This window comes from Paenibacillus sp. P46E, assembly GCF_001909095.1.
Lineage (GTDB): Bacteria > Bacillota > Bacilli > Paenibacillales > Paenibacillaceae > Paenibacillus_AQ > Paenibacillus_AQ helianthi.
In genome coordinates this window covers 54692-104399 of record NZ_LVYZ01000040.1, presented here as the reverse complement: position 1 = coordinate 104399, position 49708 = coordinate 54692, and the positions used below count along the sequence as shown (strand labels likewise).

General features: G+C 52.8%; 54 protein-coding genes, 2 tRNA genes and 1 riboswitch (1 of these 57 only partly in view). Of the genes, 44 read left to right on the top strand and 12 right to left on the bottom strand.

Going from position 1 to position 49708, the window contains the following annotated elements; translation table 11 throughout:
• The 5 genes from A3849_RS14515 to A3849_RS14495 all read left to right on the top strand — a co-directional run.
• On the top strand, positions 1 to 1257 hold a 1257-nt coding region (locus A3849_RS14515; protein WP_143191824.1), incomplete at its 5' end, for a WIAG-tail domain.
• A 340-nt stretch (positions 1258 to 1597) separates the two neighbouring features.
• Positions 1598 to 2446: a glycosyltransferase family 2 protein gene (locus A3849_RS14510; protein ID WP_074112060.1), complete on the top strand. Its 849-nt coding sequence runs from the start codon at positions 1598 to 1600 to the stop codon at positions 2444 to 2446.
• Complete coding sequence (locus tag A3849_RS14505; protein WP_074112059.1) at positions 2443 to 3606, top strand: glycosyltransferase family 2 protein; 1164 nt, start codon at positions 2443 to 2445, stop codon at positions 3604 to 3606. Before A3849_RS14510 ends, A3849_RS14505 begins: the two co-directional genes overlap by 4 nt.
• Positions 3603 to 4340, top strand: a complete 738-nt coding sequence (locus A3849_RS14500) for a glycosyltransferase family 2 protein (RefSeq protein WP_074112058.1) — start codon at positions 3603 to 3605, stop codon at positions 4338 to 4340. Before A3849_RS14505 ends, A3849_RS14500 begins: the two co-directional genes overlap by 4 nt.
• 47 nt (positions 4341 to 4387) lie before the next feature.
• Positions 4388 to 5119, top strand: a complete 732-nt coding sequence (locus A3849_RS14495) for a sugar phosphate nucleotidyltransferase (RefSeq protein WP_074112057.1) — start codon at positions 4388 to 4390, stop codon at positions 5117 to 5119.
• A 23-nt stretch (positions 5120 to 5142) separates the two neighbouring features.
• Here the strand turns inward: A3849_RS14495 and A3849_RS32435 are convergent, their stop codons facing one another.
• On the bottom strand, positions 5143 to 5370 hold the full coding sequence (locus tag A3849_RS32435; RefSeq protein ID WP_143191823.1) for a hypothetical protein: 228 nt from the start codon (positions 5368 to 5370) through the stop codon (positions 5143 to 5145).
• A gap of 8 nt (positions 5371 to 5378) precedes the next feature.
• Between A3849_RS32435 and A3849_RS32430 the strand changes: the two genes are divergently transcribed.
• Positions 5379 to 5621, top strand: coding sequence for a hypothetical protein (locus A3849_RS32430; protein ID WP_143191822.1), 243 nt, complete (start codon positions 5379 to 5381; stop codon positions 5619 to 5621).
• A 56-nt stretch (positions 5622 to 5677) separates the two neighbouring features.
• Here A3849_RS32430 and A3849_RS14485 read toward each other — a convergent pair whose 3' ends face one another.
• Positions 5678 to 6214, bottom strand: a complete 537-nt coding sequence (locus A3849_RS14485; RefSeq protein ID WP_256700775.1) for a GNAT family N-acetyltransferase — start codon at positions 6212 to 6214, stop codon at positions 5678 to 5680.
• A 245-nt stretch (positions 6215 to 6459) separates the two neighbouring features.
• Here A3849_RS14485 and A3849_RS14480 point away from each other — a divergent pair, with 245 nt between their 5' ends.
• From A3849_RS14480 to A3849_RS14430, 11 genes are all read left to right on the top strand, one after another.
• The gene (locus tag A3849_RS14480) at positions 6460 to 6753 is read left to right on the top strand and encodes a nucleoside-diphosphate sugar epimerase (RefSeq protein WP_083606978.1); all 294 of its coding nucleotides are present in this window, start codon (positions 6460 to 6462) and stop codon (positions 6751 to 6753) included.
• 24 nt (positions 6754 to 6777) lie between these two features.
• Positions 6778 to 7116 carry an alpha-helical endospore appendage domain-containing protein gene (locus A3849_RS14475; protein WP_074112055.1) on the top strand — a complete coding sequence of 113 codons (339 nt, stop codon included), beginning with the start codon at positions 6778 to 6780 and terminating at the stop codon, positions 7114 to 7116.
• Positions 7113 to 7424, top strand: coding sequence for a hypothetical protein (locus A3849_RS14470; protein WP_074112054.1), 312 nt, complete (start codon positions 7113 to 7115; stop codon positions 7422 to 7424). Before A3849_RS14475 ends, A3849_RS14470 begins: the two co-directional genes overlap by 4 nt.
• On the top strand, positions 7421 to 7828 hold the full coding sequence (locus tag A3849_RS14465; protein ID WP_074112053.1) for a hypothetical protein: 408 nt from the start codon (positions 7421 to 7423) through the stop codon (positions 7826 to 7828). Before A3849_RS14470 ends, A3849_RS14465 begins: the two co-directional genes overlap by 4 nt.
• 168 nt (positions 7829 to 7996) lie before the next feature.
• Positions 7997 to 8521, top strand: a complete 525-nt coding sequence (locus A3849_RS14460) for a GNAT family N-acetyltransferase (protein WP_074112072.1) — start codon at positions 7997 to 7999, stop codon at positions 8519 to 8521.
• A gap of 205 nt (positions 8522 to 8726) precedes the next feature.
• A riboswitch (purine riboswitch) is annotated at positions 8727 to 8825 on the top strand.
• 63 nt (positions 8826 to 8888) lie between these two features.
• A complete protein-coding gene (locus A3849_RS14455) occupies positions 8889 to 10226 on the top strand; it encodes a 5'-deoxyadenosine deaminase (RefSeq protein WP_074112052.1) in 1338 nt (445 codons plus the stop codon).
• A gap of 119 nt (positions 10227 to 10345) precedes the next feature.
• Positions 10346 to 10939: an RNA polymerase sigma factor gene (locus tag A3849_RS14450; RefSeq protein ID WP_306010706.1), complete on the top strand. Its 594-nt coding sequence runs from the start codon at positions 10346 to 10348 to the stop codon at positions 10937 to 10939.
• Entirely contained in the window at positions 10936 to 12108 is a 1173-nt protein-coding gene (locus A3849_RS14445) for a hypothetical protein (protein WP_074112051.1), read from the top strand. The genes A3849_RS14450 and A3849_RS14445 overlap by 4 nt, the downstream gene beginning before the upstream one ends.
• A gap of 167 nt (positions 12109 to 12275) precedes the next feature.
• Positions 12276 to 14174, top strand: coding sequence for an LTA synthase family protein (locus A3849_RS14440; RefSeq protein WP_074112050.1), 1899 nt, complete (start codon positions 12276 to 12278; stop codon positions 14172 to 14174).
• Between the two features lie 10 nt (positions 14175 to 14184).
• Entirely contained in the window at positions 14185 to 15630 is a 1446-nt protein-coding gene (gene wsfD / locus A3849_RS14435; protein WP_074112049.1) for a glycan biosynthesis hexose transferase WsfD, read from the top strand.
• On the top strand, positions 15620 to 15805 hold the full coding sequence (locus A3849_RS14430) for an aspartyl-phosphate phosphatase Spo0E family protein (RefSeq protein WP_074112048.1): 186 nt from the start codon (positions 15620 to 15622) through the stop codon (positions 15803 to 15805). Before wsfD ends, A3849_RS14430 begins: the two co-directional genes overlap by 11 nt.
• 78 nt (positions 15806 to 15883) lie before the next feature.
• On the opposite strand, the gene A3849_RS14425 is transcribed toward A3849_RS14430, so the two are convergent.
• Positions 15884 to 16660 carry an AAA family ATPase gene (locus A3849_RS14425; protein WP_083613505.1) on the bottom strand — a complete coding sequence of 259 codons (777 nt, stop codon included), beginning with the start codon at positions 16658 to 16660 and terminating at the stop codon, positions 15884 to 15886.
• Between the two features lie 203 nt (positions 16661 to 16863).
• Between A3849_RS14425 and A3849_RS14420 the strand changes: the two genes are divergently transcribed.
• From A3849_RS14420 to A3849_RS14405, 4 genes are all read left to right on the top strand, one after another.
• Positions 16864 to 17955 (top strand): CgeB family protein, encoded by a 1092-nt coding sequence (locus A3849_RS14420; protein WP_372237765.1) that lies wholly within the window; start codon positions 16864 to 16866, stop codon positions 17953 to 17955.
• Between the two features lie 30 nt (positions 17956 to 17985).
• Positions 17986 to 19119: a CgeB family protein gene (locus A3849_RS14415; protein ID WP_083613504.1), complete on the top strand. Its 1134-nt coding sequence runs from the start codon at positions 17986 to 17988 to the stop codon at positions 19117 to 19119.
• A 24-nt stretch (positions 19120 to 19143) separates the two neighbouring features.
• Positions 19144 to 19335, top strand: a complete 192-nt coding sequence (locus tag A3849_RS14410; RefSeq protein WP_074112046.1) for a hypothetical protein — start codon at positions 19144 to 19146, stop codon at positions 19333 to 19335.
• A gap of 180 nt (positions 19336 to 19515) precedes the next feature.
• On the top strand, positions 19516 to 21006 hold the full coding sequence (locus A3849_RS14405) for a glycosyltransferase family 4 protein (RefSeq protein WP_074112045.1): 1491 nt from the start codon (positions 19516 to 19518) through the stop codon (positions 21004 to 21006).
• Between the two features lie 629 nt (positions 21007 to 21635).
• Here the strand turns inward: A3849_RS14405 and A3849_RS14400 are convergent.
• Entirely contained in the window at positions 21636 to 21977 is a 342-nt protein-coding gene (locus A3849_RS14400; RefSeq protein WP_143191821.1) for a hypothetical protein, read from the bottom strand.
• Here A3849_RS14400 and wecB point away from each other — a divergent pair.
• Genes wecB through A3849_RS14360 form a run of 8 tightly spaced genes read left to right on the top strand, consistent with a single transcriptional unit; the run spans position 21952 to position 28958 of the window.
• Positions 21952 to 23046, top strand: a complete 1095-nt coding sequence (gene wecB, locus A3849_RS14395; protein WP_074112043.1) for a non-hydrolyzing UDP-N-acetylglucosamine 2-epimerase — start codon at positions 21952 to 21954, stop codon at positions 23044 to 23046. The genes A3849_RS14400 and wecB overlap by 26 nt on opposite strands.
• Entirely contained in the window at positions 23036 to 24022 is a 987-nt protein-coding gene (locus tag A3849_RS14390; protein ID WP_074112042.1) for a polysaccharide biosynthesis protein, read from the top strand. The genes wecB and A3849_RS14390 overlap by 11 nt, the downstream gene beginning before the upstream one ends.
• Complete coding sequence (locus A3849_RS14385; RefSeq protein WP_074112041.1) at positions 24019 to 24858, top strand: dTDP-4-dehydrorhamnose reductase family protein; 840 nt, start codon at positions 24019 to 24021, stop codon at positions 24856 to 24858. Before A3849_RS14390 ends, A3849_RS14385 begins: the two co-directional genes overlap by 4 nt.
• On the top strand, positions 24828 to 25853 hold the full coding sequence (locus tag A3849_RS14380) for an SDR family oxidoreductase (RefSeq protein ID WP_074112040.1): 1026 nt from the start codon (positions 24828 to 24830) through the stop codon (positions 25851 to 25853). Before A3849_RS14385 ends, A3849_RS14380 begins: the two co-directional genes overlap by 31 nt.
• A complete protein-coding gene (locus A3849_RS14375; RefSeq protein WP_074112039.1) occupies positions 25850 to 26566 on the top strand; it encodes a glycosyltransferase in 717 nt (238 codons plus the stop codon). Before A3849_RS14380 ends, A3849_RS14375 begins: the two co-directional genes overlap by 4 nt.
• A gap of 33 nt (positions 26567 to 26599) precedes the next feature.
• On the top strand, positions 26600 to 27175 hold the full coding sequence (locus A3849_RS14370; RefSeq protein ID WP_074112038.1) for a class I SAM-dependent methyltransferase: 576 nt from the start codon (positions 26600 to 26602) through the stop codon (positions 27173 to 27175).
• Between the two features lie 26 nt (positions 27176 to 27201).
• Entirely contained in the window at positions 27202 to 27924 is a 723-nt protein-coding gene (locus tag A3849_RS14365; RefSeq protein WP_074112037.1) for a glycosyltransferase, read from the top strand.
• On the top strand, positions 27921 to 28958 hold the full coding sequence (locus A3849_RS14360; RefSeq protein WP_074112036.1) for a glycosyltransferase family 4 protein: 1038 nt from the start codon (positions 27921 to 27923) through the stop codon (positions 28956 to 28958). The genes A3849_RS14365 and A3849_RS14360 overlap by 4 nt, the downstream gene beginning before the upstream one ends.
• Before the next feature lie 70 nt (positions 28959 to 29028).
• Here the strand turns inward: A3849_RS14360 and A3849_RS14355 are convergent, their stop codons facing one another.
• The gene (locus tag A3849_RS14355; protein ID WP_074112035.1) at positions 29029 to 30105 is read right to left on the bottom strand and encodes a glycosyltransferase family 4 protein; all 1077 of its coding nucleotides are present in this window, start codon (positions 30103 to 30105) and stop codon (positions 29029 to 29031) included.
• Positions 30106 to 30306: 201 nt separating this feature from the next.
• On the opposite strand from A3849_RS14355, the gene A3849_RS14350 reads away from it, so the two are divergent.
• Complete coding sequence (locus tag A3849_RS14350) at positions 30307 to 31302, top strand: YhcN/YlaJ family sporulation lipoprotein (protein WP_074112034.1); 996 nt, start codon at positions 30307 to 30309, stop codon at positions 31300 to 31302.
• A 137-nt stretch (positions 31303 to 31439) separates the two neighbouring features.
• Here A3849_RS14350 and nagA read toward each other — a convergent pair whose 3' ends face one another.
• The 7 genes from nagA to A3849_RS14315 form a co-directional block, all read right to left on the bottom strand.
• Positions 31440 to 32636, bottom strand: coding sequence for an N-acetylglucosamine-6-phosphate deacetylase (gene nagA, locus A3849_RS14345; protein ID WP_074112033.1), 1197 nt, complete (start codon positions 32634 to 32636; stop codon positions 31440 to 31442).
• Positions 32624 to 33352 (bottom strand): glucosamine-6-phosphate deaminase, encoded by a 729-nt coding sequence (nagB, locus tag A3849_RS14340; protein ID WP_074112068.1) that lies wholly within the window; start codon positions 33350 to 33352, stop codon positions 32624 to 32626. Before nagB ends, nagA begins: the two co-directional genes overlap by 13 nt.
• Positions 33352 to 34230, bottom strand: coding sequence for a MurR/RpiR family transcriptional regulator (locus A3849_RS14335; RefSeq protein WP_074112032.1), 879 nt, complete (start codon positions 34228 to 34230; stop codon positions 33352 to 33354). Before A3849_RS14335 ends, nagB begins: the two co-directional genes overlap by 1 nt.
• A gap of 809 nt (positions 34231 to 35039) precedes the next feature.
• A complete protein-coding gene (locus A3849_RS14330; protein ID WP_256700774.1) occupies positions 35040 to 36578 on the bottom strand; it encodes an FTR1 family iron permease in 1539 nt (512 codons plus the stop codon).
• A 473-nt stretch (positions 36579 to 37051) separates the two neighbouring features.
• Positions 37052 to 38389, bottom strand: coding sequence for an iron uptake transporter deferrochelatase/peroxidase subunit (gene efeB / locus A3849_RS14325; protein ID WP_083613503.1), 1338 nt, complete (start codon positions 38387 to 38389; stop codon positions 37052 to 37054).
• A 5-nt stretch (positions 38390 to 38394) separates the two neighbouring features.
• Positions 38395 to 39291 carry an iron uptake system protein EfeO gene (gene efeO, locus A3849_RS14320; protein WP_074112031.1) on the bottom strand — a complete coding sequence of 299 codons (897 nt, stop codon included), beginning with the start codon at positions 39289 to 39291 and terminating at the stop codon, positions 38395 to 38397.
• A 341-nt stretch (positions 39292 to 39632) separates the two neighbouring features.
• Positions 39633 to 40607 (bottom strand): LacI family DNA-binding transcriptional regulator, encoded by a 975-nt coding sequence (locus A3849_RS14315; RefSeq protein WP_074112030.1) that lies wholly within the window; start codon positions 40605 to 40607, stop codon positions 39633 to 39635.
• Positions 40608 to 41059: 452 nt separating this feature from the next.
• On the opposite strand from A3849_RS14315, the gene A3849_RS14310 reads away from it, so the two are divergent.
• The 14 genes from A3849_RS14310 to A3849_RS14245 form a co-directional block, all read left to right on the top strand.
• Entirely contained in the window at positions 41060 to 42193 is a 1134-nt protein-coding gene (locus A3849_RS14310; RefSeq protein ID WP_074112029.1) for a tyrosine-type recombinase/integrase, read from the top strand.
• A 70-nt stretch (positions 42194 to 42263) separates the two neighbouring features.
• Complete coding sequence (locus A3849_RS14305; RefSeq protein WP_074112028.1) at positions 42264 to 42443, top strand: hypothetical protein; 180 nt, start codon at positions 42264 to 42266, stop codon at positions 42441 to 42443.
• A 53-nt stretch (positions 42444 to 42496) separates the two neighbouring features.
• Positions 42497 to 42709 carry a hypothetical protein gene (locus A3849_RS14300; RefSeq protein ID WP_074112027.1) on the top strand — a complete coding sequence of 71 codons (213 nt, stop codon included), beginning with the start codon at positions 42497 to 42499 and terminating at the stop codon, positions 42707 to 42709.
• Between the two features lie 319 nt (positions 42710 to 43028).
• A tRNA-Trp gene (locus A3849_RS14295) sits at positions 43029 to 43099 on the top strand.
• Positions 43100 to 43106: 7 nt separating this feature from the next.
• A tRNA-Gly gene (locus tag A3849_RS14290) sits at positions 43107 to 43177 on the top strand.
• A gap of 27 nt (positions 43178 to 43204) precedes the next feature.
• Positions 43205 to 43384 carry a hypothetical protein gene (locus A3849_RS14285; protein ID WP_074112026.1) on the top strand — a complete coding sequence of 60 codons (180 nt, stop codon included), beginning with the start codon at positions 43205 to 43207 and terminating at the stop codon, positions 43382 to 43384.
• 49 nt (positions 43385 to 43433) lie between these two features.
• Entirely contained in the window at positions 43434 to 43799 is a 366-nt protein-coding gene (locus A3849_RS14280) for a hypothetical protein (protein ID WP_074112025.1), read from the top strand.
• 118 nt (positions 43800 to 43917) lie between these two features.
• Complete coding sequence (locus A3849_RS14275; protein WP_074112024.1) at positions 43918 to 44148, top strand: hypothetical protein; 231 nt, start codon at positions 43918 to 43920, stop codon at positions 44146 to 44148.
• 392 nt (positions 44149 to 44540) lie between these two features.
• Entirely contained in the window at positions 44541 to 44768 is a 228-nt protein-coding gene (locus tag A3849_RS14270) for a hypothetical protein (protein WP_074112023.1), read from the top strand.
• 16 nt (positions 44769 to 44784) lie between these two features.
• Positions 44785 to 45237: a hypothetical protein gene (locus A3849_RS14265; protein ID WP_074112022.1), complete on the top strand. Its 453-nt coding sequence runs from the start codon at positions 44785 to 44787 to the stop codon at positions 45235 to 45237.
• Between the two features lie 256 nt (positions 45238 to 45493).
• Positions 45494 to 45979: a hypothetical protein gene (locus A3849_RS14260; protein WP_074112021.1), complete on the top strand. Its 486-nt coding sequence runs from the start codon at positions 45494 to 45496 to the stop codon at positions 45977 to 45979.
• Positions 45976 to 47835 carry a phage terminase large subunit family protein gene (locus A3849_RS14255; RefSeq protein ID WP_074112020.1) on the top strand — a complete coding sequence of 620 codons (1860 nt, stop codon included), beginning with the start codon at positions 45976 to 45978 and terminating at the stop codon, positions 47833 to 47835. Before A3849_RS14260 ends, A3849_RS14255 begins: the two co-directional genes overlap by 4 nt.
• 28 nt (positions 47836 to 47863) lie before the next feature.
• Entirely contained in the window at positions 47864 to 48094 is a 231-nt protein-coding gene (locus tag A3849_RS14250; protein ID WP_074112019.1) for a DUF6148 family protein, read from the top strand.
• Positions 48091 to 49708 carry the 5' portion of a phage portal protein gene (locus A3849_RS14245; RefSeq protein WP_074112018.1) on the top strand. It continues 53 nt past the right edge of the window, so 1618 of the gene's 1671 nt are visible here — the first part of the coding sequence; it begins with the start codon at positions 48091 to 48093; its stop codon lies beyond the right edge, outside the window. The genes A3849_RS14250 and A3849_RS14245 overlap by 4 nt, the downstream gene beginning before the upstream one ends.

Genomic DNA, 49708 nt, shown 5'->3' with positions numbered 1-49708 from the left:
AAGCTAACGGCAGGCGCGGTGGGATCGCAGCATCTGCAGCCGCAGAGCATCTACGGCGGGCATCTGGCGGATGGAACGCTGGAGGAGCGCCATTTGGGCAGCGGCATCATCAAGCTTGAGCATCTGGCAGAAGAAGTCCGCAGCGCGGAGCTGTTGCCGGACGGCAGTATTGGCGGCAATAAGCTAACGGCAGGCGCGGTGGGATCGCAGCATCTGCAGCCGCAGAGCATCTACGGCGGGCATCTGGCGGATGGAACGCTGGAGGAGCGCCATTTGGGCAGCGGCATCATCAAGCTTGAGCATCTGGCAGAAGAAGTCCGCAGCGCGGAGCTGCTGCCGGACGGCAGTATTGGCGGAAGCAAGCTGACGGCAGGTGCGGTAGGACCCTACCATCTAGCTCCGGCCAGTGTATACGGAGGCCATTTATCCCCGGGTTCAGTGGACAGCCGCCATATTCGTCCTGGCAGTATCCATTTTGAACATTTGGCCGAGAGTGCGCTGAGCTCTGAACTCCTGCCGGACGGGAGCATTGACGGAAGCAAGCTGGCAGCAGGAGCGGTAGGATCGCAGCATCTGCAACACCAGAGTATTCAGGGTGGGCATCTGGCGGATGGAACGCTGGAGGTGCGGCATTTGAGCCCCGGCATCATTAAGCTGGAACATCTCGCCGAGGAAACCCTCAGCGCGGAACTGCTGCCGACTGGCAGCATCACCGGAGAGAAGCTCGCTTTTGCCAGCATCGGAACGGAGCATCTGGCCGAAGGTGCAGTGGGGAATTCTGAGCTTCAGGACGAAGCAGTAGATGCCTCCAAAATTACCTCATTCGCAATCCAGTCCCGCCATTTAGAAGAGGATAGCGTACAGGGATATCATATTGCTCCTGGTTCCATCACGAGCGAGCATCTGACTCCCGGCTTGGTCAATGCCGAACACCTGTCGTTCAGTCCGGTACAGAGTGCCGGCAACCGCGAAGTGCTGCAGCAGTTTGGCATGACAGCCTTCATGTTCAATGGTGATGCGGAGAGTGTAGAGGTGACTGTAGCTTTTGATGAAAGCTTCGGCCATACCGGTTATGTCCTTGTCGCCATGACCAATCAACCGTTCTTTCACGCTTCATTGAAGAATAGAGGAGGCGGGGAAGCTGTTATTGAAGTGGTGCGGCTGAGGGAAACCTCCCATTTCTATGGAGTGTTATCCTGGATTGCCCTCGGCACTCCCTTGGTGAAGCCGGTGGCTGATCATCGGGTATATGATTAATCGGCTGACGGGCTGAACTTTAAGGAAATGCGGGATCATCTCAGAGCATGAAGAAGTTATTGTATACGGGGGCGCAGCCAATGGCTGCGCCTTTTGCGCGGTGAAGAACCAGGACTGGCACCTACGATGTTATGTGGAAATTCGGTTCGGATTACTTCAGCCGCTGCCCGTGTCCGCTGCCCGGGATCGCTTCAAGGATACCTTAGCCGGACTCAGCAGCGAGCGGGCATTTGTCCAAATTTCTGTCTGGAGGGAGACACTTGCCGTTACCCGGGACAGCATAATACATAGACTGTGATGTAACCCTCAGCCCGGAGACCATGTCCTGCAAGGAAGGTGGATGAGCTTGAAGCATACACGTACATCTGCCCGCCGCACGGGTCGGCGGGCTTTGCGACCAACGCGGAGGATTCCCCGGCCAGTGCGCTCTGCTATGCTGCGCGCTGCGGCCAACCACCCGGAGCCTTATGTGTCGGTAATCATTCCGGCCATGAATGAAGCTGGAACGATTGCCAAGGTGATTGCCGGAGCGAGAGGAGTCCATCCCCGTTGTGAGGTTATTGTTGTTGTTAATGGCTCTGCTGATCATACGGCAGACATTGCATTGTCACTGGGTGCTCAGGTCATTCTCTTTGAGCAGCCGCTCGGACATGATGTGGGCCGAAGTATCGGAGCAGAGGCTGCGAAGGGAGAAGTGCTGCTTTTTACGGATGGTGATCTGGTCATTCCTGCCTCACAGCTGCGTCCTTTTGTGGCCGCAGTCAGTCAAGGTACAGATGTAGCTCTGAATAATTATTCCGGTCCGGTCCGCGGCAAATTCCCGCATCCGGTAGTGCTCTCCAAGCATGCGCTCAACATTATCCTGGGCCGTCCGGACCTGAAAGGCTGCTCAATGACAGCAGTGCCCCACGCGCTCAGCCGTAAAGCATTTGCAGGTCTGGGAAGCAGTCTATTATCACGGCCGCCCCTGGCACATGCACAGGCTGTGCTTGACGGCCTGGTTGTGAAGGCGGTGCATAAGATCCCTGTCGGTAAGCTGAATGCAATCCGCCCTAAGCGGGCGGGGGCTGATCCGTTGCGCGAGGTCATCCTCAGGGATCATCTTGATGCGGCAGGCTTGGTGATTGAGCGCAGAGGCGAAAGAGCAGGCTTCAGTGACGGGAACCGGCGAAGGGAGATGGTGAGATGATAGCCGAGATGCCAGACGCTGTAACCAGCTCCCGTCAAAAGGCGACTGTATCTGCGGCGCATTCCACCCGCCGCTCTAGGGCAAAAGCGCGGCAGGCTCCGGCTGTACGGAAGACACGGGCTGGTGCACCTGGTTCATCTGCCCATGGCAGTTCTGCAGCAGCCCTTGTCCTGGCAGCGCGAGCTTCACCTTCCCGCCGAAAGGGGGCGGGCCGTTCCGCCGCCCGGCCCAAGAAGGCCAAATCGCCTGCTGCCGGTGGAGCCGCAGTCCGCCGGAGCACCGCAGGCAGTCCTGCTTCCGTCCGTCACGGGGCAGGCAGCCCCCTTCATCACCTTGCGGCGGGAGGTTATGCCCGGGATTCCGCCGTCTACCGGGGAGTAAAGCCCCAGCTGCCGCAATGGGGCGGCTCCCTGTCGGTGATTATATCCGCCCGCAATGAAATGCGAACCCTGCCAGGACTGTTGAAGCAGGTGCAGCAGCTGCATCCGGCTGAAATCATCGTAGTGCTGAATGGGTGCACGGATGATAGTTATAAGTACACCCGGCTGTGTAAGCAGGCTACAGTGGTGCACTGCCCTGAATCTGCCGGGCATGACGTAGGCCGGGCACTTGGGGCTAAGCTCAGCCGGGGCGACATCCTGCTGTTCCTCGATGGCGATATGGTCATCTCTGCGCCGCAGCTGGCCATTTTTGCAGCGGCAGTGGACGGTGGGGTAGACGTGGCATTGAATGATCTGGATGGGCTGCTGCCCTCATTTGATCTATGCGATGATGTTACCCGCTGCAAGCTGTATCTGAACAGTGTTCTGGGGCGGAGCGATCTGGGCGTCAGCTCGATGACCGCCGTGCCGCATGCCCTGTCACGGCGGGCCTTGGAGCGGATCGGCTACCGTGAGCTGATGGTCCCGCCCAAAGCACAGGCGCTCTCGATTATAGAGCAGCTGCGGGTAGAGAAAGCCGGGACGGTAAACGTCATTAAGCATAACCGTCTCCGCCAGGGAAACATAGGAGCCGGCAATGCCATGGAGCAGCTGATTGCCGGTGACCATGCCGAAGCACTGCTCCGGGTGCTGATCCACCGCGACAAAAATGGGGGGCTCACCGGTGAAAGCCTGCTGGAGCAGCGGCGGCAAATGGCAGCCTGGAGGAACAGCATATGACAATGACCAGTATTATTATTCCTACGTACAATAGGGTCGGCCTGCTGCGCTCCTGTGTCGAATCCATTAAGGCTCATACTGAATCCGCTTATGAAATAATCGTGGTCGACAACGCATCAACGGATGGCACAGACGTTTACTGCCGCGAGAATAAACTGACCTTTATTTCACTCCCAGCCAACCGGGGGTTTCCGGTGGCCTGTAATCTGGGGCTGCAGCTGGCCTCGGGCGATGAACTGCTGCTGCTGAACAATGACGTTATTGTGCCGAGGGGCTGGCTTGAGCGTTTGAAACATGCCTTGTACAGTGCTCCGGACATTGGCATCGTGGGACCTGTAACGAATTATGCCAGCGGGCGGCAGCGGGTAAGTACAACGTATACGGATATTGCAGAATTTCACGCCGAGGCTGAGCGGGTGAGTCTTCAAGGGCACCACGGGTGGAGTGAAACACGTCGGCTGATCGGGTTATGCTTTTTATTGAAAAGAGAGCTGATGGAAACCATTGGACTCCTGGATGAGCGGTACTCGCCCGGACATTATGAGGACGATGATTACTGCTACCGTGCCCGGCTGCGGGGCTACCGGCTGCTGATAGCCGGGAATTGCCTTGTGCATCATGAGGGAAGCGCCAGCTTCAAGGAGGTCTACTCCTCCGGGCTTCAGGAGCTGGTCGAACGGGGCCGCAGGATGTTTATGGACAAATGGAATATAGATCCTGCGCAGTTCATTTAAAAGGTTGACCCAAAGGCTAAAGCCACAGATAAAAAGGAGGAAAGTAAGTGAAAGGAGTCATACTGGCGGGCGGAACAGGATCAAGACTATATCCGCTGACCCGGCTTATGAACAAACATTTGCTTCCGGTCGGCAAATATCCCATGGTGTGTTACGGTATAGACCGCTTGCGCCAGGGGGGCATAACCGATATTCTCCTGGTCATCAGCAAGCAGTCCGCGGGGCAATATACGGATTTTTTAGGCAGCGGCGCAGAGTTTGGCGTCTCTCTGACTTACAAAATTCAGGAGGCTGCCGGAGGCATTGCAGAGGCACTGGAGCTGGCAAAAGGATTCATTCACCCAGGTGAGCGGTTTGTTGTGCTGCTTGGTGATAATCTGTTTATGGATGATTTGACACCTTATCTGAAGCAGTATCTGCAGCAGCCTCAGGGGACGGCCAAGGTCTTGCTGAAACCGGTGGAGGATGCACGCAGATACGGCGTCCCGGTGTTCGACAGTCAGAATACCGGCTTAATTGCTTACATCGAAGAGAAGCCGGAGCATCCGAAGACAAAATATTGTGTAACCGGCATTTACATGTACGATGAGGCTGTATTTGATATTATCCGGCGTGTGTCTCCTTCCCAAAGAGGGGAGCTTGAGATTACCGATGTGAACAATATCTACGCTGCAGACCGTAGACTCAGTTATGATGTACTCAAGGAATGGTGGAGTGACGCCGGAACATTCCAGTCTCTGTACGAAGCTGGAGAAAAGCTGAAAAACACGCTGCCATGAGGCGCGTGTTTTTTTGCGTCGGGCTAGCGGCACGCCAATAGCGGCAAAAATGCCGTTGTTGCGGCCGGAACCGGCCAGCGGCACGCCAATAGCGGCAGAAATGCCGTTGTTGCGGCCGGAATCGGCCAGCGGCACGCCAATAGCGGCAAAAATGCCGTTGTTGCCGCCGAAACCAGCCAGCGGCATACCAATAGCGGCAAAAGTGCCGTTGTTGCCGCCGAAACCGGCCAGCGGCACGCCAATAGCGGCAAAAATGCCGTTGTTGCCGCCGAAACCGGCTAGCGGCACGCCAATAGCGGCAGAAATGCCGTTGTTGCCGCCGGAATCGGCCAGCGGCATGCCAATAGCGGCAGAAGTGCCGTTGTTGCCGCCGGTACCCGCCAGCGGCACGCCAATAGCGGCAAAAATGCCGTTGTTGCCGCCGGTACCCGCCAGCGGCACGCCAATAGCGGCAGAAGTGCCGTTGTTGCCGCCGGTACCCGCCAGCGGCAACAACGGCTAACAATCTGCCTTTACTTCTCCCGCAGCTTCACAACCAGTTGCAGCATAGCGTCCGCGTCAGGCCAGGGTCCCTGCCGGAGTCTGGGCGGCAGGCCGTGCGATCCGCCACCAGATCAGCTCATCAGCCTCCCGGTGCTTTTGCGCGCCAAGGTGTATAAGCACTTTGTGAGAGGCTGCATTGTCCTTTTCGGTATCGGCGATAACCCAGAGCGCCCGGGGATCGCTGAAGATCCAGTCGCAGATACACTGCACTGCCTCTGTTGCGTAGCCTTGTCTACGGTGGCTCTCATGGATGACATAACCCAGGGTGACTTCACCCTGATCATTTGGACAGCCTTTGAGAATGATGAAGCCGATCAGGCGCTGCTCTTCCCGCTGAATCACCGCCCAGTTCGTCAGCCACGGATAGTTGAGCGGGTCCTGCATTACCTTGGAGTGCCTGATCTGCATGGCATACAGCATTTCATCATCCAGTTCGGTTCCACTGGGGTTCAGGCCCAGCGCCTGCTCCAGTCCAGCATAGTTGATTCCCGCTAAGGATAGCTCAGCCAGTGTTAAAGGCAGTAAATCCACGCGGCCGCTTGCAAGTTTCAAAAGAAATACCTCCGTTCCGGTGTTGCCTTTTCTGAAGTTATTATGTAAATAGTTCAAATCCAACCTCAGCATAATCTCGCAGTTGAACATTTGTCAATCCCTTCCATAACCATTGGCCTAAGCTCGATAACCGCCGTACGATCTCTACCCCCGACGCCCCCGCTGCACCATCTAATTAATGTAAGCTGCGCACCGCACGGGCTTCTGCCGCATATGCTGTAGCAGGGCGTTTGAGCAAAGGAGACATGAAGGTGCAGAGTAAAATAACGAAGGTCCTGCAGCACATGGCCCATACGCACGAACAGATGGCGCGGATTCTCGACGCCGAACGCCACGTCGCCGTCCGTATGTCGCAAATAGTCCATGATCTGCCGGATGTAGAACCTGACTTTGGCGGATTCAGCGGACTGGTGGAGAGCACGGGTCAGGTTAACAAAAATATTATTGCTTACCTGAATGCGATTGCTGATCTGGAAGAGGCGATGGCTGAAGGAGTAGGAAGGGTCATCAAGGAGCTGGGCGGCCAGGAAGAAGAGTAGCGCTTCAGGAGCAGGAGGTGGAAGATGAGCAGAGAAAAAGCTTTTCTGCAAATGCTGGAGTCGTCCGCTACTATCCAGTGGAACATCGCAATGATCCTTGAGGCCAAAGCGGTGGAAGCGGAAAAAGTGAAGCAGTGGACACAGCATCATATCCACGCTAGAGCGTTCGACTCCCATGAAGAACAGTTGAAGGAATCCATCTCCATTCACGAGGTGATCGTGGAAATGGTAGAGGGGCTGACCAAGCTGGAGAACGGATTGTACAGCAATCTAAAAGCAGTGCTGGGCAGCGGTGAAGAAGGCGGAGAAGGATTCGGCGGCATGGCCGGCGAAGGCTTGGATTTCGGGGAGGACAGCAAATGAGCGGCGGGCTGCTCTCTGAACATGCCGTCAAGCTGGAGATGATCCGCTCCATTGCCCGCAGTCAGGCTGCACTTGCGGCCATCCTGGAGAGTATCGCCGAGGTTACAGGGCAATCGGAGCTGACAGCCCGCAAGCTGAGCGACAATATCCGGATACTAAGCCAATATCAAAGCGCGATGTGCCGGATGATGTCCGGTATTTCGCTGCACCAGCCCAAACGGGGAATTCCTGCTGCGCCATGGCTGAGTAGGGCTTGCGCAGGCGGCACCTCTAGAAGTACATGGAGTACAGGAGGAGTAGAAGGATGAAGAAAAAGAAACTTGGAAAGCTGCGTTCAGGCGGCAGAACCCGCAGACGCATACTGCTGTCGCGCAAAGCCAGAGTCCGCAAGGGGCCTTTACGCAAAGCGCGGAGAGGACTGCTCCGCCGGACAGGCAAGACCAAGAGAAGTCTCTTGCTGCGCAGAAAAAGAAGGCTCCGCCGCCGGATTGTCCGGAAAGTGCATGTCATTCAGCCGCCGGTACAGGTAGTAGCCGCTATTGAGGTTCCGCCCGTGCCGCAGGTGGTGCCGCTCCCCCCGGATTTGGGCGTCCCGCCGGAAACGCCCCCGGGAGACGCCTTTCAGCAGGGCTACACCGAAGCATACAACGTGGGGTTCGATGCGGGTTTCGCCAAGGGCTTCGAGGACGGGCATAAGCTGGAGCTTGGCTAATCCGCGCGGAGTCACAGAATGAGCTGCTCTGTAGAGGCCGGGGGATGCATGCCGTCTCTATAGAGCTTTGCGGATTTCTCTGCACTATCGATCGCGTTCACGGATATGATAGACTTCTTAACAGAATCTCTACCAGGTTCAAATGTCGATAGGAAAGCAGGGATGTACATGAGTGGGAATGAGATACGTATTGCACGAAATGATGAGATCGGAGAGATCATGGAGCTGATTGCCAAATGTGTACAGGTCATGCAGGACGGCGGAAGTGACCAATGGGACGATACTTACCCGAACCGTGAGGTCATTGGGAAGGACATTGCGGACGGCACCTTATATGTCTGTGTGGATCAGGCTGCCATCGCCGGCATCATTGTGCTGGACAACAACCAGGCCGGGCAATATGCAGCGATTGACTGGTTAGAGGTGAAGGGGCCGAATCTGATTATGCACCGGCTGGCCGTTCATCCGGAGGCCCAGGGCAAAGGGATTGCCCGCCGGCTGATTGATTTTGCCGAAGAGTATGGCCTCAGCGGCGGCTACACTAGTATTAGGCTGGATACCTATGCCAAGAATAACAGGGCACTAGCTTTGTATTCTTCCCTTGGCTATGAACGCAGAGGCGAAGTGGATTTTCCCGGACGGACAGCGAACTTTCCTGTGTTCGAGAAAGTGCTGGCATCCGGCGCGGAATAATGGACAAGCCTGTGAAGGCGACCGGGGAGCGTTTCAAAGATAAGAAAAAGCATTGTCTAGATGTTTATGTTAGGAAATATAACGTAAAAACAAAATTAAAATCGAAATAGTGCTTTTTCGAACCTGTAAATAACTATATGTCATTTAATCTAACTAATGTTGACAACAAACATGTCTCTAACTTATGATAGGGTTATTCAGCAAGCAATTGAATAATCCTTTTTTTCGTATATCCTTAATAATTGGTTTAAGGGTCTCTACCGGGAACCGTAAATTTCTGGCTACGAAAATATGCCTTGGCATATTTTTGTGGCCATTTTGTGTTAGCGGCGGCTAAGGATTGCAGAAGACAAGGGGGACGGCGAAGATGGCAAACATCCTGATCAAAAACGCAGAGATTATCACAATGAACAAGCAGGAAGAAATTATATATGGAGATATCCGCATCCACGACAACCTGATTACCGAGATTGGCAGTGGCCTTGCGGTGCAGGGGGATGAACGGGTGATTGATGCCACGAACCGCACCGTTATCCCTGGGTTTGTACAAACCCATATACACCTCTGCCAGACGCTGTTCCGGGGCAAAGGGGATGATCTGGAGCTGATGGACTGGCTGCGCAAGCGGATTTGGCCACTCGAAGCGGCGCACGATGAGGAGTCGCTTTACTATTCCGCCATGCTGGGGATTGGGGAGCTAATCTCCAGCGGTACGACGACCATTGTAGATATGGAGACGGTGAATCATACAGATTTTGCGTTTCAGGCGATTGCGAAGAGCGGTATCCGCGCCTTGTCGGGTAAGGTGATGATGGATCAGAAGAACGCCGATGCGCCCGCAGCGCTGCAAGAGGAGACAGCGGCTTCACTGCAGGAGAGTGTGGATCTGCTCGAAAAATGGAACGGGTACGGCGGTGGACGGATTCAGTACGCATTTTCGCCGCGTTTTGTGATCTCCTGTACGGAGCAATTGCTGCGCGAGGTGCGCGACCTGTCAGAGCGCTACGGGGTTAAGGTGCATACGCATGCCTCTGAGAATTTGGGGGAAATCGAGATCGTTCAGGCCATGACCGGGATGCGCAATATCGTCTATCTGGATCATCTGGGGCTGGCGAATGAACGGCTGATTCTGGCGCACTGCGTCTGGGTGGATGAGGAGGAGCGGCGTATCTTACGCGACAGAGGCGTTCATGTCAGCCATTGTCCCGGCTCCAACCTGAAGCTGGCTTCGGGCATCGCTGATACACCGGGCATGCTGCATGATCACATTCATCTCAGCCTTGGCGCAGATGGTGCTCCATGCAACAACAACCTGGATATGTTCAATGAAATGCGGCTGGCCGCCATGATCCAGAAGCCGCAGCATGGGCCGACCACGATGGATGCGAGAAGTGTTTTCCGGATGGCTACGATTGGCGGAGCCCGGGCCGTGGGTATGGAGGATCAGATTGGCAGCATTGAAGTCGGCAAAAAAGCGGATCTGGCGATCCTGAACCTCTATAACTTCCACACCTTCCCTTCCTTCGATGTAGATCCGATCTCCCGTATTGTCTATTCCGCAACCCGGGCCGATGTGGAAACGACGATCATCGACGGCGAAATCCTTATGGATAAAGGTTTGCTGAATACTGTAGACAAGGACACGGTGCTGCATGAAGCCAACCGTTCCATTAAAAGACTGCTGGCGCATACTTCGCTGGTCTAATATATCCGCTAACGATCTGACAAGCAGAGGGGAGAGGCCCTCTGCTTTTTTTTGACTTTTTTAGTGATTCCGGGAACCTTTCTATTAGAATTAAGGTCATATCAAGTGAGGTGAAGACGTTGGAACTGGGATGGGAATTGGAACAGCAGCAGCTGGCGCATATAGCAGTCATGAGCGAGGAACAGCTGAGGCGGATTATGGGTTTTTACGGCGATGATATATGGAATTATATTTATTACCTCACCAAAAGCGCCGATATGGCGGATGATCTGGCACAGGAGGTATTTATTAAATGTTATTACCGGATCGGAACCTACCGGGGGTCCTCTTCCTTGAAGGCATGGTTGTTCACCATCGCGAGGAACACCGTATTTTCCCACCGCAAATCGCGGTTTTTCCGGTCGGGGCTCTGGGGCGGTGTACAGACCATCACTAGAGCGGAACCCGCCAAGAACAGCTTCCCTGATGAACTGCTGGGAACGGTCCGTTCTGCGGAGATGGAGTACCTTGGCAACCGCCGGATGGATGAGATCTGGAGTGTGATCCTGCAGCTTCCCGACAAGTTCCGTGAGGTGCTGGTGCTGGATCTGAAAGCGGAGTTGTCCATTCAGGAAATCGCCGGATTGACCGGACTCTCAACGGGAACCGTCAAATCCAGGCTGCACCGCGCGAGGCATAAAGTCCAGGAGAAATTAAGGGGGATGGAGTCATGAGGGAGCGGGAGCCGAAGTGGTATGAAGAAGCGCGGAACGGTCCATTCCGGGAATCACGGTTCACAGATGCAGCAGCCGATAAGGTCATTATGCGTGTACGAAACGGTGTGCCGGGACCGGAACGGGCAGGCCGAAAGCTGCGGCGAAGCTTCATAGCGGCTGCGGTCATTCTACTGCTGGCCGTAGCCGGAGCGGTCCTGCAGCAGAAAGGACTACTGGGGGAAGGCAGACAGGCAGGCTTGTTCTACCAGGAGGTGAAGCCCCCCGACCTCACTGATGCCGGACTCCGCAAGACAGCCGAGCGCGTAATGCAGGAGCAGCTTGGGAAGAAGCTGCCTTTTGTGGGGCTGGAGCGGATGGATAGAATCAATGAAGCCAGGCTGGTTTTTGGAGAAGGGGAGTTTCCCAGCACCTTCAGAATAAATACACGGACTGGCGATGTAAAAGAGTGGAATATGACCGCCTATTATAGCCTTAAAGAAATCGATCCAAAGCTGATCAGCGATGCCACCGGGAACCTGCGGGACAGCGGGTATGACGGGGGGTTTACAGTTTCCGGGCTCAAGAAGAACGTACAGTACTGGCAGAAAGCTGATCGAGCCATCCAGATCCATGAGGTTCTCCTCGGAAAAGAAGGACGAATCGATTATGCTAACGGTATTTATGCCGGGGCGACCCTCAACCTGGACGCTAAAGAGGTGGGTGATGAGGGGATACAGAAATCGGATCAGGCGCTTAAGCTGCTTAGAGGCGAGGGTGAAGATCACTTGTATCAGATTACAAGGGGACTGGGGGCAGAGTGGGATGTCATCAATTTCATCTATGGAGAGGATGAAAATGGGCCTTCCAGAGTGATAATGGATTATGCAACACATGACATTCTGCAGGTTGAGGACAACACTTTATATATTGAAGGATCCTATGATTCTGGAATTCGCGGAGAGCAAGATACGAAGCTGCTGGCTATGGATAATGCCAAGCTTCAGAGCTCGGCCGCAGCTATTGCTGATAAGCTATTCGGTATCCGGCTGGAGGATTATACGGTTGTTAACAAAAGGATAGGGAACATTACATTTGAGAGCCGGGGGGGGATGTTTCGTATCAACGCCTCGTTCAACTATAATGGAGTATTCTACAGTATGGGCCGGCAGATGAGCACTTCTGAATGATGAGATGAGGGATCATAAATAATGGATATGAAGGGACGTGTGCCTGTAAAGGCGGCGTCCTTTTGTTTGTTTACCGTGTAGAGTATTGCTATACTAGAGAAATGTGATATTTTACAGAAAAAGAGAATTGGGTTTACAAAATCATCTAGATGCTAAGAGGGGAAGTTATGAACGAGAGTAAGCCTGTGCGGATAGGGGCACATTTCTATATCGTGGCGGGGCTGGTCTGGCTGAAGCTGCTGCTGCTGCGGTGGCTGTTTTTTGACCGGATTGCCTGGGAGTGGATTGCCGCAGATTTGGCACCGGTGCTGCTGTTGATGGGAATCCTGGCCCTGGTCCTTCCGGCCCGGCTGAAGACGGGGGCCTACTGGGTAATCAACGGCTTGTTATCGCTGCTGTTGTTTGCGGCCAGTGTCTATTTCAATCATTTTGGCTCGGTTCCAACGTACCTGGCCCTGTATGAGCTGAATCAGGTCTTTCAGGTAAAAGAGAGTGTAGAGTCTACGATTCAGATTGTGGATTATCTGTTTTTTGCGGATCTTGTGGTCGTAGTAGTCTACCGGCTGTTCCGCCGATGGAAAAGAGGGGCGGCCTTTTCGCCGCGCCGCTATGTCTCACCGGGCGCTCGGAGAGCGCAGTGGATCGTGATACTGGTTGCGATTATCGGCGGCGGATCGTTGTCAGCCTACTCCATTCACGCGGCCCGCGGAATTACCAACGAGCTGGTGCAGGCGGAGAGCACGGGATTCCTGAATTATGAGGTATTCGCAGTAATGAAATCCCAGGAGGATAACGGCCTCATCGGTACTGGGGATATCCACGAAACCATTGCCAAGGTTGATGCACTTGAGGCTTCTTATCCCTACAGCAGCAAGCCTGCGGGAACGGTACCCGATGATTTCGGTTCGCAAAAAGGGAAGAATGTAATTGTAATTCAGATGGAAGCCTTTCAGAACTTTCCGCTGCATCAGTCGCTGAACGGTCAGGAGCTGACGCCGGTGCTGAACGGTTTGGCTGGGGAAGGCTTTTATTTTCCGCATGTCTACCAGCAGATTGGGGCGGGTAACACCTCGGATGCCGAGTTTATGAGCAATACCTCCATTTATCCGATTGCAACGCTTGCAATGTCCACAGGCTTCGGAGACCGGGTGCTGCCGAGCCTGCCGCGTCTTTTGCAGGATAAAGGTTATGAGGCGTATACGTTTCATGTGAACAAGGTGGGCTTCTGGAACCGCAACGAGCTGTATTCGGCGCTGGGCTTCAATGGCTATTATGACAAGAGAGCCTTCAAAAATGACCATTTCAATGCCTTCGGTGCTTCCGACGAGCAGCTCTATATTACGGCCGTTGAGAAGCTGGCTGCATTGCAGTCCAAGGGAACGCCATTCTATGCCCAGCTGGTGACGGCCTCCAGTCATCATCCCTTCAAAATCCCGGATGCCTTCAAAAAAATCACCCTGCCGGACAAATTGCAGAATACCATGCTGGGCGACTATTTGACAGCCATCAACTATACCGATTTTGCTGTAGGAACACTTATCGAAGGACTGAAGCAAAATGGGCTCTGGGACAACACCGTGCTGGTGCTGTACGGTGACCATTTTGGGCTGCAGCCGCAGGATGTTCCTCCGGAGCAGGTGGAGGAGGCACTCGGAATCCCTTACGATTCGCGGATCAGCCGCTTCAATATCCCGCTCATTATCCATGCACCGGGAATGGCAAAGGGCCAGGTTGTGGAGCGCACCGGAGGGCAGCTGGATATCTTGCCAACCCTTGCGAATCTGCTGGGAGTATCGCTGAAGCAGGTGGGCTTCACGGCCTTCGGGCATGACCTGCTTAATATTGACCGCAATGTGGTAGGGATGCGCTATTATTCGCCGACAGGAACTTTTTTCAATGATAAGATTATGTTCGTGCCGGGCAAGGGCTTCGAAGATGGCGAGGCAGTATCGCTGGATACGCTTCAGCCTGTGACGGATTACAGTCAATATCAGAGTGATTATGATTATATTCTGAAGCTGATGGGCTTATCGGACGAATATGTGAAGCTGCTTCCGCAGCGGTAAGGGAGAAAAGATGAAACGATTATTCAAAGCAGAACATCTCATTGTCCTGGCGGGTTGTGGTCTGATTATTTATTTGCTGTTTGTACAGCCGTTCGTGGGGGTTGCCGACAATGGCGATTTCAAGCGGATGATGAATACCATAGGACTGGATTATTATTATACTGCGGAAAGCTATGCCGACCGCTTTTTCAGCTACAGCCATTCCAGATTCTCCTATGAAAATTTGTTCAAGGGCTTCTATCCATCCTCGCAGATTGTGCTGGTGCTGGTGCCAAGACTGCTGGCCGGGCTTGTGCACGGCAGTTATTTTGATATCCGCTTGCTGGCGGCGGTGTATGCACTATTGCTGCTGGCAGCCACCTGGCTGACCGTGAAGGTGGGCGCGCGCAGCTCTTATATAACAGGTCTGCTGCTTGGGGCAGGAATGCTAATTGTATTTTACGATATCGGGTATTTGGCCTACTTTAATTCATTGTTCGGTGAGCCGGTGTCGATGGTAGCCATGCTGCTTACCTTTGCACTGGGACTTAGGCTGGCAGGACAGGAGCGGCCGACAACCAAAGGCCTGACGCTGTTTTTTATAGCTGTCCTGTTTCTGATCTGCTCCAAAATCCAGAATGCGCCGGTCGGCATCGCCTTCTCCCTGATCTTCCTGCGGTTTATGATACTGAACGGGACGGGGAACTGGCGCAAGCTGGCGATGCGGTTCGCGGTGGCGGTGTGTCTTGTCTCAGTGATGATGTATGTAGCCGCACCCAAAGAGCTGAAGCATATCAACCTCTATCAGACTGTGTTTTTCGGGATTTTGAACCAGTCGCCGGATGTGAAGGGGGATTTGCATGAGCTGGGCTTGCCGGAGAAGCTGGAAGTGCTGGCGGGAACCAATTATTTTGAGGCTGGTACGGCTATCAAACAGGATGATCCGTCGCTTCAGGCGGATTTCTATGACCGGGTGTCCCATAAGGACGTGCTTTTCTTCTATATTAAGAATCCCTCACGGCTGGTGGACGGTATGAAATATGCTGCCCGGAACAGTATGGACCTCCGCCCTTATTATCTGGGAAACTATGAGAAGTCGGAGGGGCTGCCAAAGACGGCCTTATCCTATAAGTACAGCACCTGGAGCCAGTTCAAAAGAGAGGTTCTGCCACATTCGCTGGGCTTTTTGGCTATATTCTATCTGCTCTATTATGCCGGAGTTCTCTTTGAGTATTTCCGCAGCCGGGAGTTGCGCGGGCGGATCGCGGGTGAACTGCTGATGCTGCTGGGTCTGATTGGCCTATTCTCATTCCTGGTTCCGATTCTGGGCGATGGCCGGGCCGATATCGGGAAGCATTTGTTTCTGTTCAATGTCTGCTTTGATATGATGGCTGTGGCCATGTTCGGCTGGCTGGTCCACAAGCTTGTTCTTCTGGCGCAAGTCATGCTCGGGAAAGACCGCCGCTATGGGCGATAAACAACATCAGGCACGGATTGAACAAGCGAGAAAAGAAATGCACACCTTGGCCCTGGAGCATGGGATCCGGCACCCACAGGTGCTCCGCCAATCGGTGAAGCTGGATGCTCTGATCAATGAATATATTGATAGTCAGGCTGCTGATGAAGAGAAACTCCTGGAGAGCGATTCATAGATTACAATACGGGAGATGGGAAAGACACTTGTACAGGGATGTTCTATCTGTGCAAGTGTCTTTTTGTGTTCTCCAACTTCAGTCGTCAGCCAGAAGTTCGCGCAGCATCTTCTCACGGTCGTTCATGAAGGCTTTGGTTACGGTATAGTGCTCCGTATCCTCCAGTTCAACCTGACGGACCCCGCTGCCTTCCAGCAGATAAATATCAGAATTAGGATAGGACATCAGAATAGGGGAGTGGGTGGCGATGATAAACTGAGAATGCCGTCCCACTAGCTCGTGCATGCGCACCAGCAGCGACATTTGCCGCAGCGGTGAGAGAGCCGCTTCCGGCTCGTCGAGAATATAGAGGCCTTGTCCCCCAAAGCGGTGGACAAAGGCAGCGAAAAACGATTCTCCATGCGACTGCTCATGCAGTGACTTGCCGCCGTAGGAATTGGAGATCTTGTTGCTTCGTACCCCCGGCACCTCAGGACCACCGTCCAAGTCGTCAATATAGGAGGCTACATTGTAGTAGCTCTCCGCGCGCAGAAAGAAGCCGTCCCGCGGGCGTCTCCCCCCTTTGGCAAGCCGCAGGTACTCGTACAGGCTGGAGTGCGAGGAGCGGGTGTTGAACGAGAAATTGAGAGTTCCCCCTTCCGGATTAAACCCCCAGGCCGCAGCAATACCCTCCAGCAGCGTGGATTTCCCCGTTCCGTTCTCCCCGACAAGAAAAGTAACCTGTTTCTGAAAGGCAAGTTTGCTGAAGCTGCGGATCACTGGCAGATCAAACGGGTAGGCCTGAAAGGAAGGGACCCGTTCACGCAGCAGCTCCGCATGGCGGATATAGAGCATGGCATTATCCATCGCAACCATTGTCCCACTCTCCCAACCTTATTATTAGTCTCTCACTTGCTTCCATAATTGTAGCCCGAGTGGAACCATTCTGCAAAGGTTCGGGCATCCCGGGCGAAAGACAGGGGGCATATGCCAATTTCGTCCGGATACAGACAGATGTCCATGAGGCGGATGCTGACTCCGCATATAGTTATACTGTCTTGAGAATATGACGGGGCAGGGTGAAAGCCGTGAAATCAAAAAAGAGAAGAGTGCCTCCACGGGATTACCGTGACGGTTATCAGGAAGGCTACCGTCTCGGCCTGTGTGAAGCCGTGAAGCGCCTGAATTCTCCAGAGGCAGGAGCGTGCCGGCCGTTCAAGCTGATGTATGTTCCCCAGGGATTTCAAGCGATTGATACGGGGGTAACGGAAGCACTGGGACAGCTCGTTAGTGAACTGATCATCAGCTCACCGGAAACGATGCTGGAAATAGCCGCCCGCGAGTCGCCCGGAGCCGTGCTGGTCATGAATGGTCTGCATGTGTTTCCTGAGAATCATCTGGAACAGATCACGGAGATACGTAAACTGGGTATTCCTACGGCAATCTGGTTTGTGGATGATCCTTATTTTACGCAGGATACATCGGTCATTTGCCAACATTATGACCATGTTTTTACACATGAACTGGGATGTGTGGAGTTCTACCATGACCTGGGAGTAGGCTCTGTACATTATCTGCCGCTCTGCGTCAATCCGCAGATGTTCTATCCCCGCCGCACAGGTCCGCAGTATCAGTACGATATTGTGTTCATCGGCAATGCCTTCCGCAACCGGACGGAGCTGTTCGACGAGCTGGCTCCGTTTTTCCGGGGCAAGAAAGTGCTGATTGCGGGAGGCTTCTGGGAGCGCCTGAATACCTTTGAGGAGTTGTCGCCTTTTATTAAAGACGGTTTTATTCCGCCGGAGGAAACAGCCAATTATTACAGTGGTGCGAAGCTGGTCATTAATATTCACCGCCCATGGGAAGGCGGGCAGGATAACCGGAACACCTTCCAGCTATCCTCCCGTTCAATAAATCCCCGGACCTATGAGATTAATGCCTGCGGGACGATGCAGCTAACCGATGTCCGTGAGGATCTGGGCAGTCATTACCGTCCGGGCAAGGATCTGGAGACCTTTACAGGTGCCGACGAACTGAAGCACAAAATCGAATACTATCTGGAGCACGAGAAGGAGCGCCGGCAGTTCGCTCTGCAGGGGCTGCAGACCACGCTTCGCCATCATACTTTCCTTGCGCGTCTGCCCTATCTGCTGAATGTCCTTACCTCATAAGTCTGAAATCCAATATAAGGAGCGAATACCATGAACAATAATTTTATCATGCCGGCACCGCCGCTGCCACGGACGCCAGCGGAAGAAGAGAAGCTGCGTGGCCGTCTGACCGGCTTCAAGGTTGGATTTGATGAAGGTTATCTGCGGGGGAGACTTACGATCCTGGATGGACGTCCGGAGGAACCGCTGCCGGTCCGTAATATCCATGTTATGTACGTGGCTTCGGGAAAAGGGTACCCTTATTCGCCGCTTGACGATGCAGTACTCTATGCCCTGCAAAAATTGACGGCTAAGGTCACAGTTAGCGATGTGCGGCAGAATCTGGTGGAGCTTGCGGATACGGAACGCCCCGATCTTGTGCTTGTTCTGGATGGAATGGATCTGCCGCTTGATCAGGTTGCAATTCTGCGCAGCAAAGGCATCAAGACAGCGATCTGGCTTACAGATGATCCGTATTATACAGATTTCACTATAAAAATCGTAGCCCACTACGATTATGTGTTCACCCTGGAGCTGAATTGTGTGGAATTCTACCGCGGTCTGGGATGCGCTGAGGTGCATTATCTGCCCTTTGCCGCCCACCGGGAACATTACCGTCCAACGACAGGCCGGTCACCAGTCAGCCGGGATATCAGCTTCATTGGCTCGGCGTACTGGAATAGAGTTCATTTCTTCCGTGAGATTATGCCGGAGCTGATGAGCTACAACACCATTATCAACGGTATTTGGTGGGATCGTCTGCCGGAGGCACCCCTGTATGGGGAGCGCATTGAGATCGGCAAATGGATGACACCGCAGGAGACGGCGGTCACCTACAGCGGCTCCAAAATCGTTATTAACCTCCACCGTTCCCATATCGATGAAGCTGTGAATAACAACACATTATCGATTACTGCTGCTTCGCCTAACCCGCGCACCTTTGAAATTGCAGCCAGCGGAACGCTGCAGCTCAGTGATGCGAGAGATGATATGGGCTCTTTTTATAAAGTAGGGGAAGAGATCGACACGTTCTCAAGCCCGCAGGAAATGATGGAGAAAATCCGCTTTTACCTGACTCATGAAGAGGAGCGCCGCGCCATGGCTCTGCGCGCGTTTGAACGGACGCTTAAGGATCACACGTATACCAAACGGCTGAATCAGCTGTTGACTGTGATTTACGGATAGGCTGTACAGAGTACAGGAGGAAATGTGCGTATATCCGGGGGACAGGTGTCGTGCCGGCATTTGTTCCTCCTCAATATACTACTGGAGTACCGGGCTTTGGCGCTCTTTCGCAGTGCTCTGCGGCAGGCGAAGCGGGCCTTTCCGCTTACGGTGAAGCGGATGCTCCGAAGTGAGTTTACAGCAAAGTACCGTGTAGCATTGGCTTCGTACAACTAAGCGATGCCTCCGAAGCGAGTTTTACTGCGGAGGTATGAACTGTAAGTAATGCTCCGTAAAACTAAGCGGATGCTTCCGAAGCGAGTTTTACTGCGGAGGTATGAACTGTAAGTAATGCTCCGTAAAACTTTTAGGAGGTGAATGGCTGCTCTATAGCCTTGCAAGGAGCGCCGACACACCATGGCCGACAAAGCGACAATCGTGCTTTTTTCCCATGTATCCAATACACGCAGCATTACCGGTGCGGAGAAGCTGCTGCTGTTCTTCAGCCGGGAGCTGTTACCATATTTCAACTGCATTCTTGTGGCACCCCAGGAGGGCAAGCTGACCCGGCAGGCGCGGAAGAATGGACTGAATGTGCAGCTGCTGCCGATTCCGCTGGTCTACGGGATATACACTCCTTATGCAGGCCTGGAGGCGGATATCCGTAAATTTCAGGAAAGCCGTGAATACGGCGAGCTGCTAGACTGGCTTACCGCGCTGCGTCCGTCTTTGATTATTTCCAGCACCTGTGTTCATGCTTTGCCGGCAATGGCGGCGAAATCACTGGGTATTCCGGTGGTGTGGAAGATTTCGGAGACGATCACGGACAACGAGTTCACTCCCATCAGCACGGGGTTGATCCACTTGAACAGTGATGAAATTCTGGCCATCTCTCACACGGCTGCGGCCTGTTTTCCTGAGGATATCCGCGAGGGGAAGGTGACACAGCTTCCTCCGTCCTGGAATGAGGCGGAAATGATGTTTGAAGCCTGGAGCAAGCTGCGGGGCGAGCGCCGCCGTGAACTGCGAATTGCGCCAGCGGAGCCGCTGCTCGGCTATATCTCTTCCTTCATTAATAAAGAAAAGGGACTGGAGCATTTCATCAAAATGGCTGTTCTTGTATCGGGGCAGCATCCTGAAGCGAAATTCATCGTGGTTGGCACACCCGGAGATAAAAGCTACTATGAGCGCTGTGTACGCAAGGTTAAGCTGGAAGGCCTCACCTCCCGTTTCAAATTCATCGGTTACGAAGAGAGTCTACCCGACATCTATTGTGCTATGGATATACTAGTCGTCCCCAGCCTAATCCGCGAGGGCTTCGGGATGACAGCCCTGGAAGGAATGGCCTTCGGCAAACCGGTGGTGGCCTATGCCTCCGGCGGCTTATATGAAATTCTCCATGCTGCCGGATGTGAAGGACTGCTGGCACCGGTCGGTGACATTGACGTCCTTGCACAGCGGGTGAACCTCGTGCTCGCGGAACCGGGTCTGGCTGCTGCGATCGGCAGCCAGGCCCGGGAGCGCGTTGACGCGGTCTACGGACCGGCGGCGTACCGCGCCCGGCTGCTGGGCCTTGCGGAGAGGTGGCACCTCCGCTACTGCTCCGCGCCGCTAGATCCAGCCGGCGCCCCAGAGCCCCCCGCTGCCGAAGCTTCGGGCAGCGGAGAGCCCGCGCCGCCGCAGCCGGAACCGCGGCGGCGGAGCCCCGGGAGCCGCGCTGCACGGCTGCGGCGCGGCAAGCTCCGGCGCGGCAGGCTACGCCGCGCCAAAACCCGGGCGCGCAGCCGCAAGCGCCCGGGCCGGAAGCGGCGCACGGCTGCAAGCGTGCGCCGACGGGGCAGCGGCGGCAAGCACCGCCGCGCGGGCCATGCACGCCGCCGGGCGAAGCGGCGGCGCAAAGCGGCCTAGGCACGCCGCCGAAGAAGGCGTGCGCCTGAAGCCGCTGCGCGCCGCATGTGCGCAGCAGCCTGCAGCCGCGCCGTGCACGCAGTAACGGCAAAAATGCCGTTACATCCGCCGCTCGCGCGCCACACTTACCCAGTAAGGGCAAAAATGCCGTTACATCCGCCGTCGTGCGCTACACTTACCCAGCAACGGCAAAAATGCCGTGAATTCGGCGCTCACAAGTAAATAAGTGGAAAAAGTGAACTTATTTCTCGCTGAAATCACCAAATATAGAATTTAAGTGGAAAAAGTAAACTTAATTAGGCTATATAACCTATAAAAGAAACAAAAGGATTGAATTAGTTATACTTTTTCCACTTTGATTGCGGAGCGCATGATACTCGAGCAACTTAGTTATACTTTTTCCACTTAATCAGTCACCGGAGCTCCTAGGAGATACGTAACGTTTTACACAAATTTCCTGATAGTAACGCCCGCGCGCCATACACACTCAACAACAGCAACAATGCCGTTACTCCGCCGCCCGCGCGCTATACGCACTCAACAACAGCAACAATGCCGTTACTCCCGCCGCCCGCGCGCTACACACACTCAACAACAGCAACAATGCCGTTACTCCCGCCGCTCGCGCGCTACACACACTCAACAACAGCAACAATGCCGTTACTACTACCGCCCACGCGCCATACGCACTCAACAACAGCAACAATGCCGTTACTACCGCCGCCCGCGCGCTCCACGCACTCAACAACAGCAACAATGCCGTTACTACCGCCGCCCGCGCGCCACACGCACTCAACCACGGCAATAATGCCGTTACATCCGCCGCCCGCGCTGCTGCATTCGCCTAACACTGTTAATTCTGCCACCCTGGCGCCATAAGCGCCGCCACTCAACAACAGTCTGCCGCGTTCCTGCGGCTGGCTAACCTCAAAGGGGAGTGAACCCATGAAGATCATGACGATTTTGGGCACACGGCCCGAGATCATCCGCCTAAGTGTCATTATTCCGCTGCTTGATGAGCATGCGGAGCAGCATGTGCTGGTGCATACAGGACAGAACTTCACTGCGAGCCTCAGCGGTATTTTCTTTGCTGAGCTGGGGCTGCGGGCACCGGATTATGTGCTGCAGGATAAACAGGCGGGACTTGGCGGGCAGCTTGCCGCCATGTTCGGGAGCCTGGAGAGTATCCTGCTTCAAGAGCAGCCGGACCGGATTCTGCTCCTCGGGGATACGAATAGCGCGCTGTGCGCCATCCTTGCCGAGCGGATGGGAATTCCTGTAGTGCATATGGAAGCGGGCAATCGCTGCTATGACCTGAAAGTGCCAGAGGAGAAAAACCGCCGTCTCATAGATGCTGTTTCTACCATAAATATGCCCTATACCCAGCAGAGCAAGCGGCATCTGCTCAGCGAAGGCTTCCCCGGCCAGCGCATTGTATTAACCGGAAATCCGATTCACGAAGTGATTACCCGTTATGGGCAGCAGATCGGGGCCAGCGATATTCTAGCCCGGCTGAACCTGACAGCAGGCCATTACTTTCTGGTTACTGCGCACCGTGCAGAAAATGTGGATGATCCCGAATCACTCCTCCAAATCATGTCGGGACTGAACCTGGTGGCTGAGCATTTTGGCATCCGCCTGATCTGCAGTATCCACCCCCGTACCCGCTCCAAGCTTACGGAGCAGTTCAAGCTTGAGATGAACCCGCTGGTGGAATTCCATGAGCCTTTCGGATTTTTTGATTTTGTCCATCTGGAACGGTATGCCTTGTGTGCGATCACCGACAGCGGAACCGTGCAGGAGGAATGCTGCCTGATGGGAGTGCCCACTGTAACCATCCGCCGGACCACAGAACGTCCCGAGACGGTGGATTGCGGCAGCAACGTTGTGTCAGGAGTGGAGAAGGACAGTATTTTGCGCTGTACCCGGCTGATGACGTCACTGAGCCCTGAATGGGAGGCGCCGGAAGGTTATTTGACCCCGGATGTCTCGGTTAAGGTAGTCAAATTTTTGCTTGGAGGGAACCTGCATGTTCAATAATAAAAGGATTTTGGTGACAGGCGGAACCGGTTCCTGGGGGCATGAACTCATCCGGCAGCTTTTGCCGCAGAACCCGAAAGAGATCGTTATTTTCTCCCGCAGCGAGTCTGCACAAGTGGCAATGAGCCGCGAATATGAAGATCCCCGCCTCAGCTTCATTATCGGGGATATCCGTGACAAGGAGGCTTTGGTAGCGGCCTGCCGCGGTGTGGATTATGTCTTTCATCTGGCGGCGCTCAAGCATGTTCCAGTCTGCGAAGACCAGCCGTATGAAGCGCTCAAGACCAATGTGGTCGGCACACAGAATGTGATTGAAGCGGCTGTTGCATGCAATGTGGAAAAAGCCATTTACATCTCTACCGACAAGGCAGCCAATCCCTCCAACTTCTACGGTATGACCAAAGCCATTGGAGAGAAGCTGTTCGTCTATGCCAACCTGCTGGGCTCAAATACCCGGTTCGTAACGGTGCGCGGCGGCAATGTGCTGGGTACCAACGGCAGTGTGGTCCATCTGTTCATGAAGCAGATCAAGGATAAGGGGCAGGTACGGATTACCGATATGAAAATGACCCGCTTCTTCTTCACCCTGCGCGATGCCATCACCTTGCTGTTTAAGGCCTCCGAGGTTAGCCTCGGCGGGGAAATCTTCGTCATGACCATGCCGACCTGCCGGATCGTGGATCTGGCCGAAGTACTGATTGAAGCATCCGGCAAACCGGATGTGAGCATTATCGAAGCGGGTATCCGGCCGGGAGAGAAGATCCACGAAATTCTGATGAGCGATTTCGAGAGCCAGACAACCGTCGTCTACGATGAGCAGTATCTGGTCATCCTGCCTACACTGGATATGCCTGAACTGAAGGCTTTTTACAGCAAATACCCGCATGTTTCCTTCAACAGCTTCAGTTCCGAGAACAACCTTATGAATCAGGAGGAGATCAAGGAAATCCTGATCCGGGGAGGGTTCCTAGAGTGAAACTGCTTATCCTCGGCGGAAACGGTATGGCGGGTCATATGCTGGCGGATTATTTCCGCCGCCAGGGCAAGCATCACGTCTTCCATACAACCCGGGACAAGAGTGATCTTGGCGGGCTGTATATAGATGCCGATGATATCGCCGGAGTTGAAAAACTGGTCGAAATCGTCTCTCCCCATTGTATAATCAATGCATTGGGTGTGCTCAATCAATTTGCCGAACGGGATCCCATCGGCGCCTACCATGTGAACGGATTTCTGCCCCACCGGCTGCGCCGCGCTGCGGACAGCATTCATGCCCGGCTCATTCATATTAGTACCGACTGCGTGTTCGAAGGAACACGCGGCGGTTACACAGAGGACGATAAGCCTGACGGCACATCCGTATATGCGATCACCAAAAGTCTTGGAGAAGTGCGGGAGCCCGGACACCTGACTATCCGAACCTCCATCATTGGTCCGGAAATCCGACCTTCGGGCATCGGACTGATGGAATGGTTCCTGGCCCAGAAGGGACCCGTATCCGGCTACCAGCGGGTAATGTGGAATGGGGTCACTACCCTGGAGCTGGCTAAAGCTGTAGACTCATTGCTGGATTCTGAGGTTTCAGGCCTGATCCATCTGGCCCACCCGCAGCCGGTCAGCAAATATGAGCTGCTGCGGCATATGCAGGCAGCATTCGGCAAGGAGGATGCCGAGATTATCCCCGAGTCTGCACATATTCAGGACCGGACCTTGATCAGCACGAGAGCGGATGTCCAGGTGAAGCTGCCTTCGTATCCTGAAATGCTGGCAGAGCTGGCGGCATGGATGAAGCAGCCGGCGATGACGATATGAAGGAGCGGAGGCTGCTGATTACCGGAGCATCCGGATTTACCGGAAGGCATGCGGTGGCTTACTTTCATGCAGCGGGTGCTGAAGTGACAGCTGTGGTACGGAGCTCCGCAGCTGCCGGTATCTTCCCGGCGGGTGTGAAACAGCAGGTCTGCGATTTAAGCGACCGCAGGGCTGTCAAGACGATGATTGATGAGGTCCAGCCGGATGAAGTGCTGCACCTCGCCGGCAAAAACTCGGTGCCGGAGTCCTGGCGGGACCCGCTGCTCTATATGGAAATGAATGTGATGTCTACACTGTATTTGCTTGAGGGATTGCGTACCCGGCCGGCCCGCCGTATTCTGGTGGCGGGCTCCCGGCTTAAGTTCAAGCCGGGCCATTCGGAAGGTCCGCCACACCCCTACAGTCTGAGCAAGACCCTGGAGGAGCTGGTGTCTCTTGCCTGGTGTACCCTGTTCCAGCAGCCTGTGCTGCTTGCGGAGCCCTGTAACCTGATCGGTCCTGGCCCATCAACTGGGTTTTGTTCCTTGCTGGCGCAGCATATGGTACGGAGTGAGGCTGCTGAAAGCACTTCTGAAATCCCCCCGCCGTTCAAGCTATCCTCACGGTATGCTCTCCGTGACTTCCTGGATGTACGGGATGCGGTCAAAGCCTATGACTGGATCTTGCGCAGCGGAGAGCCGGGAAAGATCTACAAGATTGACTCCGGCATTCAGCGGGAGCTTGGAGCGGTTGCAGAGCAGCTTCTGGCTCATGCGAGGGTTCCGGTAGGCATGGATTGGGGGCCGGAGAACACCGGAACGGAACAGGCTGCTGCTCCTGCGGCAGCTGCCGTTCCATCTTCAGGATCCGAAACATTAGCTATTCAAGAAGGATTATCCTCATCTTCCGCAGACGATGCTGTAAGTCTCGGCTGGAGTCCGCAGATTGAGTTGTCCCGCTCACTTGCGGATATTGTGGACTATCACCGGGCAAGCAGAGAAGGAGGCGCTTCATGAAACCGAAGGTATCCGTGGTGATTCCCTTTTTCAATTGCCCTTATATCGAACAGGCGCTGCAAAGCGCCTTGAACCAATCCTGGCAGCCCTATGAGATCATCGTTGTCGACGATGGCTCCACCATGCACGCAGACCGGATTACGCCTTACCTCCCGCACATTCACTATTTGGGCAAGGCCAACGGGGGGACTGCATCTGCCCTGAATCACGGGATCCGTCATGCCTCGGGCGACTATGTGGTCTGGCTTAGCTCGGATGATATGTTCTACCGCGACAAAATCAACAACCAGGTGCTGTTCATGGACCAGAACCGCCTGCTGATTACCTACACCAACTTTAATTATATCAACGAACACTCACAATTGACTGGGCTTAATGCGGCTGCGGTATTCCCGAGCCACCTCGACTATTTACGTTGTTTTTTGCAGGGTAACCCGATTAACGGCTGCACAGTGATGTTCAAACGCGAGCTGTTCGGTGCCATCGGGCTGTTCGATGAGTCGCTGCCCTACACTCATGACTATGACCTGTGGTTCCGCTCGATTCTGAACGGATATCCGCCTGTCATGCTGAATCAGTCTCTGACCGCCTACCGGCGGCATGATGGGATGGGGACGATTAAGCATTATGATGTCATCCTGGCTGAGGCTGCTGCCACCAATGCCCGTTACAGCCCTCTGCTCCGCGGATTAATTGCCTCGATGGGCGGCTGAACAGCGATCTGATCGCTATAGGAGGAGTGATCTATGTACCGGGAAATAGAAGTGAAGGATTTTCTTCCGGTTCTTCTGGAGCATCTAAAATTTGCGGAGAGTATCCTGGATGTGGGGAGCGGCACCGGTACGCTCCTTGAACACTACCAGGCTGCGGTGGTAGTCGGCCTTGATATTCACAGGCCCTACCTGCAGCACCGCAAATATACAGCGCCCCATATCATACCGGTGAACGCCGATGCCGGACATATCGATCAACTGTTTCTTCCACGCACCTTCTCGGCAGTGACGCTCATCGACTCCCTGGAGCATTTCAACATGAGCGAGGGCAAAGAACTTTTGCGAAAGGCAGAGATCATTGCCGCAAACCGCGTGGTCGTATTTACCCCACGCGGTTTCTTTCCCCAGGAGGGAACAGATCATTACCACTTGCAGGGGGAGCAGTTTCAAAAACACCGGAGTGGCTGGGAGCCGGAGGATTTCCTGGAACGGGGATATGATGTGACAGTGCTTAAAGGCTACCACCATGCAGAGAATCCTTCATTCCGGGAAGCATTCGGACAGGATCATACGCCACTGGACGCTCTGCTGGCCTGCAAAACCGTATAAATATCGTCCGGAAAGGGGGTGAGCGCATGAATCATGGAACCAAGGTTTCAGTGGTTATCCCATTTTACAATTGTCCATATATCGATATTGCCATAGAAAGCGTGCTTGCCCAGAGCTACCCGGATATTGAGCTGATCGTTGTAGATGACGGGTCAACCCTCCATACGGAGAAGCTAATTCCTTACGGAGACCGGATAAAGGTGCTCCACAAACCTAACGGCGGCACGGCTTCAGCTCTGAATCTGGGGATCCGGGCTGCCAGCGGGGCATATTTTGCCTGGTTAAGTGCTGATGACTGCTTTCATCCCGATAAAATCAGCCGGCAGATGGAGGTTATGGGTAATTCACACACCGCCTTTAACCATACGGCTTATTATTACATCAATGAACTCGGGGAGCGCTTTTCCGGTATTATAAGTGTCCCTTTTTATAGCAGGGCCGAGCTTGTCACAACCCTAATGAAGGGCTGTCCGGTTAATGGTAGCTCCGTCATGATGAATATGAACATTTTCAAAAAGGTTGGGCTTTTTAATGAGAAGCTGCTCTATACCCAGGACTATGATCTCTGGCTCCGGATTCTGCCCCATTATGAATGGTCTTATATCACAGAACCTCTGCTGGATTACCGGGTGCACCAGGAAATGGGCTCCGTCATCCACAGCGAGGCGCAGAACCGGGAGATTAAGCAGGTACAGGAAATGCACTACAGTAATCTGTCAAGGCTGCTCAGAAAGGAGAGAAGGAGATGAGAATTACCTTCCCTATTCTGACGCTGTCCAGGGGAGGCGCACAGCGGATGCTCGTGGAGCTGGCCAACCGTCTTGCTGAAATAGGACATGAAGTGACTATTGTGATGCCGTCCAGCGGGATTGTGGAATATCACATGAAATGTCCGATTCTCTTTGCGGGAGCCGACTTGATTTCAGAGGATGATTTTCCCGCAGGCGATGTGATTGTCTCCAATTACTACAAGACGGTATCCGTTGCGCAGCGGGCGAGTGAGCGGGGAAAAGGGGTGCACATTCGTTTGGCGCTCTGCTATGAGCCGACGTTTCTTCCGGATAACAACGAATCCTTTGCCTCGTATCACCTTTCACCGAATCTGCTGGTGCTCTCACGCTGGCAACAGGGGATCGTCCGTATGAATCATGGGATTAAAGGCCGGATTGTACCGATTGGCCTCAGCTCCGACTTTTATAATATGCATATCCGTGAAGCGAGCAGTAAGCTTGTGGTGACTGCCATTGTACGCAAGCCGGAGGGAGGATTCTCGGGGCACCGGGAACAGGATTATCTGCTGCAGCAGCTGGATTTGATCAAAGGACAGCATCCGGAGGTTGAGATTGATCTGATCACACCACCTGGTGAATTTGCGGAATCTTCATGGCTGCAGTCTCTGTTTGCCGATGGACACTACCGTCTTCTCACTCCTTCGAATGATGAAGAGCTGTGTTATCACTATAATGAAAGTAATATTTTTGTCAGCTCAAGCACCTATGACAGCGGCTCACTTCCTGGTCTGGAAGCCATGCGCTGCGGGGCGGCACTCGTGACAGTGTATTCCGGAGGCAACCTTGAATACTGCGTTCATAGATCCAACTGTCTGATGTCCTACCGGTATGAGAACCGGCTGGCTGAAGATGTTGTCACACTCATCCGGGATAAGGAACAGCGTGAACGTCTGGCCAGAAAAGGAGAGACAGGTTCATTGCGGTTCACCTGGGAGAGAAGCGTGCAAATTTTCCAGTCAGAGCTATTTGAACTTTTATCCAGGCATGGGTGAACCGGGTTTATATATATACAAAGAACCTTCAACCCCACGTGGTTATGTGGGATTGAGGGTTCTTTATGTGCTAAAAAATGGCGAAGGAATTCATCATCTCGCGAAAGGACTGGGCGTATTTCTCGGAACCAAAACGGGAGATCATATGGAGGCGTCCCTGCTCGCGGATGAAGCTGCGAAGGGGCTGATTATCCATGAGCTCCAGTCCTTCGTTAACGGCAGCTTCCACATTGCCAAGCGGATAAAATTTCCCCGTTACATTATGGATGATAAAGGACCGCACCCCGTCAGAATCCGTGCTCAGCACCGGACAGGTACAGCAGACGGCCTCGGCAACAGCGTACCCGAAGCCTTCAGTAATGGAAGAGGATAACAGAAACCCGCCGGAAGCAGCAATGGAGGAGTAATATACTGGCATCAGATGATTGGGGATATTGGTGAATACATTCAGGCGGTCATTGAGTTCCAGGGCATGGAGTTCCGTCTGGAACAGATGCTTCTGCTCTGCGGTTGCAAGGTCCGGATCATGGAACATCCAGAGATGCAGATTGGGTTTGCTGCGGCGGATAACATGGGCAACCTTAAGGTATTCACTCCAGTTCTTGTTGGTCTCCAGACGCCCGACCCAGGCAATCACCGGATCACAAGGCGCTTCCCCGGGAATGTGCCGGAAGGAATGGACATCCACAATATTGGGAATGACGTAACGCTGCAGCCAGGGACAGATCGAAATGAACAGCTCCAGCAGATGGTCAGTGGGCGGAATCAACACAGCATTACAATAGGACCGTAAAAAAGGCACAGCCTCCGTGACCATGAGTTTTGCATCAGTTTTTGTTCCCAGGCCTTGGGATTCGTAAATCAGAATACGGCTGTACCCCAGACGGCGCAGACGCTCCAGCAGCAGATAATCCGAAGTTACAATAATCGCGTCATAGTTATGGGTGTCGAGTACACCCTTAATATCTGTATCCGTTGAAGCGATAAATACAGGAAAGTCCGCCATGCTCTGACTGCTTGACCCCGGCATCAGGTACAGCACATGGCACTCAATGCCGCTGCGCTGGAGACTCTCGCACCGCAGCCTGTTCAGAGTCTCGACACCCCCGCTGGGGACATAAAATGTAAATAAAACCTTCAAGCTCATCCCTCCCTGACTTTACCTTGCGGAGAAACACCGGCGCCCTTCGCAAAAGCAGGGCCTGCTGTTTATAAGATACGCCGGACTTCCCCTACAGGTGACGATCAAAGGGCGCTATGCCAAATCCTTTCAGGATAGCCTGACCTGATGAGGGCTATCCTAATGATTGTTACGCTGCATATATAACAAGAGATGGAGGATGAATTCATGTTGCGATCGAAGATCAGCATGTCGGTTTCCGCTGCACTGCTGCTAGGCGTGGTAAGCATCACGGGCTGTGGCACCAATAACACCGCAAGTGACAAGAATGTGCAAACCAAAAGTGTACGCGGAATCCATGACGGACGGCTGGGTGTCAACTCCATGAAGGTGAATGCCTTCGATAAAATGGAGATGAGCAGAGAACTGGCAGACCGTATTGCGGCCATGCCTGAGGTCCGTTCCGCCAATGTAGTTGTGGCAGGAAAAAGCGCATATGTTGCAGTAACTCTGGATGAAGCCTCAGGTGGCGTTCATGCCAAAAGCTACGGAAATACTGCGGGGATCGGGGGGCCAGCGGGAATGATTGCCGGCAGCGGAAGAACTTCAGGCCGCACAACAACGGGTACCACCGGTATGAACGGTGCAAACGGCATGACCGGCAACAATGGTTTGAGCGGCACCGCTGGCATGAATGGCACCGCCGGCACGAGAGGTTCTAGAACCGGTGTACCTGGAATGACAGGGGCAGGCGGTTCAATCAATGGCATGTCGGGAACTCTGTCTACCGGCACAGGAACTGTGGGGGGTACAGGAACAGCCAACCCAGGGGGTTATGCAGGGAATGGGGGTAACGGAATAATGTCCCGGAGTAACATGACCGATGGCCGGGTCCTAAGAAATGATATCGACAGAAGCATGGGTACTGCAGCGGGCACCCGGACGATTACTCCTTACAGCACCAATGGCATGACCAATGGAACCCATAACACCGGCACCCTTGCTAACGATACTATGACCCGGGAACTGAAGGATAAAATAGCCGCCGAGGTCAGACATTATGATAAAAATATCGACAACGTCTACGTATCTGCAAACCCTGACTTTGTGGAACGGACAAACTTCTACGCTCAGGAATTCCGTGCAGGACATCCGCTGAGGGGATTTGCCCACGAATTCAGTACAATGGTTGGACGAATCTTCCCGACGCGCAGCGGTTATTAACTTAAGCCAAGCCTAAACGGATTTTCCTTAGTATTCCTAGGGAAGGTTGTATTATTCCAGTCGTTATCCCATACGCTCAAAAAAAACGCAGCCCCCTCCGGTCCAGCTTAATTCCGGGTTGGGCTGCGTTTCTGAATTCAGGATATATCGTTCATTTTACAGCCCTTTATCCAGACTCCGCGCAGGTTCAGCGCTTCATCCAGCAGCAGGATATCGCCGCGTTTACCGGCTTCAAGCGTTCCGATGGTCCGCTGCATACCAATGGCCTCTGCTGGTGTAAGACTGGCGGCTCGGGAGGCTTCCTCCAGTGTCAGACCGACCTCCTCCACCAGATAGCGGAATCCGCGGATCATTGTTAACGTGCTGCCAGCGAGGGCTTCCGGGTTCTCCTTCAATCTGGCAACGCCATCACGGACCAGAACGGGAAGATCGCCAATGGTGTATTCACCATCACTGAGTCCGGTCGCCGACATGGAATCGGTAATGAGTATCAGATTACCGGCATTCTTGAGACGGGAGAGCACAGCGATTGCTGCCGGATGCACGTGAATGCCGTCGGCAATAATCTCTGCGCGAATCCGCGCGTCAAACATAATGGCACCTGCAGCCCCCGGCTTGCGGTGATGAAGCGGGGTCATCGCATTGAACATATGCACGGCCTGATTGAGCCCGGCATCGGCGGCTGCAATGACCTCTTCATAGGAAGCATTCGTATGGCCTAACGCAGCGGTAATGCCATGTTTGCGGAGCCATGTAATTGCCTCGAGCGCGCCTTCCCCTTCCGGCGCGAGTGTCACCTGCCGGATTAATCCCGGATACAAGGCTTCCCACTGCTCCATCCATTCAATATTGGCGGGAACGATGTGGTCCGGGTTCTGCGCACCAGACCACTTGGGGCTAATAAACGGGCCTTCCAGATGGACCCCGGCCAATTGGGCAAAGGGCATCGGGGCAGAACGGAATGCATGGACTTCCGAGAGCGCCCGGTCAATATCCTTTTTGTCTGCGGTCATCGTTGTCGCCAACATGGTCGTGGTTCCCTGCGAAGCGTGAAACCGTGTAATGATCTCCAGGGATTGAGCATCGGCATACATGAAGTCAAAGCCGGCTCCCCCGTGAACATGCACATCTACAAATCCGGGAATCAGCAGGCCGTTAGGGGTTTCCGTGTTTCCGGCGGGCCACCCGGCATAAGCTTCAGGGAGCCAAGCCGCTTCGCCAACATAATGAATAGCCTCCTCCGATACAGCGATCACACCCTCCTGGATGATTCCTGCAGGTGTCAGAACTTTTCCGAAGAGCAGCTGGCCTGTGGTGGGTGTTATTTTAGCCATTTTGCGGCACCTTCATCCAGCAGTACAACGACATTGGGATGGCTCTGGAGCAGGGAAGCCGGGCACTGTGTGGTAATCGGACCTTCCAGCGCATTCTTCACCGCTTCCGCTTTCTCTTCGCCGCGTACCAAAAGTACAATTTGCCGTGCCTTAAGAATGCCGCCGATACCCATTGTAACCGCCTGCCGTGGAACATCTTCCCGGCTGTCAAAGAAACGGGCATTGGCTTCCAGGGTCTCCGGCAGCAGATCAACGACATGTGTGCCGCTAGTGAGACTGGCATCCGGTTCATTGAAGCCGATATGGCCATTGCTTCCGATACCCAGAATCTGCAGGTCCACCGGCCCGCCATCCTCAAGCAGCTTATCATAAGCGAGGCATTCCGCATCCAGATCAGGGGCGTTGCCATTCGGCACATGTGTTTTGGCCAGGTTGATATCAATATGATTGAACAGATGCTCGTTCATGAAGCTGCGGTAGCTTTGCGGATGATCCACAGGCAGACCTACGTATTCATCCAGATTATAAGACGAAGCTTTGGCAAAGCTTACGATTCCTTTTGTATGCATTTCAACGAGCTTGGCGTATACTCCGACCGGTGAACTACCGGTAGCGAGACCCAGCACGGCTTTGGGGTTACTCTGCAGCAGGCTGACAATCAGGTTGGCTCCGGTCTGTGCAAAGTCCTCATCAGTTTTAAATTTCAAAATATTCATTAGGATTGACCTCCCCGTTTATGACGGTAATGTTGGACATTCAGGTAAGACTGCTCCAGCTTGGGAATAAAATCTCCAAAGCGTGTGCTGACCATTCCGGTGAACAAAATATCGATAATATGCAGCTGTGCGATCCGCGAAGCCATATCTCCCCGCCGCATGCCTTGCTCCAATGAGGAAGAGAACAACGGGATACCGGCCAAAGTAGCCAGTGAACTACTGCCGTAGGAGGTCAGCGAGATCGTGGCTGCACCGCTGGCTGAGGCACAGCTTAAGGCGTCAATGGTTTCCGGGGTTTCCCCGGAATAAGAGATGGCGAATGCCACATCACCTTCCTTGAGCGAGGAAGCGGATGTAATCTGCATATGGGAATCGGAAAAAGCAGTGCAATTCACGCCGATACGGATCAGCTTCTGGTAGAAATCCTGGGCCACAATCGAAGAGGTGGCCATCCCGTACAGATCTACCCGCCGGGCCTGGCATAACAGATCAATTGCACTCTGCAGCCGCTCCAGATCAAGCAGTGAGGTAGTATCCCGGATGGAAGCCAAATGATTGGCCTGCATCGCTTCGACAATCACCGAAAGCGGATTGCCTGCTACAATATCCTGATAAGAGGACCCGCCATCCTGAGGGGAATTATCGCTGTGGGCAATTTCTGCCGCCAGCTTAACCTTGAAATCCGGAAACCCCTTAAAATGCAGAACCTTGCAGAATCGTGTAATTGTAGCTGGGCTGATGCCGCATTGCTCTGCCAGCTCCGTAATCCCCATATGGACAATTTCTCCCGGCGATGCAAGAATTCGTTCTGCCAGCTTGCGCTCCATCTGTGACAGCTTGGATTTCTCATGCTCCAGAGCATGCAGAATGGGAGACATCTCTCCACCTTCTTTTCTTCAGATCTAATGAAATTATTTTTAATAATACAACACTATTTAAGAAAATTATTTTCATACATAGAATAAAGCATTACCAGTAAGGATGCAAGAGGGAGTTTTATCGGGTTTTCAAGGATGTAGTGAGTAAGGAGTTATTGAGTAGTTCCTGAGTAGTTTCCGAGTAGTTCCTGAGTAGTTACTGAGAGTAACCCAGTACTACTAAGAAGAGGTTTAGGTAGTGTTCCCAGGGAATATCTCCGCTCACCGGGAGCGGGGGGAGGTAGAGCGAGCGCTTACTAAGGATAAAGCTGAAAAACAGGGGAAGAAGGCAAGTGTCGCTGGAGTACAGTGGAAAAAGGGAAACTAATCTGTAGATTTCACCGATTTTTTATAAATTAAGTGGATAAAGTAGATTTAATTACCTCCATTTCCACGTCATACATTGATTTTGAAGGGAATAGGTGGACTTTTTCCAACTGAAAACCCTCGGGGAGACTACAGAACAAAACAAAATGGAGAAAATCCACCTAAGTTACCTGGAAACTAAGTAGAGCAATCGCCAACCGAAACCATCTGAATTGTTGAGCTGCAAACCCATCTATTCATAGAATCCGTAAGTGCTGTCCGATCACCAACACCGCAAAAAACCTCCATAGAGCGCATAGCGGATTAGTAGTCCGCGAAGCTGGCTCCATGAAGGCGGCTGTAGAGTAAATAGGATTCTGAAAAATCATACTATAGAACGTGAACTTAAGAAGACTCATAATCAAGAAATGCGTTGCTATTCAAGGCACTTCCGCAATTAGCCGCTATTCGGCTGTCCGTGACTTGCCGGCTGCTCCTCTGCTGCGCAGCAGCTCCCAGAGAATGAAGATCAGCATCAACAGCTGTGGCACCAGGGTTTCCCAAGTCGGGAACAAACCGAGCCAGCTGATGGAAGGCAATCCGTTCTCCGCATGTGCAGGAAGACTGCCTGCTACCTGAAGGGCATGAATGCTCTCGCCGAGGAAGCGGAACACCAAATAGTAGATTAGCACTGTCGCTATGCGGAAGAAGGCGGCAATCGGCAATTTTGCACTTAAGGCGATAATGGCATAACCCAGGACCATCAGCACGGCCAGCGCGCCTCCAATCCCGAGCAGCAGCTGCGAAGCAGCAATGGAAGGTGCCATTCCCACATAGAAGATGGTGGTTTCCGCACCTTCACGCAAAATGGCCAAAGCCGCTACCAGGAACAAGGACCATAGATTGCCCCTGGCCAGCGCACCGTCTACCTGATGGCCTACATAATTGTTCCAGGCTGCCGTATTGGACTTGCCGTGCAGCCAGCGGCCGATCGTGAGCATCATCACCACGGCAAACAGCCCGGTAATGCCCTCAATCATCTCGCGTGCTCCGCCGGAAGCCGCTTTGGAGATGGTCATACTTAAGATGACAGCGAGCAGGATGCTGCCGGCAAGTCCGGCTGCGGCCCCGGACCAGATCCAGCGCCGGGTTCCGGGAGTACCTTCCCTTTTGAGGTACGAGAGGAGAGCGGCGAGCACAAGAATGGCCTCCAGACCTTCGCGCAGCAGAATCAGCGCAGCGTCCCAGGCTGTATAGCTTGTTTCTCCGGCCAGCGGCGTCAGCTCAGAGAGCATATTATCCATGGCCGCAAGTGCCTGATCGAGCTTGGGCGGATTGGAGAGAAGATCGCCTGTGACCGCTGCACTTTCATTTTCAATATTCGCGTAGACCTTGGGCGATGCAATCTGCACCTTGCCTTCGGCTGAAGGCCAGGCCGTGATGAACTGCTCCATGATGCCGGCTGCTTCTGCGCTGTTACCCGCGGTTGCTGCGGCGGAGGCCTGCTTCAGGTAGCCGATCAGGGCTTCAACCGATGCCGGCTCCGTGGAGGCGCTCCCGGTATCGACCGCTTTGCCTTCACGATAATCGGCTATTAGCGTATACAGCGCTTCCGCTTCGGTCAGCGCGGCTTCTTCGCGCAGCGGCTCTGCCTGCAGCGAGATGCGCAGCAGGCTCATCTTCGTCTCCAGCAGGCCGTAGACGGCTGGATTATCGGTACGGATGCCGCGCTCCGCCGGCTTCCAGCCGCTCACCACGGCGCGGTACGCTTCCGCGGCCGCAGCCCAGTCGCCGCTGCGCGCCGCGTCCCGCACGCGCTCCGCCGCGGGCAGCAGCTTCGCCGCCGCTTCACGGCCGGCGGCGCCAGAGTCCGCGCCGCCCGTGACGGAGGCGGCGCTCACATACGCGTCCACGCTTCTGGCGAGCGTGGACAGCGCGGTTTTGGCGGGCGTTCCGCCGCCCGCCGCAAGGGCTGCCGCCGCGTCTGCGAGCGCGGCGTCCACAGCGGAAGCCGGACCGGCGAGTACCGGGTCCGGCGTGCCGGCGTTCGCGGTGCGCCACAGCGCAGCGAACGTGTCTACATCGGCGGCGGCCGCGTCCCAGCGGCTCTGGCCAGCCTCGACGAGCGCGCTGCCGACTGGCGGCAGCAGCTCGTCCAGCGGCGTACCCGCCGCCGCGGCTGTGGCTGCTGGACTGCTGATCAGCAGCAGGCACAGGCAGCCGAGTAACGCGGCTGCCTGCAGCCCGGAGCGCTGCGTCTTCCTGCCCGATTCCGGTACAGTCAGACGCTGACGCGGTTTCGGCAGCCATCCGCCCGGGACTTTTTGCACCAGTTTCTGTATCAACAACAGCATCGGGACAACCCCTTTCCATTTTAACCGGGTAAGCCGGAAATCGGGCTTGTGCTCTTCTATGGCTGGATATGCCTTATCCTTCACTGAGATTGACCCCCGTTTATCTTTTTTTGTTCACGTAATCAGCCCAGCAGGGCTTCCCCGAGGTATCCGCCTTCGCGAACCCCCGGCAGGCAGGCAAATACCGCACTGCCGGTATGTACCATGTATTCGTTCAGACGGTCATTTTTGGCGAGGCGTTTCTGAATGCTCACGAACTGCTTCACCAGATCCTTCTGGAAACTGATGAACAACAGACCCGCATCCAGCTGCCCGGTGGTAAGATCCATGCCGCTGGAAAAAGAATAAGAGCGGCGCAGCATTTTGACTGTGCCGTCCCCATGGGCGAGTGCCGAGTGGGAATTGGCTGGGATGACCGGCTTCCCGGCGGCATCGGCGGCATCCAGGTTCAGCTTGGCGAATTCATCGGTAGCTCCGATAGGTGCGCCGCTTTTACGGTGGCGTCCGAAGGTGGCCTCTTGATCACTTAGTGAGGAACGGTCCCATACTTCAATGCGCAGCCGAACCCGGCGCACGGCCATGTAAGTGCCGCCGTTCATCCAGGCGGGGCTTTCGCTGCCGCACCAGACCACCTCACGCATTTCGGACGCATCGGTAACATCGGGGTTGCCCGTGCCATCCTTGAAGCCAAGCAGATTGCGCGGAGTGCCACCTTTGGGGTCGGCACCGCCAGTGCGCTGGAAGCCTTCCTGCGTCCAGCGGAGTACGGCAGTGCCTCTGGCGATGCGGGCCAGGTTGCGGATGGCGTGGAACGCCACCTGCAGATCGTCCGCACAGGCCTGCACACAGAGATCGCCGCCGCACCATTGCGGGTCCAGACTGTCTCCCGCAAAGGCCGGAAGATCGGCGAAGGTAGAAGGACGTTTCGAAGCAAGCCCGTAACGTCCGTCGAATAATGATGGGCCTACCCCAAAAGTAATCGTACATTTGGACGGTGTGAGCCCGTCGGCTTCTCCAGTATCGGATGGAGGCAGGTTTGGATTTTCATTGGCGTTGCCGATCAGGGTTCCTGAGGTCAAGGCAGCCGCAGCCGTGGTCCAGGACTGCAGCAGCTTTTTGACATCGGCGATGCTGGAAGTCGTCAGATCAAATGAAGCAAAGCAGAGGAAATTTTGCGCAGGAGTCAGAATTCCGGCCTGATGGCTGCCGTAGAACGGGATGATATCCTCACTGGAGGCTTGCGGTGCAGGAGCGGCAGGATGAACTGCACCGCTAGCCGCCAATATACCGCTAACCCCGCCGCCGCCCAGCAATAGCCCAAGTCCGGAGGCTCCGGTAAGCCGCAGCATCTCGCGGCGGCTTAGTTTTTTATCGAAAATTTGTTCACTCTTGCTTCCGTCCTTAACCTCTTCTATGGCAGCCTGCCCGCTATCGTGCAGGTTGTTTACTTTCTTTTTCATGCCGGTCACACTCCTAGAATGGTCCCCATATTGGAGAGGGGTTCCGCCAAAGCGTCGAGATTCTGGCTTAATTTACGTACTTCATCTTCTTTCAGCGTTTCATAGGAAACGTATCCGTCCCCGGATTTAAAAGGAGCCAGTTCGGCCAGCAGAGCGGTGAACTTGTCGCCGATCGTTTTCTCCAGTGCCGGGTCTTTCTTGGCCAGCTCGGGCTTCAGCAGCTCATAAATTTTCTGAGCACCTTCCACGTTGGCTACAAAATCATATAAGTCCGTATGGGAGTAACGTTCCTCTTCACCGGTTACCTTGGAGGAGGACACCTCGTTCAGCAGCTCAACAGCTCCTGTAACAAGCAGGCTTTCGTCAATATCCACCGTTTCGACCTTGGCGCGCAGCAGCTGGGCGTCCTTCAACAGCTGATCTGCTACCTCGGCCATTCCGTTTGTGGTCTTATTCTGCCAGAGTGCTTGTTCAATCTTGTGGAACCCGCGCCATTCAGCCGGATCTACATCATTCTCACGGGCATCAATATTCGGGTCCAGATCTCCAAGCGCCTCAGCAATCGGCTCGATCCGTTCGTAATACATGCGGGCCGGAGCGTACAGCGCTTTGGCTTCATCCAGCTTTCCGGCTTTGACAGCATCGGTAAAACCTTCAGTCTGCTTCACAAAAGCATCGCTCTGCTCAATAACATAAGCACGGTATTGCTCAATGGCAGAGGTGAAGTCGGCAGCGGCGGCAGAAGTTTCGGCAGTCGCAGCTGGAGCATTCGTTGCAGCAGCCGTGGCCGCTGCCTCATTATTGGAGTTATTTCCTTTATTATTGTCGCCATTGTCCCCACAGCCAGCGAACAGAATGGAGGCCGCAATCAGGCCGGCGGGAAGAACATAACTATACTTCACTCAAAACACCCCTTTTTTATGTATGCAAATGATAATCGTTATCACTAGTACTGGATTTATCATAAGTGTCCGCGCAAGGGCTGTCAATATAAAAATGTGATTTATATCACTGTGTTGTCACAGCATGAAATATCACTCGCGCATGGGGAGCAGCCGGATAATTGCTAGGGGATGTCAGAGCAGAAGTGAGGAGAAAGTGTACAGGGGAGTAGAATGTTGTGTGTAAGTAGGGTGAACAAGAAACTGAGGTCTGGGAATATCATTGCAGTTTGTGCAATGGAATATCCTGTTCAGGCGCACCCCAAGCGGATCTTTATCCGAAGCTTGTGCACGCCTCAGCTTTACACCGTAGACCGCTCAATAATCCGATACTCCAGTTTGCGGGTCACCGGCAGGCTGCTGCCTTGAATATGTTCATGGACAATTCCGAAGGCCGCCGAACCCATCTGATAGAGCTGGTTGTCAATCGTTGTGATCTCAAGCAGCCGTCCGATCGGCTGGTTATCGAACCCCATTACCGCAAGCTCCTCCGGAATACGGAGGCCGTGCTTGCGGGCTTCAATAATCAGGCCTGCGGCCACATGATCGCCGGAAATAATTATCGCATCAGGCCGGCATTCCGTATCCAGCAGCCGCCGGGCCACCACCGCACCGTCCTCTTCCCGTACACAGTCGAAGATCATCCACTCCGGATCAAAGGGCAGTCCTTTTTCTGCAAGAAAATCCTGAAAAGCACTCTGGCGGATAGAGGCACTGCTGCCGTTCTCCCGGCCTTCACAATAACCGATTTTGCGGTGTCCCTTGCTGTGCAGATAATCCAGCCCGTGACGGAATGCGGCATAATGCTCTATATATACGGAAGAGTACGGGCGTTCCCCGCTATTCTGGCAGGTTACAATCGGTCCGTAAGCACAGTATGGCTCAATCATCTCAGGCTTCAGTGCAGTTGAGACAATGACTACTCCGTCAATTTCTTTGTTACGCAGCATATCCAGCACTTTAAGCTCCTCTTCGGGGACATAGTTGGTCTGGCACAGAATCAGACGATATTGCGCCATCAGCGCTGCTTGCGCCAGCCCGTCCATCACCACCGAGAAATAGAAGGAATTGATCATCGGCAGAATAACCGCAACCGCCCCGGTGCGGCCCGTGATCAGATGAACAGCGTTCATATTGCGTGTATAATTCAGCTGATCTATGGTTTTCAGCACGGCTGTTCTTTTGTCTTTGCTTACATAAGGATGATTGTTCAGCACGCGTGATACAGTCGTTACGGAAACCCCGGCAATGCGGGCAATTTCTTTGATATTGGCCATCGGACCGCCTCCTGGGACAAGAGATATAGTTCTTCTATTTTAGCATATTGTTCGCTTGCAGCCCTCCGAATATAAAGCTTGCTATGGAATCCATTTCATAAAATATACTGAAGCTGCACCAGCATTACCGGATAAACCGGCGTGACCGCAAGGGCGTGACGGACCGGTATATGCAATAGGTGTGCTTTCTGATGGACAAGCAGGCGCAGCCGCCCATTTTAAGGAAGTTACCGCACCATTACCACCCCCCATACATAAAATGATTTTGACTGTATCCCTTTACCTTGTTATACCAAACAAACCCAGGGCAAGGAGGGGTGACACCATTGAAAGGTATAGTACAACTTTATAAAAACGTTGATATATAAGGGTTTAAGAGGTACGGAATATTGCTTTTTTGGGCATATGGTGTTAATTTGGTGTTAATGAGTTCGATGAATGGAGGAAACCTAATGGGGGCGTACAAGGACAAGAATGTTAAAAAGAATCCGTGGTACTACTCTTTCTATACCGGAACAATCACTAATGGTAAACGAGACCGGGAGAAGCAGCGGGGATTCAAGACTAAGAAGGCAGCTGAAGCGGCTGAAGCAGAGCACAAAACAAAACTTAAAAATGGATCTTATTTTGAACCTCAAAAGGCTCTATTTGGAGCCTTCATCAGTGACTGGTGCAAGAATAAAAGAAACATATCACCGGAGACGAAGGAATTATATGAGAACAATATTAGGCTTTACATTAATCCGGCTATTGGACACATTCCCGTGTCAAAATTAAATGCTCAACACATAGACGATTTTATAACCTATATGATAGAAGAAAAGGAACTTGGTGAATGGTCGGTAAAAAGAGCATTCTCTAATGTTAATACATGCTTGAATGATTCGGTTAAGAAGAAGCTCATTGAATATAATCCCTGCAATGGTGTAGACAAACCGAGAGTGAGCCGGAAGATCCGCCCGATATGGGCACCTGAATTTGCCTTTGATTTTGCTGATAAGACTCGGAGGAAAAGTCGCTACTGGATTGCAACATATATCGCCCTTATGACCGGAATGCGTCCGGGGGAGATTTTGGGCTTGCGGTGGTCGGATATTAAATTCGAGGAAAAAACGCTCACTATCCAGCAGACGGTTACAAAGAAACGTCGTATTAAAAATGGGGCCAAAACAAAATCTAGCGTCAGATCAATTGCAATATCCACTTCACTTGTGGATGCTCTTAAGGAACACAAAGTTATGATTTTGCAAGAACGCCTGCTCCTTGGTACAGCATATCAACAAAATGACTTGGTAGTTTGCACGTCTTTCGGTGGTGCGGCAACGATGAGAAGCATACAGCGCATGTGGGATCGGCAGCTCATAAAATACGAAGCACCTCATATTGCCTTCTATGATCTCCGTCATACCCATGTTGCTTTCCTAATTAAAATTAATGTACCACTCAAAGCGATATCAGAGAGATTAGGACATACATCGGTTGCATTTACTATGGACACTTATGGTCATTTACTTCCAAACATGCAGTCTGATGCTGCAGATGGCTTGGACGTACTACAAAGCGAATCATTATCCATTGCAAAGTAAGGCGTGATAATTCAGTACTTTTCCATTGACGCATAGCGCGTATCAAACAAAATGAGGCGAGGTGGGTGTATTGAAAACAGTAGGCGATTTGAAGAGAATGCTCGAAAATGTGCCGGATGATTTCAAGCTTGAATCGGTAGATGAATACGGAAATGAGGTTCAAGTAGTTGATATTGAAATAGTCATGGGGTCAGAAGAAGACGGCGGTTGTTTGGTCGCTTTCTCTCTTCCAGACCCGGACGAAGATTAATTGTATTACTACGGAGTACGTGACACAGAGCAAACAAGGAAGGAGGAAATAGTTTGGATAAGAATATGACGGTTAAGGATTTGGTGGCATATTTGCAGACAATGCCTCAGGAAGCAGAATTGTTTGTTTACGCCCCCGGTACCGATGGGTTTTACAGTCTCGATGATCAGGAACAATTAGCTATGTTTTGTAAGGCAAGTCCTGATGATAAATATTTGTACCTGTATCACGCAGAGTACATTGCACGTAAGGTGGACCAGGGATAGGACTACAGAATAATAGAAGGAAAAATAAAGGATTAGCAATGATCATTAGGTTTTAAACGTGATATATTTATAGCATGGAAATCAAAGAGAACAGCACCCGACACAACCAATTACCTGTTTGACGGCCAAGAGCCGCAAGGGTAGCACACGCGGGCAGGCTGTTCTTTTTACGTTCCTGTGTGTCAGTCAGCAAACGCACACTGCTTGTCATAGCCTCCTAGGGCGCGTTCAGCACGTCTTATGAAAATGAGGGGCAAACACTAGCCCTATGAGTCCAGGCCGTACGAAACGCGTTCGTGTGGACTGGCAGGGGCAACATATCGAGGTTGGTTAATGGTAAACCTGCGGACTCCAAACCCGCGACTGGAGGTTCGATTCCTCCCCTCGGTGTTTCAATGCGGGCATGGTCTAAAGGTTGGGCCTCAGCCTTCCAAGCTGATGATGCCGGTTCAAGTCCGGCTGTTCGCTTCAACTAATTATTAAGGAGTGTCGTCCATGTGGGTTAAGCAGGAAGGCGATAAAAGGAAAACACCAGTCAAAGGTCAATGTGTAATCTGTAATGATCCGAAGCCGACAAAGCACACGATACTAAAGGCATCGTTCTGTCAGACATGCTGGGACCTGATGCTGAAGGGCGATGAAGAGGCATTGAGCAACCGCACTGTTTGGAATTAGCAGGATTTATCTTCCATACGCCGAATTATGGCATTGAGGAGATGATAGTATGGATGTGAAATTAGGACATATCGAGGCTTTAGAGCTAATTGCTCGAATCCAGAGGATCATTAATCAGGCTGTAGATTCAGATGGTGCTAAAGTGTTGGCCTTTAATTTGATAAGCGACGAAATAAAGGGAGCAACGAATGTACCAGTACCGGAAAAACTTCTACTTGCCTATCAAGTCTATGGAGAGAATGGTGAGGACTATAACGATATCGTGTTTGCACCCTCACGTTCAAAAGCAAAGTATGAATCTATCGCTTATCTTGAACACGGCACTGCTTATGCACTTATCAAGGCGCTTAGACGGCCTGATCTTGACAAATATGCGCAGACTGGAATTCCAGATGTGTTGCCCAAGGCACCCTAACAGGTGTTAATTTCATAAAGCAGTACATAAAGCCATCCATAACACGGGTGGCTTTTTGATTATCAGTTCAGCAGGATTTATCTTCCAGACGCCGAATTAGGGTGTGGGAGGTGAAAACGTGAAAGTTGAAATTATGGTAGAAAATGCGGAAAGAGAAGTTACACGTAGTGAAATCGTGGTATTGAACTTAGATGTGACTGAACTAACTGCTTTATTGAATGCGGACAGTATCGTTATTCCTATTGAGACGGAGCCAGGAGTAAAATCACCAATAGTTGGGGTAATCAAAAGCAAGATGTTTAATGCCTATGATGAAGAAAAAACGCTCATTTTGTACATTCAGGAATAGATTCTGGAGGTGACAATTTACGAGCTTGAAGACAAGACAGTTATACTATACATAAAGCCATCCATTAACCCGGGTGGCTTTTTCTATGCCTGTGCATATGAATAATAATGCACAATATACATACATCATGAATGCTAGAGGGGGAGAATTAACCCCCACAAGAACGCGAACCTTGAGGGGGAGGATTAACCCCCAGTGAGGGGGAGAGTTGTCCCCCAAGAGAGGGGGAGAATTGACCCCCCAAGAAAGAAAGAAAGAAAATCTTAAAGAAATATAAAGATATATATATAAGGATACAATTTACCATTGCATATACAATCGCATAAACCCATGCATAAAGGCTGCTCATAAAAGAGTGGCCTATTTGTATTTCAGCGAAAGAAGGTGAGCAAGTGAAAAGATTCAGCGATAAGCTCCACGTCATACTATTGATTGTCCTGATCATCGCAATCAGCCTGGACATAATGAATGGCTGGAAAGAGGAGCAGCTTAATCAACGTTATGAGGATTCTCTTAGACAGTATGAGCAGGCCAATAGGGAGTACATCGAATATCTGGACAGCTCACGTGAACGGGTTGAACTCATGATCAGGAAGGTAGAGCAGGCTGCGCTTAATTAAATCGAGAGGAATGGTGATGGCAATGATTAGAATTCAGACAACGTACAATGACGGATGTGAACAGGTGGAACGGGTAGTAGAGGTGGATGACATTACCACGCTATCGAACGAGGAGAGGGCCCAACTATTCGATTTAGCAGAGAGGACTATCAACTATGGAGATGCGGTATATGAAGATCCCAGCACGGTCATGCCGGCTATGAGTGCAGCTTCTATCCTCGCTATGTCTCCGTCAGCTGGGCAAATCTATCCGGTTGAAGTGCCGTCCCATGCTTCTCACCTACAGCACTTAGTTAAGCTGGGGCTGTTTGAGAGGGACTTCATCATCAGACATAAGCTCGAAGCGTTGCGAATCATTCACGACGCTGAAGTCAATAGGGTAGAGCAGCAGCAGATTACACAATCGTTGATGCGTGATCTTGGCATTAATACCGAAGAATGCAGCATGAATACGTCCGAATCGGGCTGATTTCTGGAATTTGGGTCCCTCTGAGACTTAAAAAAGAATGCGGGTGCGCGTGAGCCCGATTTCCAATCAGATTTTATTTTTGGAATTCACTTTACTTTAACAAGTTAATAGAGCCTGCTAGGAGCTTGTAAGCGGGCTTGTTTGACATGAGTTGATGAATTATCCCTACTAATAATGAAGCTCTGAGAAGGGGCTTAAAATGGCTCCTGGAGCCTGGAACTATCAAGACGAAAAAGGGAAAGCGAGGGAATAACCTATGAGGAAAGGAGAAAAGAAGCCTGAAGGCATTGTCGGCACGAATGAATTGGCCTCAATTATAGGAAAGACAAAACAATGGATCAGCCAATTGACTCGTGATGGCGTGCTTATTCAGGTTTCCCGTGGGAAATATAACCTGGCTGAAACCGTGCAGGCGTATATCCGCCATGTGAGCGGGACTGTTGAAGAAGGAAAGATTAGTTTTTCCGATGAAAAGGCACAGCATGAGCAGATTAAGAAGGAAATGGCCGCGCTTGAACTTCAAAAAATGCGCAGCAATCTCCATACAACCGAGGATGTCACCCACGCCTGGGGAATGTTGATGGTTGCTTTTCGGGAGAGGTTGCAGGGGCTTCCTCCGAGAATTGCGAACAAGCTCGCGTATATGGACGATGAGAAAGAGGTCCGGGTAACGCTGGAGAGTCTGATTGATGATGCGCTGACGGAACTGGGAAAATATGATCCGATGGAAAAGGACCTATGAGTCAGCAACTTACGCAGACCCTGCGATTGCTGAAGGGAATTGTTAAGCTGGTTTCTCCGCCCGATCCGTTGACGATAGCAGAGTGGGCGGATGGAAACCGCGTCCTATCCCCTGAAGACTCGGCGGAGCCCGGGCCGTGGAAAACAAGCCGATCACCCTATCAAAAAGTCCCGATGGAGGCTATTTCAGATAAGAATGTGGAGCGGGTTGTATTTAAATGGGGGGCCCAATTAGGTAAAACAGCTATCCAATTGAATACTATTGGCTACTATACGGGGCATGATCCAGCACCGATCATGGTAGTTCAGCCAGATTTGATAGTGGCGAAGGACTTTTCTAATGACCGTTTAAGTCCAATGTACCGCGATTCGCCGCAATTATCGAAGCTTATAACCCGGGACAAGAGCCGTGACAGCCGCAATACGATCATGTACAAGACGTTCCCCGGCGGGCGTATCAATATTGCAGGCGCTAACTCGGCACCGTCCCTGGCCTCCAAGCCAATTCGGGTACTGATTGCCGATGAAATTGACCGCTTTCCCGTGTCTGCAGGCAAGGAAGGGGACCCGTTATCCCTTGCGATAAAGCGGACAACCACTTTCTATAACAAGAAAATGGTATTTGTATCTACCCCGACCATCAAGGGGGCATCGCGCATTGATGAGTTGTACGAGGACAGTACGCAAGAAAGCCTGTATTTCCCTTGCCCGTCTTGTGACGAACTGCAAGCCCTGGTGTGGAAGGGGATTGAATATGAATACGATGAGGAAACGAAGTCTTGCTTAAAAGTGCATTATCGGTGCGAGCATTGCGGCATTCCTTCACAAGAACATGAATGGAAGAAGGATTATGAGAAGCGAGCCGTTTGGATTGCTGCCAAGGAACACCCGAGAAACAGGGGATTTCATCTGAATGCACTGGCCGCAACTATTAATTACACCTGGAAAGACGCAGTAAATGAGTGGAAAGAGGCCAATCGGGGCGGATCTTCTAAGCTGAAGACGTTCATAAATACAGTTTTAGCGGAATCATGGGAAGAAGAAGGGCAGAAACTTGAGCACGAAGTACTCCTAAATCGCCGGGAAATGTATCAGGCAAGGGTGCCGGAAGGCGTTCGGTTCCTCACTACAGCAGTCGATACACAGGATACGCGCTTTGAAATAGATGTTATGGGATGGGGGAAAGGGTATTCGAGCTGGAGAGTTCAGCGTCACATCATCGTTGGGGACCTTAATCAGCAGCAGCCATGGGATGAATTGGACGAATTTCTTTCACGGAGCTGGAGAGACGCCGAGGGGCGAACGTTCCGCCCGGTCAGGATTCTCATTGACTCCGGGGGTCACCATACGCTAAAGGTGTACAAGTTCTGCAAGCCGCGGCAGGGCCGGAATATCTATGCTATGAAGGGCGAGGAGAAAGGGGACGGCACGGAAACGCCACTGCTTAACGGCATCAGTACAAATAATGTGGTGAAAGCTACCGTGATCCGCGTCGGGGTATCAGAGGGGAAGGCAACGGTTTTCGCTTCACTGCAACTTGAGCCAGGCAAGCCGGGATCATGCCGTTTCCCATTACCACATCCGGATAAGCCGGACCCATTCGTATACGATGAGGAATACTTCAAACAATTGACGGCAGAACAATTGGTTACCCGATACGAAAAGGGGCTGCCATACACTGTTTGGGTTAAGACCCGGGCGCGAAACGAGGCGCTTGACCTTGCCGTTTACAACCGAGCGGCTATTGAAATGATCAATCCAAATTTCGACCTGCCATTACCTGATCCTGTGAGTGCGAGGGCGGCTCCGGCCAAGGGCAAGAAGCCGAAGAAAAAGAATGTTGTTAGCAGCATATAGACCAGAGAAAGGAGGTGAGAAAGGGAAAATGCCAAGAATTTCATACGAAGAAGCGCAAGCGAAGTACCTAATGTGGAATGAAGCAGAGGACGCCATTGCTACCGGCAGTTCCTACAGCATTGCGGACCGGTCCTTGACCCGTGCTGATATGGATACCGTCCTAATGATGAAAAGAAAATACGGCCGTATAGTCGATGCTTATGAGAATGGCGGCAAGCGACGATCCAGAACAGCGGGGTTTTACCCTGTTGATCGATGAACATCATTGACAAGGCAATTAATTTTGTTGCTCCAGGCATTGCTGCCAAGCGAGAGCAGGCCAGGACAGAGGTTGTGCGACAGCAGGCGGTTCGCCAGGTCACAAGTCAATTGATTAGTGGTCCAGGTAGTAATGGTCGGGGTTACGGCAAGCATGGAGCCAGCACAACCAAGTCGTCCATGCTGTTTTGGAATACTCCTGCCGGTGATGCCGATGTGGACATTCACCAGAATGTTCCGAAGCTGCGAGAGCGAGCGAGGGATCTCCACGCGGGTACTGATATCGTGGCTGCAGCACATAAGGGGCTGCGTACTAACATTGTCGGAACCGGGCTGAAGCTTAACACGGCATTCGATGCTAAATTTTTAGGCTTGGATACGGTTAGAGCTGAGAAGCTGCGCAGTTCTATCCAGCGTGAATGGGCTTTGTGGGCGGATACGCCGAAGTGTGATGCGGCTGGATTAAGTGACTTCTATCAGTTACAGGCGTTGGCGTTCATATCCACTATGATGAGCGGCGATGTATTCGCGCTCATGCCTAGCAAGCCCCGCAGGTGGTCCACTTACGATTTGAAAATCAATCTGATTGAGTCTGACCGGTGTGCTACGCCTCCAGACATAGCGATTACAGATCGGGACAGGATTCAATCAGGGGTCGAGGTTGATGCAGACGGCATGGTAGTCGCCTACCATTTCAGCAACCGACACCCGGGCGCAGTTGGGTACAATCTTACCGGTGCCAATGAGTGGGTAAGAGTCGAAAAATATGGAATTCGCACAGGGCGGGTAAACGTCCTCCATCTGTTTGAGGCAGAGAGGCCGGGACAGCGCCGGGGTATCCCGGTAATTGCGCCGATCATCGAGAGCTTGAAGCAACTAAGTCAGTATACCAGCGCGGAGCTGGCAGCGGCCGTTATCACCTCAATGTACACCGTATTTATTACAACCCCTGCCGATGATGAAGGCGATAGCCCATTTGACGGTGTGGGAATGGATGCTGGTGATCTGGACGGCGCTGATTATGCAGCAGGAGCCAGCGGCGATGAAATCAAACTTGGTCAAGGTGCGATTATGCGCACCGACCCAGGCGAGGATGTTAAGTTCGCGGACCCAACCAGGCCCAACCCGAACTATGAGGCTTTCGTCCGTGCGATGCTTAAGCAGATGGCAGCTGCACTTGAACTGCCATATGAAATACTAACAAAGCAGTTCACCAATTCTTACTCAGCAAGCCGTGGGGCACTGCTGGAAGCCTGGAAGATGTATCGTATGCGGCGGGCGTGGTTGTCTAAATCTTTTTGTCAGCCGATCTATGAAGAATGGTTTGTCGAGGCGGTACTCAAAGGAAGAATTGAAGCACCCGGCATCTTCGATGATCCGGCTATTTTTGCTGCCTATACACGGGCGGAATGGCACGGTCCATCCCAGGGCCTGCTTGATCCGACCAAGGAGGTTGACGCTGCAGTAACACGTATCGAAAACAACATGTCTACGGCAGAGCGCGAGACTGCGGAGCTGAACGGTGGATCGTGGGAGCAAAATGTGCAGCAGCGGGCTTATGAAAAATCCCGGCTGAAGGAATTGGGCCTTACGGAAGGCGGATCAGGCGCCGGTC

Bases quoted from the DNA above. Each gene is read 5' to 3' on its own strand.
- A3849_RS14510 (WP_074112060.1), top strand. From the start codon at position 1,598: ATGAGCTTGAAGCATACACGTACATCTGCCCGCCGCACGGGTCGGCGG.
- A3849_RS14505 (WP_074112059.1), top strand. From the start codon at position 2,443: ATGATAGCCGAGATGCCAGACGCTGTAACCAGCTCCCGTCAAAAGGCG.
- A3849_RS14500 (WP_074112058.1), top strand. From the start codon at position 3,603: ATGACAATGACCAGTATTATTATTCCTACGTACAATAGGGTCGGCCTG.
- A3849_RS14480 (WP_083606978.1), top strand. From the start codon at position 6,460: ATGAAGGTGCAGAGTAAAATAACGAAGGTCCTGCAGCACATGGCCCAT.
- A3849_RS14475 (WP_074112055.1), top strand. From the start codon at position 6,778: ATGAGCAGAGAAAAAGCTTTTCTGCAAATGCTGGAGTCGTCCGCTACT.
- A3849_RS14470 (WP_074112054.1), top strand. From the start codon at position 7,113: ATGAGCGGCGGGCTGCTCTCTGAACATGCCGTCAAGCTGGAGATGATC.
- A3849_RS14465 (WP_074112053.1), top strand. From the start codon at position 7,421: ATGAAGAAAAAGAAACTTGGAAAGCTGCGTTCAGGCGGCAGAACCCGC.
- A3849_RS14460 (WP_074112072.1), top strand. From the start codon at position 7,997: ATGAGTGGGAATGAGATACGTATTGCACGAAATGATGAGATCGGAGAG.
- A3849_RS14455 (WP_074112052.1), top strand. From the start codon at position 8,889: ATGGCAAACATCCTGATCAAAAACGCAGAGATTATCACAATGAACAAG.
- A3849_RS14445 (WP_074112051.1), top strand. From the start codon at position 10,936: ATGAGGGAGCGGGAGCCGAAGTGGTATGAAGAAGCGCGGAACGGTCCA.
- A3849_RS14440 (WP_074112050.1), top strand. From the start codon at position 12,276: ATGAACGAGAGTAAGCCTGTGCGGATAGGGGCACATTTCTATATCGTG.
- wsfD (WP_074112049.1), top strand. From the start codon at position 14,185: ATGAAACGATTATTCAAAGCAGAACATCTCATTGTCCTGGCGGGTTGT.
- A3849_RS14430 (WP_074112048.1), top strand. From the start codon at position 15,620: ATGGGCGATAAACAACATCAGGCACGGATTGAACAAGCGAGAAAAGAA.
- A3849_RS14425 (WP_083613505.1), bottom strand. From the start codon at position 16,660: ATGGTTGCGATGGATAATGCCATGCTCTATATCCGCCATGCGGAGCTG.
- A3849_RS14415 (WP_083613504.1), top strand. From the start codon at position 17,986: ATGAACAATAATTTTATCATGCCGGCACCGCCGCTGCCACGGACGCCA.
- A3849_RS14405 (WP_074112045.1), top strand. From the start codon at position 19,516: ATGGCCGACAAAGCGACAATCGTGCTTTTTTCCCATGTATCCAATACA.
- wecB (WP_074112043.1), top strand. From the start codon at position 21,952: ATGAAGATCATGACGATTTTGGGCACACGGCCCGAGATCATCCGCCTA.
- A3849_RS14390 (WP_074112042.1), top strand. From the start codon at position 23,036: ATGTTCAATAATAAAAGGATTTTGGTGACAGGCGGAACCGGTTCCTGG.
- A3849_RS14380 (WP_074112040.1), top strand. From the start codon at position 24,828: ATGGATGAAGCAGCCGGCGATGACGATATGAAGGAGCGGAGGCTGCTG.
- A3849_RS14375 (WP_074112039.1), top strand. From the start codon at position 25,850: ATGAAACCGAAGGTATCCGTGGTGATTCCCTTTTTCAATTGCCCTTAT.
- A3849_RS14370 (WP_074112038.1), top strand. From the start codon at position 26,600: ATGTACCGGGAAATAGAAGTGAAGGATTTTCTTCCGGTTCTTCTGGAG.
- A3849_RS14365 (WP_074112037.1), top strand. From the start codon at position 27,202: ATGAATCATGGAACCAAGGTTTCAGTGGTTATCCCATTTTACAATTGT.
- A3849_RS14360 (WP_074112036.1), top strand. From the start codon at position 27,921: ATGAGAATTACCTTCCCTATTCTGACGCTGTCCAGGGGAGGCGCACAG.
- A3849_RS14355 (WP_074112035.1), bottom strand. From the start codon at position 30,105: ATGAGCTTGAAGGTTTTATTTACATTTTATGTCCCCAGCGGGGGTGTC.
- A3849_RS14350 (WP_074112034.1), top strand. From the start codon at position 30,307: ATGTTGCGATCGAAGATCAGCATGTCGGTTTCCGCTGCACTGCTGCTA.
- nagA (WP_074112033.1), bottom strand. From the start codon at position 32,636: ATGGCTAAAATAACACCCACCACAGGCCAGCTGCTCTTCGGAAAAGTT.
- nagB (WP_074112068.1), bottom strand. From the start codon at position 33,352: ATGAATATTTTGAAATTTAAAACTGATGAGGACTTTGCACAGACCGGA.
- A3849_RS14335 (WP_074112032.1), bottom strand. From the start codon at position 34,230: ATGTCTCCCATTCTGCATGCTCTGGAGCATGAGAAATCCAAGCTGTCA.
- efeB (WP_083613503.1), bottom strand. From the start codon at position 38,389: ATGAAAAAGAAAGTAAACAACCTGCACGATAGCGGGCAGGCTGCCATA.
- A3849_RS14315 (WP_074112030.1), bottom strand. From the start codon at position 40,607: ATGGCCAATATCAAAGAAATTGCCCGCATTGCCGGGGTTTCCGTAACG.
- A3849_RS14310 (WP_074112029.1), top strand. From the start codon at position 41,060: ATGGGGGCGTACAAGGACAAGAATGTTAAAAAGAATCCGTGGTACTAC.
- A3849_RS14285 (WP_074112026.1), top strand. From the start codon at position 43,205: ATGTGGGTTAAGCAGGAAGGCGATAAAAGGAAAACACCAGTCAAAGGT.
- A3849_RS14280 (WP_074112025.1), top strand. From the start codon at position 43,434: ATGGATGTGAAATTAGGACATATCGAGGCTTTAGAGCTAATTGCTCGA.
- A3849_RS14265 (WP_074112022.1), top strand. From the start codon at position 44,785: ATGGCAATGATTAGAATTCAGACAACGTACAATGACGGATGTGAACAG.
- A3849_RS14260 (WP_074112021.1), top strand. From the start codon at position 45,494: ATGAGGAAAGGAGAAAAGAAGCCTGAAGGCATTGTCGGCACGAATGAA.
- A3849_RS14255 (WP_074112020.1), top strand. From the start codon at position 45,976: ATGAGTCAGCAACTTACGCAGACCCTGCGATTGCTGAAGGGAATTGTT.
- A3849_RS14250 (WP_074112019.1), top strand. From the start codon at position 47,864: ATGCCAAGAATTTCATACGAAGAAGCGCAAGCGAAGTACCTAATGTGG.